Source organism: Paenibacillus lautus (assembly GCF_050482385.1).
GTDB classification, from domain to species: Bacteria; Bacillota; Bacilli; order Paenibacillales; family Paenibacillaceae; genus Paenibacillus_AQ; species Paenibacillus_AQ lautus_B.
Genome location: NZ_JBCNHV010000001.1, coordinates 173,015 through 230,685, shown reverse-complemented (window position 1 = coordinate 230,685; position 57,671 = coordinate 173,015). Strand labels below are relative to the sequence as shown.

General features: G+C 47.9%; 56 protein-coding genes and 2 pseudogenes (2 of these 58 running past the window's edge). 50 read left to right on the top strand and 8 right to left on the bottom strand.

The window, feature by feature from the left end; all coding sequences use genetic code 11:
• The 3 genes and pseudogenes from ABEW73_RS01160 to ABEW73_RS01150 all read right to left on the bottom strand — a co-directional run.
• Window positions 1-477, bottom strand: the start of a protein-coding gene (locus ABEW73_RS01160; RefSeq protein ID WP_430172555.1) for a hypothetical protein. The gene continues 915 nt to the left of window position 1, outside the view; the window shows 477 of its 1,392 coding nt (coding positions 1-477); its start codon is at window positions 475-477; its stop codon lies off the left edge, out of view.
• A 250-nt stretch (window positions 478-727) separates the two neighbouring features.
• Window positions 728-1,597 carry a DUF4097 family beta strand repeat-containing protein gene (locus tag ABEW73_RS01155; protein ID WP_430172556.1) on the bottom strand — a complete coding sequence of 290 codons (870 nt, stop codon included), beginning with the start codon at window positions 1,595-1,597 and terminating at the stop codon, window positions 728-730.
• A gap of 33 nt (window positions 1,598-1,630) precedes the next feature.
• Window positions 1,631-1,963: pseudogene (locus ABEW73_RS01150) on the bottom strand (ABC transporter permease); the annotation flags it as partial.
• A 145-nt stretch (window positions 1,964-2,108) separates the two neighbouring features.
• Between ABEW73_RS01150 and ABEW73_RS01145 the strand changes: the two are divergent.
• From ABEW73_RS01145 to ABEW73_RS01105, 9 genes and pseudogenes are all read left to right on the top strand, one after another.
• Window positions 2,109-2,828, top strand: coding sequence for a response regulator transcription factor (locus tag ABEW73_RS01145; RefSeq protein ID WP_430172558.1), 720 nt, complete (start codon window positions 2,109-2,111; stop codon window positions 2,826-2,828).
• Window positions 2,819-3,988: a sensor histidine kinase gene (locus ABEW73_RS01140; protein WP_430172560.1), complete on the top strand. Its 1,170-nt coding sequence runs from the start codon at window positions 2,819-2,821 to the stop codon at window positions 3,986-3,988. The genes ABEW73_RS01145 and ABEW73_RS01140 overlap by 10 nt, the downstream gene beginning before the upstream one ends.
• A complete protein-coding gene (locus ABEW73_RS01135; RefSeq protein ID WP_430172562.1) occupies window positions 3,927-4,481 on the top strand; it encodes a GNAT family N-acetyltransferase in 555 nt (184 codons plus the stop codon). Before ABEW73_RS01140 ends, ABEW73_RS01135 begins: the two co-directional genes overlap by 62 nt.
• Window positions 4,482-4,587: 106 nt before the next feature.
• Entirely contained in the window at window positions 4,588-5,235 is a 648-nt protein-coding gene (locus ABEW73_RS01130) for a TetR/AcrR family transcriptional regulator (RefSeq protein ID WP_430172565.1), read from the top strand.
• Window positions 5,228-6,526, top strand: a complete 1,299-nt coding sequence (locus ABEW73_RS01125; protein ID WP_430172567.1) for an MFS transporter — start codon at window positions 5,228-5,230, stop codon at window positions 6,524-6,526. Before ABEW73_RS01130 ends, ABEW73_RS01125 begins: the two co-directional genes overlap by 8 nt.
• A complete protein-coding gene (locus tag ABEW73_RS01120; protein ID WP_430172569.1) occupies window positions 6,511-8,829 on the top strand; it encodes an FtsX-like permease family protein in 2,319 nt (772 codons plus the stop codon). Before ABEW73_RS01125 ends, ABEW73_RS01120 begins: the two co-directional genes overlap by 16 nt.
• Window positions 8,830-8,833: 4 nt before the next feature.
• Window positions 8,834-9,592 carry an ABC transporter ATP-binding protein gene (locus ABEW73_RS01115; protein ID WP_430172571.1) on the top strand — a complete coding sequence of 253 codons (759 nt, stop codon included), beginning with the start codon at window positions 8,834-8,836 and terminating at the stop codon, window positions 9,590-9,592.
• A 312-nt stretch (window positions 9,593-9,904) separates the two neighbouring features.
• Window positions 9,905-10,339, top strand: a pseudogene (locus ABEW73_RS01110) (NUDIX hydrolase); the annotation flags it as partial.
• A gap of 24 nt (window positions 10,340-10,363) precedes the next feature.
• Window positions 10,364-10,918 (top strand): nucleoside-triphosphatase, encoded by a 555-nt coding sequence (locus ABEW73_RS01105; RefSeq protein ID WP_430206377.1) that lies wholly within the window; start codon window positions 10,364-10,366, stop codon window positions 10,916-10,918.
• Between the two features lie 192 nt (window positions 10,919-11,110).
• On the opposite strand, the gene ABEW73_RS01100 is transcribed toward ABEW73_RS01105, so the two are convergent.
• Window positions 11,111-12,139 (bottom strand): PocR ligand-binding domain-containing protein, encoded by a 1,029-nt coding sequence (locus ABEW73_RS01100; RefSeq protein ID WP_430172573.1) that lies wholly within the window; start codon window positions 12,137-12,139, stop codon window positions 11,111-11,113.
• Window positions 12,140-12,343: 204 nt separating this feature from the next.
• On the opposite strand from ABEW73_RS01100, the gene ABEW73_RS01095 reads away from it, so the two are divergent.
• From ABEW73_RS01095 to ABEW73_RS01045, 11 genes are all read left to right on the top strand, one after another.
• Window positions 12,344-13,480 carry a glycerol dehydrogenase gene (locus tag ABEW73_RS01095; protein WP_430172575.1) on the top strand — a complete coding sequence of 379 codons (1,137 nt, stop codon included), beginning with the start codon at window positions 12,344-12,346 and terminating at the stop codon, window positions 13,478-13,480.
• 1 nt (window position 13,481) lies between these two features.
• Entirely contained in the window at window positions 13,482-15,242 is a 1,761-nt protein-coding gene (gene dhaK, locus ABEW73_RS01090) for a dihydroxyacetone kinase subunit DhaK (RefSeq protein ID WP_430172577.1), read from the top strand.
• Window positions 15,243-16,019: 777 nt separating this feature from the next.
• A complete protein-coding gene (locus tag ABEW73_RS01085; RefSeq protein WP_430172579.1) occupies window positions 16,020-16,595 on the top strand; it encodes a TetR/AcrR family transcriptional regulator in 576 nt (191 codons plus the stop codon).
• A gap of 136 nt (window positions 16,596-16,731) precedes the next feature.
• Window positions 16,732-17,412: a DUF998 domain-containing protein gene (locus tag ABEW73_RS01080; protein ID WP_213652808.1), complete on the top strand. Its 681-nt coding sequence runs from the start codon at window positions 16,732-16,734 to the stop codon at window positions 17,410-17,412.
• 160 nt (window positions 17,413-17,572) lie between these two features.
• Window positions 17,573-18,523, top strand: a complete 951-nt coding sequence (locus ABEW73_RS01075) for an alpha/beta hydrolase (RefSeq protein ID WP_213652807.1) — start codon at window positions 17,573-17,575, stop codon at window positions 18,521-18,523.
• Between the two features lie 1,002 nt (window positions 18,524-19,525).
• On the top strand, window positions 19,526-19,837 hold the full coding sequence (locus ABEW73_RS01070) for an ArsR/SmtB family transcription factor (protein ID WP_430172582.1): 312 nt from the start codon (window positions 19,526-19,528) through the stop codon (window positions 19,835-19,837).
• Between the two features lie 169 nt (window positions 19,838-20,006).
• Window positions 20,007-21,128, top strand: coding sequence for an MFS transporter (locus ABEW73_RS01065; protein WP_430172930.1), 1,122 nt, complete (start codon window positions 20,007-20,009; stop codon window positions 21,126-21,128).
• A 344-nt stretch (window positions 21,129-21,472) separates the two neighbouring features.
• A complete protein-coding gene (locus ABEW73_RS01060; protein ID WP_430172932.1) occupies window positions 21,473-21,979 on the top strand; it encodes a DinB family protein in 507 nt (168 codons plus the stop codon).
• 56 nt (window positions 21,980-22,035) lie between these two features.
• Window positions 22,036-22,830, top strand: coding sequence for a hypothetical protein (locus ABEW73_RS01055; protein ID WP_430172584.1), 795 nt, complete (start codon window positions 22,036-22,038; stop codon window positions 22,828-22,830).
• Between the two features lie 62 nt (window positions 22,831-22,892).
• A complete protein-coding gene (locus ABEW73_RS01050) occupies window positions 22,893-23,510 on the top strand; it encodes an SUKH-4 family immunity protein (RefSeq protein WP_430172586.1) in 618 nt (205 codons plus the stop codon).
• 39 nt (window positions 23,511-23,549) lie between these two features.
• Complete coding sequence (locus tag ABEW73_RS01045; protein ID WP_430172588.1) at window positions 23,550-23,954, top strand: NUDIX hydrolase; 405 nt, start codon at window positions 23,550-23,552, stop codon at window positions 23,952-23,954.
• A 233-nt stretch (window positions 23,955-24,187) separates the two neighbouring features.
• Here ABEW73_RS01045 and ABEW73_RS01040 read toward each other — a convergent pair whose 3' ends face one another.
• Together ABEW73_RS01040 and ABEW73_RS01035 are read right to left on the bottom strand one after the other, a co-directional pair.
• The gene (locus ABEW73_RS01040) at window positions 24,188-25,066 is read right to left on the bottom strand and encodes a carbohydrate ABC transporter permease (RefSeq protein WP_430172589.1); all 879 of its coding nucleotides are present in this window, start codon (window positions 25,064-25,066) and stop codon (window positions 24,188-24,190) included.
• Between the two features lie 37 nt (window positions 25,067-25,103).
• Window positions 25,104-26,030, bottom strand: coding sequence for an ABC transporter permease (locus ABEW73_RS01035; protein ID WP_009589944.1), 927 nt, complete (start codon window positions 26,028-26,030; stop codon window positions 25,104-25,106).
• A gap of 459 nt (window positions 26,031-26,489) precedes the next feature.
• On the opposite strand from ABEW73_RS01035, the gene ABEW73_RS01030 reads away from it, so the two are divergent.
• The 16 genes from ABEW73_RS01030 to ABEW73_RS00955 all read left to right on the top strand — a co-directional run bounded on the left by ABEW73_RS01030 (window position 26,490) and on the right by ABEW73_RS00955 (window position 44,784).
• On the top strand, window positions 26,490-28,769 hold the full coding sequence (locus ABEW73_RS01030; protein ID WP_430172591.1) for a helix-turn-helix domain-containing protein: 2,280 nt from the start codon (window positions 26,490-26,492) through the stop codon (window positions 28,767-28,769).
• A gap of 308 nt (window positions 28,770-29,077) precedes the next feature.
• On the top strand, window positions 29,078-30,595 hold the full coding sequence (locus ABEW73_RS01025) for an extracellular solute-binding protein (RefSeq protein WP_430172593.1): 1,518 nt from the start codon (window positions 29,078-29,080) through the stop codon (window positions 30,593-30,595).
• Window positions 30,596-30,954: 359 nt separating this feature from the next.
• Window positions 30,955-32,328, top strand: coding sequence for an alpha-L-fucosidase (locus ABEW73_RS01020; protein ID WP_430172595.1), 1,374 nt, complete (start codon window positions 30,955-30,957; stop codon window positions 32,326-32,328).
• Between the two features lie 3 nt (window positions 32,329-32,331).
• Window positions 32,332-35,448 carry a glycoside hydrolase gene (locus ABEW73_RS01015; protein WP_430172597.1) on the top strand — a complete coding sequence of 1,039 codons (3,117 nt, stop codon included), beginning with the start codon at window positions 32,332-32,334 and terminating at the stop codon, window positions 35,446-35,448.
• 302 nt (window positions 35,449-35,750) lie between these two features.
• Window positions 35,751-38,042: a glycoside hydrolase family 3 N-terminal domain-containing protein gene (locus ABEW73_RS01010; protein WP_430172599.1), complete on the top strand. Its 2,292-nt coding sequence runs from the start codon at window positions 35,751-35,753 to the stop codon at window positions 38,040-38,042.
• 300 nt (window positions 38,043-38,342) lie between these two features.
• Window positions 38,343-38,819: a DinB family protein gene (locus ABEW73_RS01005; protein ID WP_430172601.1), complete on the top strand. Its 477-nt coding sequence runs from the start codon at window positions 38,343-38,345 to the stop codon at window positions 38,817-38,819.
• 135 nt (window positions 38,820-38,954) lie between these two features.
• Window positions 38,955-39,164, top strand: a complete 210-nt coding sequence (locus tag ABEW73_RS01000; RefSeq protein WP_430172602.1) for a hypothetical protein — start codon at window positions 38,955-38,957, stop codon at window positions 39,162-39,164.
• Window positions 39,161-39,382, top strand: a complete 222-nt coding sequence (locus tag ABEW73_RS00995; RefSeq protein ID WP_430172604.1) for a hypothetical protein — start codon at window positions 39,161-39,163, stop codon at window positions 39,380-39,382. Before ABEW73_RS01000 ends, ABEW73_RS00995 begins: the two co-directional genes overlap by 4 nt.
• A gap of 272 nt (window positions 39,383-39,654) precedes the next feature.
• Entirely contained in the window at window positions 39,655-40,578 is a 924-nt protein-coding gene (locus ABEW73_RS00990) for a DUF7638 domain-containing protein (RefSeq protein ID WP_430172606.1), read from the top strand.
• 60 nt (window positions 40,579-40,638) lie between these two features.
• Window positions 40,639-41,406, top strand: coding sequence for a class I SAM-dependent methyltransferase (locus ABEW73_RS00985; protein ID WP_430172608.1), 768 nt, complete (start codon window positions 40,639-40,641; stop codon window positions 41,404-41,406).
• Between the two features lie 83 nt (window positions 41,407-41,489).
• Window positions 41,490-41,888 carry a DUF6508 domain-containing protein gene (locus ABEW73_RS00980; protein WP_430172611.1) on the top strand — a complete coding sequence of 133 codons (399 nt, stop codon included), beginning with the start codon at window positions 41,490-41,492 and terminating at the stop codon, window positions 41,886-41,888.
• Between the two features lie 160 nt (window positions 41,889-42,048).
• The gene (locus ABEW73_RS00975; protein ID WP_430172613.1) at window positions 42,049-42,276 is read left to right on the top strand and encodes a hypothetical protein; all 228 of its coding nucleotides are present in this window, start codon (window positions 42,049-42,051) and stop codon (window positions 42,274-42,276) included.
• Between the two features lie 88 nt (window positions 42,277-42,364).
• On the top strand, window positions 42,365-42,460 hold the full coding sequence (locus tag ABEW73_RS00970; RefSeq protein WP_430172614.1) for a putative holin-like toxin: 96 nt from the start codon (window positions 42,365-42,367) through the stop codon (window positions 42,458-42,460).
• Window positions 42,461-42,842: 382 nt separating this feature from the next.
• Complete coding sequence (locus tag ABEW73_RS00965) at window positions 42,843-43,406, top strand: GNAT family N-acetyltransferase (protein WP_430172616.1); 564 nt, start codon at window positions 42,843-42,845, stop codon at window positions 43,404-43,406.
• A 67-nt stretch (window positions 43,407-43,473) separates the two neighbouring features.
• A complete protein-coding gene (locus ABEW73_RS00960; RefSeq protein ID WP_430172935.1) occupies window positions 43,474-43,896 on the top strand; it encodes a VOC family protein in 423 nt (140 codons plus the stop codon).
• Window positions 43,897-43,947: 51 nt separating this feature from the next.
• On the top strand, window positions 43,948-44,784 hold the full coding sequence (locus ABEW73_RS00955) for a PIG-L deacetylase family protein (RefSeq protein ID WP_430172618.1): 837 nt from the start codon (window positions 43,948-43,950) through the stop codon (window positions 44,782-44,784).
• Window positions 44,785-44,867: 83 nt separating this feature from the next.
• Here the strand turns inward: ABEW73_RS00955 and ABEW73_RS00950 are convergent, their stop codons facing one another.
• Window positions 44,868-45,674, bottom strand: a complete 807-nt coding sequence (locus ABEW73_RS00950; protein WP_430172619.1) for a lipase family protein — start codon at window positions 45,672-45,674, stop codon at window positions 44,868-44,870.
• Window positions 45,675-45,919: 245 nt separating this feature from the next.
• Between ABEW73_RS00950 and ABEW73_RS00945 the strand changes: the two genes are divergently transcribed.
• The 13 genes from ABEW73_RS00945 to ABEW73_RS00885 all read left to right on the top strand — a co-directional run bounded on the left by ABEW73_RS00945 (window position 45,920) and on the right by ABEW73_RS00885 (window position 56,408).
• Window positions 45,920-47,470, top strand: coding sequence for a tetratricopeptide repeat protein (locus ABEW73_RS00945; RefSeq protein WP_430172621.1), 1,551 nt, complete (start codon window positions 45,920-45,922; stop codon window positions 47,468-47,470).
• Window positions 47,471-47,714: 244 nt separating this feature from the next.
• Window positions 47,715-48,497, top strand: coding sequence for a glutamate racemase (gene murI / locus ABEW73_RS00940; protein WP_430172623.1), 783 nt, complete (start codon window positions 47,715-47,717; stop codon window positions 48,495-48,497).
• A 68-nt stretch (window positions 48,498-48,565) separates the two neighbouring features.
• Window positions 48,566-48,976: a 3'-5' exonuclease gene (locus ABEW73_RS00935; RefSeq protein WP_430172625.1), complete on the top strand. Its 411-nt coding sequence runs from the start codon at window positions 48,566-48,568 to the stop codon at window positions 48,974-48,976.
• A 237-nt stretch (window positions 48,977-49,213) separates the two neighbouring features.
• Window positions 49,214-50,014 (top strand): class I SAM-dependent methyltransferase, encoded by an 801-nt coding sequence (locus ABEW73_RS00930; RefSeq protein ID WP_430172627.1) that lies wholly within the window; start codon window positions 49,214-49,216, stop codon window positions 50,012-50,014.
• A 208-nt stretch (window positions 50,015-50,222) separates the two neighbouring features.
• Window positions 50,223-50,375 (top strand): hypothetical protein, encoded by a 153-nt coding sequence (locus tag ABEW73_RS00925; protein ID WP_201259373.1) that lies wholly within the window; start codon window positions 50,223-50,225, stop codon window positions 50,373-50,375.
• A 96-nt stretch (window positions 50,376-50,471) separates the two neighbouring features.
• On the top strand, window positions 50,472-51,044 hold the full coding sequence (locus ABEW73_RS00920; protein WP_430172629.1) for a hypothetical protein: 573 nt from the start codon (window positions 50,472-50,474) through the stop codon (window positions 51,042-51,044).
• A 30-nt stretch (window positions 51,045-51,074) separates the two neighbouring features.
• Window positions 51,075-51,797, top strand: a complete 723-nt coding sequence (locus ABEW73_RS00915; RefSeq protein ID WP_430172631.1) for a hypothetical protein — start codon at window positions 51,075-51,077, stop codon at window positions 51,795-51,797.
• An 84-nt stretch (window positions 51,798-51,881) separates the two neighbouring features.
• Window positions 51,882-52,427, top strand: a complete 546-nt coding sequence (locus tag ABEW73_RS00910) for an NUDIX hydrolase (protein WP_430172633.1) — start codon at window positions 51,882-51,884, stop codon at window positions 52,425-52,427.
• 196 nt (window positions 52,428-52,623) lie between these two features.
• Complete coding sequence (locus ABEW73_RS00905) at window positions 52,624-53,517, top strand: phosphotransferase family protein (RefSeq protein WP_430172937.1); 894 nt, start codon at window positions 52,624-52,626, stop codon at window positions 53,515-53,517.
• A 203-nt stretch (window positions 53,518-53,720) separates the two neighbouring features.
• The gene (locus tag ABEW73_RS00900) at window positions 53,721-54,494 is read left to right on the top strand and encodes a class I SAM-dependent methyltransferase (protein WP_430206364.1); all 774 of its coding nucleotides are present in this window, start codon (window positions 53,721-53,723) and stop codon (window positions 54,492-54,494) included.
• A gap of 66 nt (window positions 54,495-54,560) precedes the next feature.
• Window positions 54,561-54,959 (top strand): DUF1801 domain-containing protein, encoded by a 399-nt coding sequence (locus tag ABEW73_RS00895; RefSeq protein ID WP_430172637.1) that lies wholly within the window; start codon window positions 54,561-54,563, stop codon window positions 54,957-54,959.
• Between the two features lie 64 nt (window positions 54,960-55,023).
• Window positions 55,024-55,836 (top strand): class I SAM-dependent methyltransferase, encoded by an 813-nt coding sequence (locus ABEW73_RS00890; RefSeq protein ID WP_430172639.1) that lies wholly within the window; start codon window positions 55,024-55,026, stop codon window positions 55,834-55,836.
• A 128-nt stretch (window positions 55,837-55,964) separates the two neighbouring features.
• Window positions 55,965-56,408 (top strand): GNAT family N-acetyltransferase, encoded by a 444-nt coding sequence (locus tag ABEW73_RS00885; RefSeq protein WP_430172641.1) that lies wholly within the window; start codon window positions 55,965-55,967, stop codon window positions 56,406-56,408.
• A gap of 73 nt (window positions 56,409-56,481) precedes the next feature.
• On the opposite strand, the gene ABEW73_RS00880 is transcribed toward ABEW73_RS00885, so the two are convergent.
• On the bottom strand, window positions 56,482-56,985 hold the full coding sequence (locus ABEW73_RS00880) for a VOC family protein (RefSeq protein ID WP_430172643.1): 504 nt from the start codon (window positions 56,983-56,985) through the stop codon (window positions 56,482-56,484).
• 222 nt (window positions 56,986-57,207) lie between these two features.
• Between ABEW73_RS00880 and ABEW73_RS00875 the strand changes: the two genes are divergently transcribed.
• Window positions 57,208-57,671, top strand: partial view of a GNAT family N-acetyltransferase gene (locus ABEW73_RS00875; protein WP_430172645.1) — the 5' portion only. 13 nt of this gene lie beyond the right edge of the window; 464 of the gene's 477 nt are visible here — the first part of the coding sequence; its start codon is at window positions 57,208-57,210; the stop codon falls past the right edge of the window.

The following is a 57,671-nucleotide window of genomic DNA, read 5'->3' as shown; positions in this document are numbered from 1 at the left end:
GACATAGAAGGGAAGGGGCCGCTTTATCTTATCGGACAATGTCCCCCATAGGGAAAGCATCATAAACAGGATGAAAAATGTACATAACGCGGCTTTGTAGGAGACGACGTATTCGTCAGGATTCACAGCGAAGGCCAACCAAATCACGCTGCCCAGCGCCAGCCCTATTAATCCATACTTCCATAAAGTCCATAATGCGTTCCGTTTATCTTCTTTTCCGGCGACAGTGGATAGAACGGCACCTTGCCACAAAACCACAGGCAGATAGGAGGAGATATCTTGTATCTTTCTAAGTGGTAGTGCGATGCGCTGAGGCTCTAGGCTGTAAGGCATCAATATGGCGGCCCCAACACCGAACGAGCAAACAATTACGCCAAGACCAGCCAGCAATAGCCGAACGTTTCTTGCATCTCGGCTAACAATATATAAGCCGAACCAAAACATGAGTCCGAAATAAATAAGCTGCACAGTAATCATGCCGATTGTTCTCCTTTACTTGAAGCCATGGCAATAAAAGTCGAAATTCTGGTCATGATTCTCTTCTAATACAGACCGAATGTTTGCACAGCCAGTTTTTTAACGATAGTGTAGCATAGAGGGCTCTGACACAACAATATGATAAAGCTATGGATATACTCAGTTGACCTTGCAACCGGAGGTAGCGTGGGGGATTTCTACGTTATTAAGGGTTGACTTCTAAAATATGTTGCTAGTCGTATGGATGGAGCTATTTTACAGCAATCGTTCCGGAGCGACTGATAAGCTCCATTGTATTGGATGCATCCCCAATCGTGCCTTCCATTGATTTTTCCGTGCTCTGTTTTACCTTGAAGCCATCTAAACCAACGCTTATATCCGATGAGTCGCTGCTTGCGGTAAGCTTTAGCGAAGCAGGGGGTGTTTTATAAGATACGGCGATATCTCCGGATTGTGTTTCTACTCGCAGCAACTTTCCTCCTTCGACCTCTTTGACGGATACTTCCCCATTGTTTGAAGCGATGTTCATCACGGGGCTGGTCACGTCTGTCATATAGCTGGCGCCGCTGCCTGAGGTTACCGTTAATTCGTTTAGCGAGCTGTCTTTCAATTTGATATCCCCGTCTTTGGAAGTAAACACACCCTTGTCTGCTGAAATGCCTTCGATGTTCTCAGACCCCGAATGGTTGGCAATGACAATGTTTTGCGCCGCTACATTCTTCATCTTGATGTCACCTGCATTATTGTTCAATGTAATCGTATCGACTTCACGGTCGGGAATCGAGATATAGATCGTCCCTTTTTTGCCAAAAGTGAACCCTGCCATGGCACTACCCTGGTCTTCCTGGGTAACGACAATTTTATTTCCGTCATGGTTAATCGTTACAGGGTCGCTCTTATTGTTCTGCCGCTTGCCTTCGCAAGCGATGGTGATGTTCGGGGAATCGGAACGTTTGAATTCAATGCCCCAAGATTCGTTGTTGACTTCAATTTCTTCAATTCGGTTAGCCTCATAGGAGGATTCATGGTTATAACTTGTTGATTTCCCTACGCCTTGGCAGCCCATCACTAGCCCGCCAACGGTAAGCAAAACAAGCGAAGTGGTTATGATTTTTTTCATGCTTTAGTCCTCCATTCATATACGGTGAAATTTTTAAGCTACATCGGTTCGATCTACTTTATGAAAAGAAAGATAGCCAAGGATAAGGCCAAGCAGACAGAGAGCAATCGGGATGGCGATGAAATGAAACAGACTGGTCGGGCTTCCCCCGTCAGACACCGTTGTATTAACCACGAATCCAATGACGACAGCCGAGGTAATCGTGGAGGCGGTCGATTTTTTTCTCATGCCAAAAGATAAAGGAATCAGGCTGATTCCAGCGATCATAAATGCATGGATCAACGTTGTTGGCAGGGTAGCCGTCATGTCACGAATATGCACCGAGTCTTCAAATAATCCGATCATCGGATTCAAGAAGTACACTAAGCTTAGGGAATGAAAGTAAAAATAAAGTAAACGCAGCGGAAAAAAAGCGTAACATTTTAACTAGAGTAAACTAGGGATATTGTAAATAGAGTAAGATAGAAAAGTGAATATACAGGATAAAGCTTGAAGTGAGGGGAAAATCGCAATGGAATCTGCATCCATACTAGCTGTCGATGATGAAATGGGTATTTTGAAGTTATTGGAGATCACGCTTCGCAAAGAGAATTTTACGCATATCGACACCGCATCATCGGGCAAAGGCGCGCTGCAGCGCATCAAAGAAAAGGCATATGATATGATTTTGCTCGATATTATGCTCCCGGATCTAAGCGGTTTTGAACTATGTGCGGAGATCCGGAAACAAACAAATGCACCGATTATTTTTATTAGCGCGCGCTCCACCGACTTCGATAAATTAACGGGTTTAGGAATCGGCGGAGACGATTATATTACCAAGCCGTTTAATCCAATGGAGGTCGTTGCCCGAATCAAGGCGATCCTTCGCCGGCAAAGGCTCTTGGAGAATGCACACCAACAAAACTCGGCGTACGATTACGGGTACTTCTCTTTTCATCCGGAATCGGCAACGTTAACCGTGAAGCGTCAACCTATAGAATGCACGGCGAAGGAGCTTGAGCTGCTGCATTTCTTTTGTAAACATCCGAATCATATCTTCACGACGGCGCAGCTTTACGAATTGGTATGGGGAAATGATGTGTACGGGGAAGAAAAAACGGTCACGATCCATATCTCCAAGCTGCGAAAAAAACTCGGCGATGACACCCGCAAACCCAAAATCATCGTCAATTTACGGGGAATCGGTTATAAATTCATCCCCCCGACTGAGGCGCTGTCATGCGAATAAAAACTCGATTTACGATTCATTTGGCATTAGGGCTTATCTTATGGTTGCTTGGGACGGGTTTGCTCGGTGTTTTTATAATTGAAGGCATTCTTCCCTTGTTCGTTACCGATGTCACTATAGATGATGAGGGACTTGTTATAGGATGGGTCTTCGGTATCAGTACGCTGCTGTGCATCGTTCTGTTTGGATGGTATTTTGGCGGCCCGATCGGATTCATCATGGCCTGGATTCATCGACTCTCGCAAGACAACTACGAGCCACCTGCCGATTTGTCCAAAATATATACGCGAAAAGGAAAGCTTCGCATGCGGTTCCGCCTGTATCAGGAGGTGCTTGAGCATCTTCAATCCTTGCGAGTCAAACTGCAAGCAAACGAAATCGAGAGAAGCCGAATAGAAGAAGCCAAGCAGGAATGGATTGCGGGGATTTCCCATGATTTGAAAACACCGTTAACCTATATCAAAGGCTACTCAGCGCTTTTATTGAATGAGCAGTACGAGTGGTCGAAGGAAGAGGCGATTTCTTTCATCCGGGAAATGGACGACAAGGGAAAGCATATGGAGGAATTGATTCAAGATTTAAGCCTCGTCACACAGCTCAATCGCGCCGACGGCGCGTTGCCATTACAGAAGACGAATCAAGATATCGTCGAATTTACAAAACGGGTAGTTGCCGATATCAGCAATAATCCGCAAGCGAGCAGCTATCATTTGCATTTTCTAGCGGATCTGCCTGCCATTTATGTTGATTTTGATTCGAAATTCATGCAGCGTATCCTGCAAAATATGATGATGAATTCCATCCTTCACAATCCTGAACATACGGATATATATGTACAGATTTCGAACATAGGAGAACATGCTGTAATCCGCATCAAAGACAATGGCGTAGGCATGCCGGCTCATATGCTGGAGCACCTATTCCAGCAATATTACCGGGGCACCACTACGGACTCTTCTTCTGAGGGGACGGGACTCGGAATGGCCATTGTCTACAAGCTGGTTCAGGCTCATGGCGGTACAATCCATGTAGAAAGTGAACCTTCACAAGGAACTTCGTTCACGATTCGATTGCCGAAAAACGAAGGGGGAGAACCATTTGAAGAAACTGCCGACAATTCAGTTAGAAAGATTGACATTACGGCCTTTCCGTCTAGATGATGCCAAAGTCGTTCAACAATTAGCAGGGGATCCATATATTGCGGAAACAACGTTATATATCCCGCATCCGTATGAGGATGGGATGGCAGAACAATGGATAGAAACACATGCTCATAACTTTAATGTAGACCAATCACTGGAACTAGCTATCGTACATAAAAAAGAACAACATGTAATAGGCGCAATATGTATTGGATATAGCAGGAAGTTTGATCATGGTGAACTTGCATATTGGATCGGGAGACAGTATAAGAACAATGGATATTGTACGGAAGCGGCAAAAGGTATCGTAAGGTATGCATTTGACGAAATGAAATTAAACCGTATATTTGCCCGTTATCTGGGGAAGAACCCTGCCTCGGGTAAAGTCATGGAAAAGTTAGGAATGAAATATGAAGGGCGATTAAGACAGCATGTTAGAAAATGGGGGCAATATGAAGATCTTGTGTATTATGGCCTTTTAAGAGATGAATATATTTCAGAGGATATGTGAGGGGGGGCTCCCCCCCCTCGATTTAATTAACAACATCTTGACAATAACAGGAAACCTGTTATTCTATAACCGACAGGCAGTCGGTCGGTAATGAGGAGGTATAACAATGAGAGTTGTAAAAAAAGCGGAAGAACGCAGAAACGAAATCCTTGACGCCGCGGATGAGCTCTTTGGTCAGAAGGGCTTTGACGGCACAAGTACAAGCGATATTCTCGAAAAGGTTGGGATTGCGCGGGGAACCTTGTATCATCACTTCAAGTCGAAGGAGGATATTATGGATGCGTTGATTGATCGGTATAGTGACGGTCTTCTGGATGCGGCGCAGGTCATTGCCGTAGACAAGACGATCCCCATAGTCGAACGCATTATCCGCGTTGTGATGGCACTGAACTTAAGCGGTGGAAGCAGCAAGGAAATTATGGAGCATATTCACAAGCCGCAGAACGCGCTTATGCATCAGAAAATACAAAAGGTCATCATCAACGGCCTTCCGCCGATCCTGACAGCAATCATCCTCGAAGGCATTGAGCAGGGAATGTTCAGCACACCGTTTCCGTATGAATGCATGGAAATGGTTGTGATCTATGCGAATACTGTGTTTGATGACGATATGATTACCTTGACGGATGAGGAGCGCGGTTCACGAATGCTGGCCTTTGTTTGCAACGTAGAAAGGCTGCTCGGTGCAGCAAGCGGAAGTCTGATGGACGTCATACAGATGTTTGGTGGAGGAGACGAAAGCAGCCATGAATAAAGCAGGGAAATCTTTCAGGAAATTTCTCCTACTGTGGTCGGGACAGCTAATTTCAACCATAGGAAACGGGCTTACATCGTTCGGGCTTGGGATTTATGTTTTCCAGCAGACGGGAAAGGCTTCGGCCATGGCGCTTGTAACCTTGCTTGCGTTCATGCCGTCGTTACTCTTAAGCGCATTTGCCGGAGTGCTTGCGGACCGCTATGACCGCAGACTGTTAATGGTGCTAGGCGACAGTCTTTCTGCAATCGGACTTGTATTCATCCTCATATGCATGCTTCGCGGAGAAGCCCAGCTATGGCAAATTTGTGTGGGAGTTACCATAAGCTCGGTGTTTTCATCGCTGCTTGACCCCGCCTACAAGGCTACGGTTACGGATTTGCTGACCGAGGAGCAGTACACAAGGGCAAGCGGTCTTGTTCAGGTGGCAGGATCGGCAAAATTTCTGATTTCGCCGATCCTTGCGGGATTTTTGCTCACCGTTACGGATATAAAGCTGCTGATTGTCATCGACATTTGCACTTTTTTTGTCACCGTTGGAACTACGCTTGCCGTACGCAGCGGCCTTGCCTCCAATACATACAAACAAACACAATCGTTCATCCACGATATCAAAGCCGGTTGGAAGGCGGTCTCTACTAACAGAGGTGTAGTTGTCCTTGTGATTATGACATCGGTGCTGACATTTTACCTTGGAGTTATTGAAACACTCTCCATTCCCATGCTGCTGACATTTACAAATAGCTCCGCCGTAGGGATGATAGAAACCATTATCGCTTCCGGAATGCTCGTATCCAGTGTCATTATAGGATTTCTCCCCATTCAAAAGGGTTATGTGAAAATTCTGTCGGTTTCTTTGTTTGGTGTAGGCGTGTTTATGGCGGCGTTCGGATTTCGAGAACATATTGTCTTGATCTGTGTTTCGGGATTTCTTTTTTTTGCAATGCTTCCGTTTGCCAACACAAGCCTGGACTTTCTGGTTCGTACCAACATGGATAATTCCGTACAAGGCAGAGCTTGGGCACTGATCGGAATCCTTTCCCAGCTAGGATTTGTAGCGGCTTATGCACTTTCGGGTGTTTTGGCGGATTATGTGTTCACCCCTTTATTAGTTGAAGGTGGCGTGCTTGCTGACAGTGTAGGAAAAATAATCGGTACGGGACTCGGCAGAGGGATGGGATTTCTCATTATCATCGCCGGGATGCTGTTATGTGTAACTTCAGTCATTTTGTATAAGCTAAAGTCGGTTAAAATGCTTGAAAACAGAGGTGTCTTATGTACTCCAGAATAATCCGCAATGATCTTTTAAAAAGCAAGGCCACTACGCTAACAACCATGGTATTTGTCGCTGCTGCGGCTATGCTTGTTTCGCTCGCGGCGATTCTCATCGTCAATCTCTCGGGTGCGCTGAACACATTGATGACACAAGCCAAAAGCCCGCATTTTATGCAGATGCATTCGGGTGAAATAGATACTGCGCGGCTTTCGGCTTTTGCGGAGCAGCATAACAATGTGGATGATGCTCAAGTGATGGAATTTCTCAATATGGACGGTTCGCGGATACGATTAGGTGAGCATTCACTTGCGAATAGTGTCCAGGATAACGGATTTAGCATGCAGAGCCAAAAATTCGATTATCTTCTTGATCTCGACGGTAACATCATTAAACCTGCCATCGGCGAACTGTATGTTCCAGTAAGCTATATGAAGGATGGCACCACCAAGGTCGGTGATCAGGCGGACATTAGCGGGAAGGAGTTTATCGTTGCGGGATTCCTCCGCGATTCGCAGATGAATTCCACGCTCTCTTCTTCCAAGAGATTTCTTGTACATGAACATGATTACGCGGAAATCAAGAGCCTGGGTAGCACAGAGTATCTGATTGAATTTAGATTAAAGGATCTATCCGAGCTCGGTTCATTTGAAACGGCTTATGCCTCCGCAGGACTTGAAGCAAACGGACCAACCGTTACATATAAGCTTTTCAAAATGATGAACGCACTTTCCGATGGGTTGATGATCGCAGTTATACTTTTTGTGAGCGCGCTTGTCGTGGCTATCGCATGGATGTGCATACGATTTACGCTCCTGGCGAAAATCGAAGACGACTACCGCGAGATTGGCGTGATGAAGGCAATTGGGCTGCGTGTTTCCGACATAAAGAAGATGTATCTTGCGAAATACGCAGCGATTGCGGCGGCGGGCAGTATGCTCGGTTTTGCGCTGTCGTTTATGTTCAAAGGCATGCTTCTTGAAAATATACGGCTTTATATGGGAGAAAGTGATAATTCCGCTTATGCTTTGTTGTTCGGAATCATCGGCATATTGCTTGTATTCCTTGCCATGATTGCCTATGTTAACACAGTGTTGAAACGTTTTCGGAAGATATCCGCTGCAGAAGCCATACGCTTTGGCACTTCGCAGGAGAAAAACACAGGCGCCAAACGTTTTAATCTAAGTGGAAACAGGCTGTTGAATACGAATGTTTTCCTCGGTATCAAAGACGTTTTCGCAAGGAAAAGGCTATATGCTACAAGCCTGACGGTACTGGTGATTTCAGCATTTATCATGATTGTTCCACAGAATTTGCACAACACCATCTCCTCTACAAGCTTCATCCAGTATATGGGGATCGGAAACTATGATATACGTGCTGACATACAGCAGACCGATAACATTTCAGAAAAAACGGCTGAACTTCGAAATGCGATGAGCAGCGACCGTGCCATATCCAAGGTTGCGGTCCTTACAACAAAAGCATTTAAAATCAAAACAGAAGACGGTTCTGAGGAAAACATAAAAATCGAACTCGGTGACCATTCCATCTTCCCAATTGCCTATTCCATAGGCAGAGCACCCGCCGCAGAGGATGAAATTGCACTGTCAGCTATGAATGCTGATGAGCTGAGCAAGAAGGTCGGTGATGTCCTTACGCTGGTGTTGGAGGGACAGGAGAAGAAACTAACGGTAAGCGGAATATACTCCGATATTACCAACGGCGGCAAGACCGCAAAGGCGGTATTCACCGACAATTCGGCGGATATGATGTGGAGCATCATCTGCGCTGAACTTTCGGATAAATCTCTTATCGGCGCCAGGACTTCGGACTACGCGGACAGGTTTGATTTTGCTAAGATTTCAGATATTGATGAATTTGTTGCACAGACATTCGGCTCAACGATACATTCCGTCAAGAAGGCCTCGCACGCCTCAATGGCTGTTGCGCTGATCATATCGGTACTGATTACCCTGTTGTTTATGAAAATGCTAGTTGCTAAGGACCGATATTCCATTGCCGTTATGAAAGCCCTCGGTTTTACGAATTCGGACATAAGGGTGCAATATGTTTCGCGTTCCATATTTGTTCTGATTGTCGGCATTGTTCTTGGAACTCTTCTGGCGAATACGCTCGGAGAAATGCTTGCGGGTGCGGTTATCTCTTCGTTTGGTGCGTCGGCGTATCATTTTGCGGTCAATCCGCTTTCGGCGTATCTGTATAGCCCGCTTATGATGATAGCCTCGGTACTTATCGCAACCATGATCGGCACATCGGGCGCAGGACAAATAACAATATCCGAAAATATAAAGGAGTAGGCAGATGAAAAAGATGATTATCGGTGATGATATCGTAAAATCTTTCGGTGAAGGTGGCAAACAGCGCAATGTTCTTGACGGGGTGTCCGCCTATATTCACGAGGGCGAGTTCGTAGCTGTTATGGGACCATCAGGCTCGGGAAAATCAACGCTAATGTTTGCACTGAGCGGGACGGATGGCGTGAATGGCGGAAAAGTCGTTTTTGAGGGTAAGGATTTATCGACGCTGGGGGAGAATGAGCTTGCAGATATGCGCAGAACCAAAATGGGCTTTGTGTTCCAACAGCCGACGATGCTGAAAAATTTGAATATCCTCGACAACATCATTCTTCCATCCATGCGGGATAACCGAAAAAACGCCGCGAACATTTCGGTGAAAGCAAGAGAGCTTATGAAAAGGGTAGGCATCACAGAGCTAGAAAAACGCAGCATCACCCAGGTTTCGGGTGGTCAGCTTCAGCGTGCGGGAATATGCCGGGCGCTGATGAACAGCCCGAGCATTATCTTCGGCGACGAGCCTACGGGCGCACTCAACTCCATATCCGCTCAGGAAGTGATGGACATATTCTCTGAAATCAATGCAGACGGTACTGCGGTCATGCTTGTCACTCACGATGCACAAGTTGCGGCACGGACGGAGCGCATTATGTTTATGCGCGATGGGAAGATTGTCGGCGAACTCAAGCTTCCAAAGTTTGCGGGAACGGATATGGATGGCAGGGTCAAGAAAGTTATGGTGAAAATGCAGGAAATCGGAATATAAATTAATATCAATTCAAGCCGCAGGACTATCGCCCTTGGTGAATCGGATGTATCATTATGGAATAATTTGATCAATAGTTTATTATAAGTTGAACTAAAGATTCTCAGCCCGAGCATCACTACGAATACGGATTATTCTTCCGATCGCTGTTGCCCCCAGATTTCTATCAATCCATTAACAAGGGGTGAAATCCGGGTGCAAAGGCGACCGCTACCGCTTCTCCAGAATAATTCCGCTTCTCCGTTGAGGTTCTTCTTTTCATTAGTTAAATCTATAATACTGGATCAAACATGAAACGGATGGTGTTATACGATGCATGAACAGTCCAAACATTTCGTTGCTGTGTCAGCACTTGTTAAGAATGAGGAAGGACATGTTTTGATGGTTCGTACTCATTATCGTTCGGATACGTGGGAAATGCCCGGAGGTTTTGTTGATGCTGGCGAGGCGTTAGATGTGGCGGTGTGCCGTGAGTTTCTGGAGGAAACAGGAGTGGTTATACGACCTTTAGGCATATCAGGCGTGTATTACAACGAGAGGCTTCATGTCTTGTCTGTCGTTTTTCATGCGGAATATGTTAGCGGAGAGATAACCATTCAACCGGAAGAAATTCTGGAGGCCAAATTTTTAAATCTGGACGATACGAATATGGATGAATACATAAAAAGGCCCCAGGTCAAATCACGCACGCTTGATGCAATGAATGCAGATCGCTCAGTCCCGTATGAGACATGGGATTTGAACCCGCCTCGCTGTAAGTTGCTGTCAAGAATGGACGGGGGACGCTTGGAAGCCAAGCATGCATTTTTACTCACGGGGGAGCCTCGGATAGGTAAAACGACGATGATCAAACAACTTATCCATGCCATTGGCACGGATTTTTGCGGTGGATTCTATACGGAGGAAATAACGAATTCGAGTGAGCGAATAGGTTTCAAATGCGTGTCCGTTCGTGGGGATAGCGTCGAGATTGCACATGTAGAAAACCCTAGCAGCACTCGTATTGGAAGATATGGAGTGGATGTAGAAGCATTCGAAGATTTTGCTGTGAAAATACTAGAGGACGCTTTGTCCTCTAAGAAAATCATTGTCATCGATGAAATTGGTTTGATGCAAATGTTATCTGCATCTTTTAAAAAAATAGTACAAGAGATTATTGGTGATCATCGAATTGTTCTTGGGACGATCCCCCTAGAGAGTCACCCTGAAATAGATAAAATAAAATATAGGAAGGAAGTAAGGATCATCAGCTTGAACGAATTCAACCGTGACACGATATCCGAAACTTTGTTACAGGATATTGTGAAAGCTTTGGAGGGTGAATGATATGCGGATCGAAGATATCTTTTCGGATCTCCCTACGATAGAAACAGACAGAACGATGTTAAGAAAACTGAGGACCGAAGACGAACAGGATATATTTCATTACGGCTCTGATGATTATAATTGATGATGTGCAAAAACCCTTTCGTTCATGAACGAAGGGGTTTTATTTGAAATGATCGGTAGGCAAACCGATCACTTAGCCGATGGCCCGGCATACATGTTTCGGTACACGGCCGGAGTGAGGTGCTCGAACTTTTTAAATGTTTTGATGAAATAGCCCGTATCGCAGAAGCCCAAATCATCACTCACTTGATGGATCGGTGAATCGGTGGACTCCAGCAGCTGCTTGGCCCATTCAATTTTGAGCCGGGCGATGAAGACGGAGAAATTCTCTCCCGTTTCTTTCGTAAATATGCGGCTGAAATAGCTGGGACTAATATGGCAAAGCTTGGCCATCTCCTTCAGGGTGAAATTCTCATGCTTGTGCGCAAAAATGTAGTCAAACGCAGGCTGAAGCACGGCATTCGATGAGACGAACCGCCCAGCGCCATTTTTCAATTTGGTATCGATCAGTGCTCCTGAGAGCTCCTGCTGCATCGATTGGATGCTGCGGACCGCACGATCCGATTCGTTATAAGCTTCCATGTTGGAAGTAAGCACTTTTTTGTATAAATCGATCGTGGTATGCTTCTGAATCGCTTCCTCCACGATATAGGTGCTTAATTGCAGCAGCAGCTCCACGCACTTCGTCACCTCATCATAGGATAAGACGGGCAGTGCATCATAATCCCCTTCGAGTTCCTTAAACTTTCGATTTGACTCCACATTGGGCGGCCGAGATACGATCTGCTCCAGCATCGGAGCGTCAGATTCTCGGAGCTTGAGCTGCCCCGCCATGATCGCACCAAGATATTGGTTATCAATAATGATCGGGATGGCGATATCGATAATGTTGAAATGGCATAAATAGATGTATGGCTTGTTTTGGCGAACCGCTTCAATGCCGGCACGCGCGTCGCATTTTTGACAATATGGAGAGAGATGGGAATCCTGGCGCACGCCTTGGCAGAAAGGCTGACAGTAGCTGTGCTTGGTGACGGGAACGCCCTTGTAATCGACCGTAAGGATCGCCATTTGGGTCACGAGCGATAAGGAATCCTGCAGCTTCTCCCATTTCTCCAAATCAATGATTTCTTCTAAATCATATCGGGATTTGGACATGACAACATTCTCCTATGAAAAGTTATAGAAACTCTACTGAATATTATAGCGAATGCTTCTACTGAAGAACAAGATAATACAATTTTCCATAGAGATGACAAAAAAACACGATAAGAAAACGCTTTATTCCGATCTCATTGTTTCATGCTTCCCGAATAAGTACAACCTATAATAATAAGTATAGTTTACTTAGGAGGAATGAACATGAGAAGAGCGTTTATCAGTCCGACAAAATATGTGCAAGGTGAGAACGAACTGTTGAATTTAGGTTATTTTGTAAAGACATTCGGAGATTCCGCTCTGCTGATTGCCCATCCCGATGATGTTGCACGGGTAAAAGACAAGCTGGAGTCAACGAAACTGAAATTTAATATAACGCTAGTTGAAAGCGGCTTCCGTGGAGAATGCTCCCGGCAGGAGGTTGCCAGATTGCAAGCTTTGGCGAAGGAGCATCAATGTGCCTGCACGATTGGCCTCGGCGGAGGCAAAGCGATTGATACGGCAAAATGCGTAGCTGAAGGTGAGGCCCTGATTGTGGTCCCAACGATTGCAGCAACCGATGCACCGACAAGCCATTCGGCGGTCCTTTATACCCCGGAAGGCGAATTCGATGATTATGCTTATTTCAAACAAAGTCCTAGTGTCGTCATGATTGATACGACGGTTATTGCCAAAGCGCCGACTAGATTCCTTGTTGCCGGAATGGGGGATGCGCTCTCTACTTATTTCGAAGCAAGAGCGACAGCTCAATCGTACTCCAATGTCAATGCCGGTTTGCCGTGCGGTGTTCGCGAGTGTGTATGCGGTGACGCCAAAGGGACGATTACAGCGCTGGGACTTGCTAAGTTATGTTATGAAACACTGCTTGAGAACGGGTACAGAGCGAAACTGGCCTGTGATCAAAATATTGTGACGCCAGCCTTGGAAAATATTATCGAGACGAATATTCTGTTATCGGGATTAGGCTTCGAGAGCGGTGGTTTGGCAGCGATTCACGCGATTCACAATGGCTTGACGGCTCTCGAAGGAACGCATCATTATTATCACGGCGAGAAGGTAGCCTTCAGTACGATTGCTCAATTGGTGCTTGAGAATGCCGACCGGGAAGAAATGAAGGAAGTGCTGGACTTCTGTCTGTCGATCGGTCTTCCTGTATGCCTGGAGGATATCGGCGTCGAGCAAGTGACCTACGAGGAACTGCTTGAAGTGGCCAAGAAGGCATGTATTGCCGAGGAATCCATCCATTCGATGCCATTCCCGATTTCGGAGGAAGCGGTAGCATCCGCGATTATGGCCGCTGATCAGTTGGGTCGTCAATACAAATTTAGTAAGGAGATATAAGATGAAGAAAATCATGAATAAGCCGGAAACCTTGGTTCGGGAAATGTGCAATGGGCTTGTGCTGGCGCATCCTGAGCTGGCGTTCAACCCTAAATTCAAAGTGATTTCCAAAAAAGAGATCAACCAAGATAAAGTTACGCTAATCAGCGGCGGCGGAAGCGGGCACGAACCGGCTCATGCCGGATTCGTTGGAAGCGGCATGCTGGATGCGGCCGTGTGCGGCGATGTGTTTGCTTCCCCATCCCAAATCCAGGTGTATCAAGCGATCCGCAGCTCCGCGAGCAATCAGGGAACGCTGCTTATTATCAAAAATTACAGCGGCGACATCATGAACTTCAAAAATGCGGCCCACCTCGCGAGCGAGGATGGTATCCAAGTGGATTATGTGAAGGTCGACGATGACATCGCCGTTGAAGACAGTCTCTATACGGTAGGGAGAAGAGGGGTTGCCGGAACGGTGCTCGTTCATAAGGTAGCCGGAGCAGCCGCAGAAGCGGGACTGTCCCTGCCGGAAGTAAAGGAAGCGGCGCAGCATGCGATTAACCATGTTCGCAGCATCGGCTTCGCGTTTACCTCCTGCACCGTGCCCGCCAAGGGAACTCCGACGTTTCATATCGAAGAGAACGAGATGGAATACGGCGTCGGCATTCACGGCGAACCGGGAATCCGCAGGGAGAAAGTTGTTCCTGCAGATGAGCTGGCCCAGCGGATGGTCGTGTCTTTGCTGGAAAACTTGCAAATAAATGATTCTGCGGAGCATGAAGTTGCCGTATTAATCAATGGGTTTGGCGGCACGCCACTGCAGGAGCTGTACTTGCTGAACAATTCCGTGATGCGCGAATTGACGTCCCGAAACAAGCGGGTATTCAAAGTATTCGTAGGCAACTATATGACTAGCATCGATATGGCAGGTGCATCGGTGACGATCATGAAGCTGGACGAGACGCTCAAGAAGTGGCTGTCTGCACCATGCGATACGCCGGCACTGTCGGTTAAGGGATCTTTTGAGCCCGTCAACTATACCGAGGTTATTCAAGAAGAGCAGTCAGAGCGCGTGGTTTCGTATAAAAACAATACGGATGCTGACGCTGCGGTGATTAAGAACAACCGGTTATCCTTGCAAAATATCGTATATCTGATCGATCAAATGAGCGAGGTCATCATCGAGAACGAGGTGCCGTTCTGCGAGCTCGACGCCCATGCTGGAGACGGCGATTTCGGCATGAGTGTCGCCAAGGGCTTCAAGCAGCTCAAGGCGGAGTGGGACGATATTCTGACCCACCATCTTAGCGATATCGGCGATTTCCTCGACGCTTGCTCGATGATCATCATGGAGCATTGCGGCGGGGCCTCCGGACCGATCTGGGGATCCGCATTCCGTGCAGCGAGTAAATCTGCCGGTCAGAAGCAGGAATTGTCCGTTCAAGAGGTCGCAGATATGATGCAGGCCGTTGTGAAAGGAATCCAGGATACGGGCGAAAGATCGTTCGGAAGAGGAGCTGTCGTCGGCGACAAGACATTGATCGATGCACTCGTCCCGTTCGCGGATTCCTGGACGGAGAGTGCTGCGCAGGGCGTGGACATAAAGCCGGCGGCGATCAAGGCAGCCGAAGCAGCGGTTCTCGGAGCACAGAAGACGGCAGACATCGTTGCCCGAATGGGAAGAGCGGGCACGGTAGGCGAACGCAGCATCGGATACCCGGATGCGGGTGCTTACGCGCTCGGGGTTATTTTCACGGAGCTTGCCAAAGCGATGAGGTAATGTACAAATATGCCGATTTTTAGATTAATCATCATCGGTGTGTGGTGTCATATTTGTTGATGGTTTTTTCATAATTGACGAGAAATATTTTCGCAATTAATGAGAAAATGAATAAATATACGAAAACTTGCGTGCGAAGATTATCAAAAACCCGCCGTTAGGCGGCCTTCCTTAATCAATTCAGCTTTATTAAGCGTTCAACAAATTCAATTTCCTCATAGGGGATCCACAATGGACCATCATCAGTGCGCACTTTTGTCCGATTCGGATCCCCTGATAATTGGGCCTTACCTTCGATTACTTCTCCTGTCTGTAATTTAATTCTAACTTTTTGAGCATAGGCAGCGGCACTGCTTGAGTCCAATATCCAGTTAACCATCAAGACAATAAAAACATCAGACTACGTTGTATTAGGGGTCCCGCCAACATTTTAACGAAAATATACGCTAAGCCCTGAATTGCATCCGGTTTAGCGTTTTTTCTTACTCTAAAAATGAAAACGACAGTCACGGATGAAAGTCCAAGACTGCCGCTATTTATTACGCTATCGTCACCCGTATACAGCTCCCCAGCCTCTGCCTCCATCAGCCCTGCGGAAAATATTATCGCTAGCTTCAGGACATTCGTTTTTCCCTCATCGGGTAAAGGCTCAAATACAAGAGGTATGGTAACATTTCTTGATATGTACTTGACAATTCGAAATATGTTATCTAAATTAAACGTATGAACAATATTATATAAATGTTCATACGTTTATAATATGGGAGGTGCAATAGTATGTCTAAGAGCTTTATAGAACATGAACGACAAATAATCAAACAAAATCTAATCAATGCTTGTAAGGAATGCTGGAAGCAGTATGGTTACTCAAAAACTGGTATCCGAGATATTGTACAGAGAGCAAACATTTCTACCGGAGCGTTCTATCAATTTTTCTCAAGCAAAGAATTACTGTTTGTGAAAACCGCTGATGAATATCAAAAAGAACTAGATCAAATTTTATACGATAAAATGAAAATAGATTCAAGTAAACATGGCCTTGCAGAGGGGCTCAAAGCTTTGGCAATAGAATTGTCTACTATGTCATGGTTAACATCAATGTGGGATGAGTGGGCATTGATTATCCAAAAGCTACCACCCGATTATATGGAGCAGGATTTCAATAACGATAAAATAAGAATGGAAAATTTAATCTCGGAATATGAACTTATCCCAAAGAAAAGTTTGGATATGGCAACACAAGTTGTAGATTGTTTATTATCTTCAATGTTCCAATTTGATTTTACTGTTAGTGGTACCAAAGAAGCCGTAGATTTTATTATTGATACTACGATAAATGAGTTGTTTGAATAAGTAGGGGATGGTTTGACTTCTTCTAAAATTGCAGAAAAAAATTTGAATGAGACTAACATTCATAAACCATCCCTTGAAGGAGTGTTCTTTACTCTAACCAGCAAAAATTGAACAAAGACGACAGGAGAAATAACTAATGAAAAATATCAGTCAAAAAATACTACAAGTAGGTTCTATTCTCTTTATTTTAGCAGGGGTTGTTTATCTTTTGTGCGAAGCTATATCAGCATATGCTTGGAGCAACCCATCGTATCAATATGCCATAAACTATATTAGTGATTTGGGTATACCAGTGGTAACACAGTTCATGGGGCGTATGATTAATTCTCCTTTATATTTTGTCATGAACTTTGGCTTTTTTGCTAATGGAATTTTATTCGCTATAGCGTATTTCATGATAATGAACACACTGCCATCAAAAAGAAAAATCATAGGTCTAGCACTTACTGCAATTTATGCAATTGGCATAACCATGGTTGGTATGTTTCCAGGGTATGATTGGTGGGGCGAACCGTTTCATGGTATTGGAGCTATGTTAGCTATAGTAGGAGGTAACTTATCTATATTATGCGGTGGCTTGATGTCTCATCGAATGTTTCCACAAAAATGGGTTTCAACGTTGAGTGTCATTTTTTGCATTATAGGAATCATAAGTTTCGCATTATTTATTGGGATAAATAATAATATGTATGCTGCGGTTTTTGAAAGAATGTCTGTATATACAATAATGGTTTGGTGTATCATTTTTGGACTTTTCGTACAAGTAAAAAGTCGCAATATGAATGTGTCGGACTACGAAATGAACATAAAAGTCTGAAGGTTATGGTTGTGCTATAACAATACAGGATTTGCTCATCGCGATCTTGTCCTCGGGCGACAGTGTCACCGGCCTCATCTGCACAGGAACGTCGATTTAGAATCGCCGGACCCTGGACATGCTAGGCAACCACAATACAATGTGAAAGGATAATGTAGATATGAAACAAGAAATTTTTATCTGCGGTAAGGCGAAATCTGAAATGGTTAAGGAGATACTTGCAAATTTTCCTCCTGAATTTTTGGAAGATGTAAATGCTAATATATCAGATATTAAAACAAAATACCTTGACTTACCATTTTGTGATTTACCAGATTCAAAAACTCTGGATATTTATCTGCCAGACCAAGGTGAAAAGCCATTTCCTGTGTTGGTTTTCTTTTTCGGAGGCGGATTTCTGTTTGGAGACAAAAGGGGAACTCAATTAGAGATACCTCTTTTAGCCAGAGAATTAGGATTTGCTGTAGTAAGTGTTAATTACACTTTAAGCAGCGAAGGAGAGTACCCACGACTTGTATATGATACAAAAGCATCAATTAGGTATCTACGTGCTAATGCAGAACAATATGGGCTTAATCCGGAGAAAATTGTTGCAATTGGTATTTCTGCTGGAGGTACTCTAGCATCTTTATTGGGAACTTCCTCAGGTGTAAAAGAGTTGGAGGGATTATCCTATGGAAACTCCGACTATTCAAGCGATGTTCAGGGAGTTATAGATTTCTGTGGTCCAACAAATATTCTTGCCATGAAGGAACAAATGAGTGAGCATATATTAAAAACTGGTGTCTCACCGTCGTTGTCGTATGGTAATCCTGATTCGGTAGAATCATTAGTTTTTGGTGCACTGGCAAGTGATGTTCCTGAAAAGGCTCAAGCGCTTTCACCAATAACACATGTTAATTCAGATATTCCACAATTTCTTATAGTTCATGGAGCACAAGACGATACTGTTCCTCCCCAGCAGTCAATTGAACTTGCTCAATTAATAGAAGAAAAAGCAGGAAAGGATAAAGTAGAACTTCACGTCCTGGATAAGGCTGGACACGGTGATGAAGCCTTTTTTGTGGATGCTGTTCCACTAATGTTTAATTTTTTAAGGAGATATACTTAAGCATTAGCGTTGCATAAACTTTGAGATTATTTTGTGTCTGAAAATTCAGATCCCGGAATTTCAGTCTTTCCCTTTATGAGCTGCTACCACGAATCAAGCTAACGAATCTGCTCATGGAAGTAGCCAACTGGACGAATTTTCATGAGCAGTTTATTCACGCTTCCAGTAACCGCGCTCCGAGCGAGGAAGAAACAAAAGTAAAGGGAGATTAATAGAATAAGTGGTAGTTGGCATTGAGGCTACAAATGGGATCTATTAAGCTAACGGGGAACGTTAGTTCAAATAAGATTACAGCCGCGTAAAAACCTTCAAACTCTTGCTGAGAGAGAATGAAGGTTTTTTCTTAGATACTTCTTTCGTAACAGAATATAGATTCTGTTACGAATGGGATTATTTTGGAACAAGAAAGAGTGGGGAAGTTTGTTCTGTGGACACCGTAATTTTTTCTTTAGGATCCTCCTTAGCCTGGGATTCAACAGGGAGCGGACTACTGTCGACCTGAAACCAAACCACTGATTTCTTCCGATGCCAAAACAACGCGAGGGCTTCCATATTTGCGAAATAGCGCCCGAAGTGACTTGGTCCATAATCGATGTATGTAGGTGAATAAATATGCAAGTCCAGGTTTGCGGTAATTCTCACTAATACTGAAATGGGTCTCTTATCCGGTGTTTACTAAGGGAACTCTTCTCATTAAATATGAAAATACGCCTTGATGCATCAACATTTTTCCGTTGATTTTTCTCACCAATTATGACAACACACATCATCATCATCAAAAAATCAAATCAATAATATAATCATTGATTTTAGCTGAGTCACACAGCCTATTTCCAACATCAAACCTTCGTTTTAAAATGAATTTATCCGAAGAAGAAAAAGCAGACACACTATTCAGCGTGTCTGCTTTTGTTCTGTATATATGTAAAGTCAGTAGATTTATTTGATGACCAGTATTCAAAAATGATTTACAAATCTATATAAATAGATATAATGATCTGTATGGAACCTATTTTAATTTACAAAGCGTTATCCAATGAGACCCGTTGTCAAATCATGGATTGGCTGAAAAACCCGGAGCATCATTTTGAAGAGAAAAAATATATGGATTACGGCATCAGCTTCCGGACCGGAATTTGTGTAGCCGATATTCAAAAGAAGAGCGGGCTGGCGCAATCCGTCATTTCCAATTATCTGCTGACACTTCAAAGAGCAGGACTGCTTGAGTCCGAGCGTATCGGAAAGTGGACCTATTATCGCCGGGATGAACAGACTATCAAGGAATTTTCCGAGTATATTCAAAACAAACTATAAGGAGGTGTTTTTTTTGTTCAAATCCATCTAGATATATAGATATATAATTGAATATAGATGGTGAAACTGCGGACTATCATATCTACATATACAGATATGAAAATACAAATGACAGAATAGGAGCATCATTTCTTTGAGACAGAAACAAGTGAACCCTTTACTTATTATCATGTTGGCTTTAGGTGTTTTTGGTATTATTACGACGGAAATGGGTATCGTTGGCGTTCTGCCCCAAGTGGCCCGGAAATTTAATATTACGGCATCGCAGGCGGGTACGCTCGTCAGTGTGTTTGCCCTTGTGGTCGCCATCTCGGGACCCTTTCTGACATTATTGGCATCGGGTATCAATCGGAAAGTGATTCTTCTTATCGCAGTATTCATGTTTGCGGTGTCCAATATCGTGTACGCCATGACATCGAAATTCGAAGTGATGCTGGCGTTCCGGATCATTCCGGCCTTCTTTCATCCGGTCTTTTTTTCCGTGGCTTTGGTCACTGCGGCCCAGCTGGTTCCACCTGAGAAGAGCAGTAAAGCGGTCACGAAGGTATTTGCCGGGATTACGGTCGGATTTGCATTTGGTGTGCCTTTGACTTCTTACCTGGCGGAAAAGGTTTCGCTAGAAACCGCATTTTTGTTTGGAGCGGCTATTAGCGCGATTGCCTTTGCAGGTATATTGGCCTGGCTGCCGTCCATGCCGGTTAAGAACAAAATGTCATTCGGCAAACAGCTGGGGATATTGCGGAAACCCGCATTGTGGTTAAATATAACCTCGGTCATTTTTATTTTTGCGGCGATGTTTTCGGTGTACAGTTATTTTGCGGAATACCTCGGCCAGGTCACACTTATGAACGGATCGGTGATCAGTGTGATGCTGATGGGTTTTGGAATCATCATGATTTTCGGCAATTTCGTTTTTGGTGCCATGCTGCAAAGAAACATACGGGTGACCGTGATGCTATTCCCTATGCTGTATATTGCGGTTTACATACTGCTGTATAGTCTGGGGCCATACGGGATTCCGGCTATGATCGTTGTGGTTTTATGGGGGATGGTCCATTCCGGAGGATTAATCGTCAGCCAAACATGGCTGACAACGGTGACTGATGATGCACCGGAGTTTGGCAACAGCTTGTTTGTATCGTTTTCCAACCTGGGCATTACACTGGGCACCACGGTAGGGGGCTGGTTGATAGCCGTTGCTGGTATCCATCAGTTAATCTGGAGCGGAATCGCGTTTGCCATCCTTGCCCTGGCTTCGATTTTGCTCAAAATAAAATATGTTCCTTCGTAAATCGGAAGCCAGCCTGGCGCAGCGTAATGTGCCGCAGGCTTTCCGTGCTTGATTCGTTGTTCCCAAATGCCCGTCCAACCGTTATATTTGTAAAACTGATGTACCTCCCATAATGGATTGCAGCGGGAAGAAACACTTTTTTTGCAACCATATTTGCACGCGGGGCTTACGCGCCTCGGCGATCAGATGTATAATCATGGAAGAAGCAGACAGATCATGCCCCAGCCTAAGATAACTGCTATCTAGGGCCGGGGCATTTTTTATTGATTATTTTAGAAATGAAGATCGTCAACAATCCGGAAAAGCAAGGGCACCTTAAAAACCAATGGAAGGGAGTGTTTACCCTGGAACTTCAAGAAATCAATCAAAAATTAAAAGAAACAAGAGAGGAATTGCTTGGAATCCTCAATGGATTGAATGGAGATCAGCTGAACAGGCGGCACGACTCAAACAGTTGGAGTATCAGTCAGGTATGTCAACACCTATATAAGACAGAAGAATTGTATGTAGTTGCTATTAAAAGAGGATTGAAGGGCAAGGAAGATTCAATTATTGAGAATAAACCTTTGGAATTTCTGCTGGACAGAAGTAGAAAGTTAGAAGCTCCTGACATTGCTAAACCAACCGATGAAATTATAGAATATCAAGAAATTGTCGAGAAACTGCATCATTCAAGAGAGAAGCTAACGGAACTGCTCCATTCATTAGAAGACCCGTCCGTGCTAAGCAGAAGACATTTCACCCACCCCGTATTTAAAGAGATGTTATTAATAGAATGGGTTAGATCACTGTACTTGCATGAACAAAGACATATTAAACAAATAAATGAAATTATCGAAGGATTTAAATAAATCTTTTGCTTATTTTGATATGATAGGAGCAAGAAAAAAATGGGAAGTGAGAAGTTGTGGATAAAAAAGCGAAAAAGACTTTACTCCAAACGTTCTGGTCATCCAGCGGCTGGAAAAGCAGTCCTTTGCCGTTCGTTGGGGAGGATTTTGAATACGCGAAAAGCATGGGGCTGATGTTCGATCCCCTCACCATCGGGCATGATGAGCTGATCCAATGGCTGCACAACCTGCATCAGACGGTTACAAAAGAAAAGGTTGCGGCTGCTTTTCTGCACAGCTTGTCCACGAAACAGGTCCATTTGCGAAGCGCGCTCTCCAGCTGGGCGCTGACCTCGCGCCTGCCTCTTCATGCGTTCGAAGAGCGGCGCTCAGCCGTGCCGAATTACAGCAGCTGTGGGGATTGCAATCACGCCGGGCTGCAGTCCGACCGGGATTATATGAATGTCGACCTGAATGTGCTTAATTTCGAACGGGTCAAATGGGGAGGCATCCGCTTGAATCATCTGCTCTACTGCTGGCTTGATCTGGAGCTGTTGAGCCATGAGGAGAGCCTAACGGTGGATGATGAAGATATCGCCATCCTGCGGGGCCTGGTGGAAGCCGTTGAAGACTGTACCGAACAAGAAAGCCCCCGTCATCTCGAGAAGCGCTGGAAGGATGTTCTGCCTTCAAGCAAGCATGAACGAGACGTGCTCATGGAAGTTTGGGGATATGCAGGCGTGCTGGTTCCGCAGGATACGCCTCGCACGCGTCCGAGGAGAAACGACGATTTCTTCTCGATGTCGGAGTGGCAAGGAAGCGACGGGTATTCCCAGGAAGCGCTGCAGTTCTATTTTGGCGAATATCTGTAGACCGCTTCATCACCATATGCTAAAGACTGCGTACCAGTTTAGGATTTTAGGGGAGGGTTAGAGTGGAGCAGCAATTTCACACGTTGTATGATCACGGAGTGCTGTCTTATACGAGGGAAAGCTTGGATCGCCTGGGAATGCCCGAGAAGACGGCGGAAATGCTCGTGCATTGGGGATTGCCGGACTTTGAGCTGCAGGAGCCTCCTTTGGGTCTTCTGTTTCACGAAGCGTTACCGCTACAGGATGTTCATGGCGACTATATCGCGATCGGAAGGGAGATCTGGAGCGAAGGGCTTCATGTCGCGATCAAACGGGATACAGGGGCGGTATGGGCAGTAACGGAGGGCCGTACACAGAAACCGACCTACATGAACGCCTCCATCGATAGCCTGCTCGCCTTTATGGACCGTGTGCTTCGATTCAAACAGCAAACGGAGCGCTTGCAGCCCGATCCCCCTCCCATGATCTTGACGGCAGAAGAATCTCGTTTGAAACTTGAGAAGTTCAGGAGAGGGGAGATCAAGCCGAGAACCCGACCGGACGCCTCGCAGACTCAGCGCGAGTGGAAGAGCGCCTTCGAACAAATGAAGCGGGAGCTGAAAGACATGGATCTTGCTGCCGTCCGTTCCTCTTCATGGTGGGGAATTGTGCTGGAGGAAATGAAGGATCGATTGCGTTAGCGGATAAAGCATTTTAATGTCAGGATGGGAGGATGAAATTTGGGCTTTCAGGATACATACAGATTTGGTGTGCATGCCATCATATCGAACGCCGACGGCAAGCTGCTCTTATTAAAACGGACCTATGGGAACAAGGGATGGAGTTTGCCCGGAGGCGGGGTGGACCCTGGTGAAACGATTCATGAAGCCATTTTTCGCGAATGCCGCGAAGAACTGGGCCTTACACTTCAAGATGCGGTTTTGACCGGATTTTATTATCACAGTCATATCAACGCGCAGGTCGGCATATTCCGCTGTTCGATCACTCTTCATGAGGAAATTATCCTTAGTTCGGAGCATTCGGAGTATAAATGGGCCGAGTGGTCGGAGCTAAGCGAAGTTCAGCGGTTAAGGGCCCAGGATGCATTGGCTTATCAAGGAGAAGTCAAAAGCCGGGCGTTTTAGCATTCATCCTGTTCTTCAAAGAAATGATTACCATTACTGACCCCATGCACAACATCAGGTTTACGCTAACGAATCCCGTTGACGATGTTCCATCCCAAGCGGCTGACGCTGCATCCATAAAGACCTCCATCACATAAAAAAGAGGCTAACCGTGAGAGCGGTTAGCCTCTTTGATATCGGTAAAACCTGATCCCCGGCTCATACCCTGAGACCATGGCATGTGGAGAAACCTCTTACTCCTTCAAAGAGCCAATCAACAGCCCTTTTATGAAATACCGCTGCAGGAAAGGATAGAACAGCACCACCGGGCCAATCGTCAGAATGGCGGTGGCCATCTTCACCGATTCCTGAGGAAGCGTCTGGGTGCCGAGGATGGCTCCGCTGCTCTGCATCTGCTGGATCATGCTGATCTCGGAGTTCAGCTTAAACAGCAGGTATTGCAGGGGATACAGCTTCTCGTTGTCCACCAGCATGATGGCGTTGAACCAGTTGTTCCAATAGGCAATGCCGTAGAACAGCGTGATCGTGGCCAGAACGGGCATGCATAGCGGAAAGTAGATCCGGAACGCGATATAGAAGTCGCTTGCGCCGTCGATCTTGGCCGCTTCCGTCAGGGAAGGCGGGATTTGGGACATGTAGTTGCGCACGAGAAACAGGTTGAACGGGTTGAACACTAGGGATGGAATGATCAAAGCCCAGATGGTGTTGTTCATGCCGAGCTTCAGGTTGATCAGATACCAGGGGACCAGGCCCGTGTTAAACACCATCGTAATGAAAAAGAACAATCCGAGGCCGTTGCGGTAACGGATATGCTTGGCGGCCAGCGTATATCCGGCCATGGACGTAATGGTGACCGCAAGGATCGTGCCGATGACCGTCACGAAGATCGAGATCATGTAACTCCGGTACAGCGACGTACTGCCGAACAGGAGCAGCTTGTAGGCATCCAGCGACAGCTCGCTCGGGAACAGCTGGTAGCCGAATTGCTTAATGCTGGCTTCGTCGGTAAAGGACACCATGAGCACAAGCAGCATCGGCAGGATGCAGAGAATGGAGATGATGCCGATCAGCGCGGCATTCACGCCGTCGAAAAATTTAGGTCTGGACGTCATCTAGGTTTCGCTCCCTTCCGAATGATTCCGGCTTTCTTTAGAACAAGGCATGGTCCGGATTCACCTTCTTCACGATTTTGTTGCTGCCCCATACGAGAATAAAGCCGACCACGGATTGATACAGTCCGACGGCCATGGCCTGTGCCGGATTCCCGATGGTGCGGAGGGAACGGAACACATACGTGTCGATGACGTCAACCGTCGGATACAGCAGCCCGTTGTCCTTCACGATGGCATAGATCATGTCGAAGCTGCCGTACATGATTTTGCCCAAGGCCAGCAGGGTTAAGATGGATATGGTCGGCAGCATGAGCGGAATGGTGATATGGCGGATGAGCTGCCAGCGGGTAGCGCCGTCGATCCGGCCGGCTTCGTAATAACTGTCATCAATTCCCGTTATAGCCGCCAGATAAATGACGAGGTTCATCCCGAGGTCCTTCCAGACCGCCGCGGTCGTAAGAATCCACGTCCAGTATTGCGGGGAGGCGTACCAGTTGACGGGGTCGATATGGAAGAACGCCAGGATCCGGTTCAGGATACCGTAGTCGGTCGACAGCAAGCTGTAGATGATGTAGCTGACGATGACCCAGGACAAGAAATGCGGGAACAAAATCGTGGATTGAGTCACCCTCGAGAACCAGCGGCTCCGGAGCTCGTTGAACAGAATGGCCAGCGCCATGGCTGCGAGCGTGCCAACGATGATAAAGAGAAAATTGAGCTTCAAGGTGTTGAAGGTGACCTCCCAAGCCCGGGGCGACGAGAAGAAGAACTTGAAATTGTCAAAGCCGACCCAGGCGGAATTGAAGAGTCCCGTTTTGAAGTTGAATTTCTGAAACGCAATGAGCATGTACGGAAGCGTGAAATAACCGAAGACCAGCGTATAGATGGCAGCCGGTACGACGAGCAGGTAGGCGGATCCGTTCGAGCGGATTTCGCGCAGGAAGCCGAAGCGGCTTTTTTTCATAAGTAGGCACGTCCTTTCGTAAGTGATGGGGGCTGCAAGCGTAGCAGTTCTGATTCGAGTGTAAAGAGAGTTGCCGCGTGCAGTAAACTATGAAAATGGAGTTTGAGCGGATTGAAGGGGGGGACCCCTGCTTTAAAAAACGGCAAAAACTTCGAATTTAAGTATTTCGCACAGCGTCGTCAGGATTGAATAATGACCGGAAAAGCTTGGTTTTATAAGGGGTTTAGCCGATGAAGTCTATGGAGGGAAGCTTGGGGAGGAAAATAAAGAATGCGTTTTCATGTTGATGTATGCCCTGAGCAAATGTAAGATGAGAGTAAAATATCGATCCGTTCCAAGGGAGCGGATTGCTAGGCAACTCCATTAAACTAACATGTATATTACATATAATGTTAGTGATATTTATGAATGATGAAGATCTCAGTTTACTATACAGATCGAATGATAAGGAGGGAGAATATGATCCGGCAGCGATTATTCCGTTATGCAGTGTACCGAAATATGTTTCTCAGCTTTGTTTTGCTCACGGCAGCTATGATTGCCCTCGTAACCGTCGTCCTGTACATGATGTTCTCCTGGAGCACCGCGAAGGAGGTAGGGAAAATATCCGAGTCGATGCTGAAGCAGAACAGCGCCGTATCCAGCGTCATCCGTGACCAAGTGTATAACGTGGGCAACCTTTTGCTCAGCGACAAGGAGATCGTGAACGCCCTTTTGGACAAAGAGGCCGATCCGGTGAAACAGTATGGCGTGTTCGGCACCCTTAACCGAGTCCAGTCCACCTATCCCTTCATCCATTCGATCGGGATCTATAACGGCTCGAATAACACGTATCTGAATACGAAGGGGATTACCAAGGAGCAGGAGAAAGCGCTGCTGGAGGAGATCAACAACAAGAATACATCATATTTTCACCTGTTCCCGCGCAAGATTTCTTCCGCCACTTCGACGAACCGGAGCGAAGACGTCCTTACGTTCGTTCTCCTTCCGAGCTATTATTCGCCGTTAAGCTCCAAGGGCGCGATCGTGATCAATATGAGCACCGGCACCATCCAGGATCTGATCGGAGGCTACCGCAACGAAGCGGTGGATTCGCTGTACGTCATTGATGATAAGGGAACCATTATCACCCATTCGGATCCGTCCCGGTTCATGGAGGATATATCGCAGGAATCCTATGTCCAGTCCATCCTGGGAACGGACGCGGAAAGCGGTTACTTCACCCGCTCCATCGACGGCCGCAAGAGCCTCGTTACCTACGTGAAATCCAAGGATATGAACTGGACGTTTATCAGCGTAAGCCAATATCAAAATCTGTTGTTCAACATGCAGGCCCTCCGAACGTCGGCGCTGGTTCTCGCTTTGGCCTGCTTCGTCGTCAGCATGTTCTTGTCGATCTGGCTGACGCATCATGCGTACAACCCGATCCGCCACCTGCTGGAGAAAATGAGCGCCATACCGAAAATGAAGGAAAACCGGCGGCAAATCAACGAATTTGCCATTTTGGATACAACTTACGCCGAAATGACGGAGAAAATGAAGTCGATGGAGTCCGAGGCTTCCGTCGCCAGACAGGCCCACGTGCTGCAGCTGCTTAAAGGCGGCGACGAGACGGCATTCCGCCGTTTGGCCCGGGAAGGCAAGGGGCCTTCTTTCTTGGCGGCTGTCCTTTTGCTCGACAGCTTAGACGGCTCGCCCGGGGGCGAGGACGAGGAGCAGCAGTCCTATACCTGCGCAGCCGTCGCCCAGGCGGCTCAGCAGATGCTGGAACCGGAGGGAGCGAGCGTGGCAACGGTGGGGGATGGGACCATTGCGATCATTCTCCCCATGAAGCAGAGCCGGCTTCCGCTCCATGTATTGGGCATGCTGGAGGAGCTGCAGGGCGAGATGCTCCGCACGCTCCGCGTGTCCGTCACTGTCGGCATCGGAACGGCCGCGCAGACGTACGAGGAGCTGCGCGAATCGTTCGATTGCGCGCAGTCCTGCTTCCAGCAGCGCTTCTTCGCAGGCAAGGGCAGGATGTTCCATGGCGATCCGGTCATCGCCGCGGAGTCGGAGCATACCGAGGCGCAGTATCCGGACAAGCGGGAGAAGCGCATCATCGAGGCCATCAAGCTGCAGCAGCGGGATAAATTGGAGAAGGAAATCGATCAGTGGATCAAGGAAATTCGCGATTACAACTATCATGAAGTCATGTTTTTCATCAACCAGTTCATCGGCGGCCTGTACAAGCAGCTCAATGTCCATACGGTGAAAAATCGGGAAAGCGCGGATCTCTTCCTTGACTTTACGCGGCGGATTACCCGCTTTCAGACGCTGCAGGAAACCGCGGATGCCCTGAAGGATCTTGCCCTTAGACTCTGCAACCTGTCCGAGGAATCGGGAGCGGTCCGGCATGCGGAGGTGGTTGATTTTATCCAGATGTACGTACGCAAGCATTATGCAAGGCCGGATATGTCGCTCGAGCAGGTCGCGGGTGAGGTGAAGCTGTCCCGCAGCTATGTCGGCAAGCTCTTCAAGGCGCATTGCGAGCTGTCGTTTAACGATTACCTGAATGCCGTTCGACTGGAAAAGGCCCGGGAGCTCCTCGCAAGCACCGATGAGTCGGTTCAATCGATCAGCGAGCAGGTGGGCATTCTGAATACGACCTATTTCTACACGCTGTTTAAAAAGCACTACCAGATCTCGCCGGCCCAGTTCCGAAGCCAGCATGCGATCGAGACGAAAAAAGCGCAGTGACGGGCGGTTAAAGTGAGGGTTCAGAAATTCGACCTTTCAGCACCGAGAAGGTTGGATGAAGCTAGGGACTGAGTAGCGGAGCGTAGGCAAACTACGTGAGCAACGGAAGGCCCGGCTGAATTCAAGATTCGACGTCGAGACCGCTTCCTGACCTGCTTCGTGATCAAAAGTTGACTTTCTGAACAACCTCTTAAAGCGTTTTAAAATGGCGAAAACCATCATTTTGAAGTATACGTCATCCCTAATGTCTCCTTAAGATAGGAATCGTACCGCATGACTAAACCAAATGAAGACAGGGGGAGACACAGATGAAAAAAAGGAAAGCGCTAGCACTATGGTTAGCCGCGATATTTATGGTATCCGTGATCGCAGGCTGCTCCGGCGGGGGCGATGCCGGCGGCGAGAATGGATCAGCGAGCGGCGAGAACGGCGGAGGGGACAAGCTGCCGGTCCGGTATCTGCTTCCGGGAACCGCACCGCAGGATTTGGAAACGGCGGTTAAAGCGATCAATGAGAAGCTGGAGGCCGATGGTCTGAACCTCACGTATGAACCGACTTACATCGCGTGGGACGTATGGGATCAGAAGACCAACCTCATGATGTCGACGGGCGAGGAGTTCGAGCTGATTGCCATCATGCACGATACCAAAGGACCGACGGTGCTTGCCGGGAGCGGCGGAATCATTCCGATCGACGATCTGCTGGATCAGTATGGCAGCGAGCTGAAAGCTTCCATGCCGGACTGGATCTGGGAGTCGTCGAAAATCAACGGTAAGATCACGTACGTGCCGAATTTCTGGGCGGATACCGCTTATAACGATGGCATGTTCACGATCCGCACCGATCTGCTCGAGAAAAACGGTCTGAAGCCACCGACATCGCCGGAAGAGCTGCTCGATGCAGCCGAGACGCTGCAGAAGAACTGGCCGCAGGACAACAAAAACGTATATATCAAGATGCTGGAGGAGCCTGCCTACTTCCTGCATACGACCTACGACACCTATCCGTTTACCGTGGCCGACAACATGATTTACATCGACCAACAGGGGAACGTGAAGTCATGGTTTGAAACCGAGGAATTCAAAAAAGACGTGTTGTTCATGAACGAGGCTTACAAGCGCGGGCTGATCATGAGCGATCTGCTTACGACGCCGACGGAGGTCATTAACCAGGAAGAGCTGGCCGGTCGTTATCTGTACCGTCCGGGCGACGTCGGCTTGAGCGACGCCATTCTTCAGACGTTCCCGGATGCGAAGCTGGATATTTATTATTTGGCCGACCAGCCGAAATTTAGATCCTACGCGATCCGCAATTCCAACGGGATCTCGGCCACGTCTCCGCACCCGGAGGCCGGCATTCAATTTTTGAACTGGGTGTACAGCAGCCAGGAGAACATGGATCTCGTTCAAAGCGGCGTGAAGGATGTGCATTGGAAGGATACCGGCAAGAATACCAAGGACTATCTGGCCAAGAACGAGAACGGTTCTCCGGCTTATGAGCTTCCGTACTGGCTGCTCGGCCACGTGGAGATGAACCGTTATCCTACGAGTACGGATCCAGCGCGTCTGGAGCGCCGCACGACGGTATCGGACGATGCCGTGAACAGCATCACGATCGGCTTCACCTTCGATCCGACCAACGTAGCATCGCAGTACGCTAATTGCATCGCCGAGCTGAAGACCAGCGTTTATCCGGTCATGCACGGGGTCGTGAAATACGAGGACGCCTACGACAAAATGCTGGCCGCAATGAAGTCCGCTGGTCTCGATGAGGTCGTTGAGGAATACCAACGGCAATTCGATGAGTGGAGAGCCGGTCAGTCGTAAGTTCAGGCGCAGTAACGGCCAAGAAACATCATGGAACAGGGCAATCCTATACCCGGCTTCATTGTCGGGGAGGGTTGCTTTTTTTTCGTGCATCACCATGAAGCGTTCCGTGAAGAGCAGCGAGGCGATTCCGAGGGGATCCGAAAGGGATCAGCGTTACCGCTGTGGGCGGGCTTCAATTCCCCGATATTGAGCAAAATCAAAGTTTTCTCTCAAAAGTAAAGTGTTCAAGACAGGGATTCCCGGGCTAGAGTAAAGGTCATAAGAAGCCTTAATGCTGCTCAAAGAGCAAGAAGCGAAAGTATCGATCAAGGCTGACTGCACGGCAAGAGCCGTGCAGAATAAGGAGGACGTAGTTCATGACCAAGCAAACACAAGCCATCCGGGAAGGCTGGCAATGGTTCACGGAAAGCCGGTACGGCATGTTTATTCATTTCGGGCCATATGCCCAATACGGGCGCGGCGAGCAGGTTCTGTTCCGGGAGCATTTGGACCAAGCCGAATACGCGCGGAAAGCCTGCGAGTGGAATCCGACGTTCTTTGACGCCGAGCTTTGGGCGTACACCGCACGTAAGGCGGGGATGAGATATGCCTGCTTAACGACTCGGCATCATGACGGATATTGCTTGTGGGATACGGCCACGACGGATTATTCCAGCACAAAGCAGGCGCCCGGCCGGGATCTGGTGCGCGAATTTACCGACGCGTTCCGGGCCCAGGGGCTTCGGGTAGGCTTATATTATTCATGGATCGATTGGCGGATCCCGGCTTATTTCGACGGACCGGAAAAGGATCCCGAGGGCTGGGAGACGATGAAGCAGTATTTGCATGCCCAGGTGGAAGAGCTGGTCACGAATTACGGGCGCATTGATCATTTCTTTTTTGACGGGGTCTGGCCGCGAACCGCGGAGGACCTGGACAGCATCAAGCTGGTGGAACGGATGAAGTCGATTCAGCCGGACATCCTGGTCAACAACCGTCTTGGGCTGTCTGAGGAGGAGAAGCTGCATGCGGACGGCGGCGGCGGCTCGGGCGATTCCGAGGTGCTGGGCGACTTCGGCTCGCCGGAGCATGTCATCGTCCCGGATCAGAAGCGGCTGTGGGAATCCAGCCAGGTCACCACGTGGAGGCTGTGGGGGTACACGAACGGCGAACGATGGCGTCCGGCCGACGTCCTGCTCGACATGCTGTGCGAGTGCGCGGAAAAAGGGGGCACCGTGGGCGGCAATCTGCTGCTTAACGTCGGACCGCAGCCCGACGGGCAGCTTCCGCCGGCCTTTGTGGAGCGGGCGCTGAAGATCGGGGAGTGGCTGGACGTTCACGGCGAGGCCATCTACGGCTCCGACGGCGGGAACCTCACAGAGTTCATCACCTACGGGCGGCAGACGATGAAAGACAACAAGCTGTATCTCATCATCCGCTTCTGGGATGGGAGGCCGGTGCTGAGGCTGGCCGATCTGGTGACGCCGGTATCACGGGTGACGCTGCTGACAACGGGACAGGAGCTGTCGTTCCGACAGGAGGGCGACGTGCTGTGGATCGAAGGGCTGCCGCGGGAACGTCCGACCGAGCTGTTCCCGGTCATCCGCATCGAATGCGAGGAGCGGCCGCAGACCAATCAATGGGGAGTGAACCGCCTCTGGACCGGCGACCCTTCCCGGATCGCCGACTGGGCCCGAACGCGCGGAACATCCGTATACGTCGACGGCCAGCCGTGGACGAGAAAGGAGTAAGCGATGAGAACGCTGGTATTTTACGACGAGCATTTTCCTTACGAAGGCGAACGTCCGTCTGCCGAGGCACTGGAGCGATTGGGGGAATGGGCGGTGGTCGCGGGTGCTGCGGACGTGGCTGATCGGCTGACGGAAGGCGGCTGGGACGCGCTGATTCATCTGCACGGGCCGTACTTTTCGAAAGCGGCTTGGGCGGCCATCGAAGGCCACCTGAAGGCGGGCGGCGGTCTTGTTCATGCCGGGGGCGTGCCTTTCCGCAGGCCGGTTCGAGAGCTGAATGGAAGCTGGCATGCCGAACGCGAGCAGCTGGCTTATCACCAGCGAATGGATATCCATGATGCGCTGGCGGTCGACGTGTCGCGCGTCCGGGAGCTGAAAGCCTCCGCCGAATTCCCGATCCTGCAGGGGCGCGAGCAGCTGTACGGCATGGAGCCGACCTGGGGCTTGACGCTGCACCCGACCAAAGCGAGCGACATCCCGGCCGAGATGGGGGCGTGCGGTCCGATGGACGCCGTCATCTCGCCGCTGCTGATTGGCGTGGACCGTGATCGACGAGAGCGGTCCGCTCCGGTCGTCATGCTGGAGCAGCATAAGGGCGATTACGCCGGGGGCCGGTGGATTCTGATCAACCAGCAGCTGAGGGCATCGTTCTGGGAGACGAAAGGGATGGACGTCCTGAAGGATCTGGCCGAATACGCGGGTACGGGCGTGACGGAGCTGTGGCTGAAGCCGAACTATGCCTCCTACGAGCTGGGCGAGCAGATGCGGTTGACGATCCAGTTGCAGACGCTATCCCGGACGTCCGCCCCGGCGCAGACATGGCATTTTGCGGTGAGTCTTATCAAGGAAGACGACGGCGAGATCGTCTGGACCGGACACGAGAAGTCGGAAGCTGGCATGGAACAGCGGGATCTGCAGCAGCTTCGCTTGTCCGTACCGGTACGGCTGGATGCGGGCTTGTATCGGATCGTTTGCGAAGCCGAGTCCGAGTCCGGGGAGCGACGCAACCTGACCCAGGCGGTATGGGGCGTCGACCGTCCGCTGCTGCAGGCGGGAGAGCGGCTGGAATGCGGGCGCGATTACTTCCGCCGCGGCGGGCGGACGGTTCCGATCGTTGGCATGACGTACATGACCTCCGACGTCGCGCGCAAATTTCTCCATCTGCCGAACGTGCAGCGTTGGGATGCGGATATGGCGGAGATGAAGCGGGCAGGGATTAACCTGATCCGGACGGGCATATGGACGGGATACCGGATGATCATGTTTGCCGACGGCCATGCGGCCGAGGACGTCATGCGGGCGATCGATGCCTTTATCCTGACGGCCAAGCGGCATGAGCTGGAAGTGACGTTCACGTTCTTCTCGTTTGCGCCCGAAGCCTGGGAAGGCGTGAACCCCTATCTGGATCCGCGATCGGTGGAGGCGCAAAAGCGCTTCATCGCCTCCATCGTGGGACGTCATAGGGGCACGACCAACGTGCATTGGGACCTGATCAACGAGCCTTCGCTGTTTGATCCGAAGCGAGTCTTCGAGGGGCCGGTATCAGTAGGGGACCGGTTCGAGCGGCAGGCCTGGTCCGAGTGGCTGCGGCAGCGCCACGGGGATGATCTGGCGCTGCTTCAGGAGCGCTGGAACATGACGCCGGGCGAGCTGCCTTCATTCGAGTCGGCGCCTGCGCCGAGTCCGGACGACAAGCTGTTCAACAGCGTGCTGCAGCCTAAGAAGTGGGGACCGTGGATCGATTTCACGCTGTTCACCATGGATATGCATAATCGGTGGGCGTCCGAGCTTATCGGCACCATTCGCCGCTCCGATCCCCGACAACTGGTTACGGTCGGGCAGGATGAGGGCATCTGCTCCCAGCGTCCGTCGCCTTCGTTCTACGGGCCCGCCGTTGATTACACGACGGTCCACTCCTGGTGGCAGAACGATCACCTGGCTTGGGACGGCATATTTACGAAAACGCCGGACAAGCCGAATCTGATCCAGGAGACCGGCATCATGCACGTGCAGCGTCCGGACGGCATCGCCAAGCGGACGGAGGAAGAGCTTCGCAACATCCTGGAGCGGAAGTATGCGTATTCGTTTTCGACCGGGGGCGCGGGTGCCGTGCAGTGGATTTGGAATATTAACTACTTCATGGATAATGCCAACGAATCCAACATCGGTGCACTTCGGGCGGACGGAACTCAGAAGCCCGAAGCCGATGTCTCCTATGACTTCGGCCGCTTCATGAAGGAAGCAGCTGGCCTGTTCGACGATGAACGGCAGCTTGAGGACATCGCTGTCGTTTACCCGTATTCGAATGATTTTTCCAGCCGGAAGCTGGCCTATGAAGCGACGACGAGGGCCATGCGCGCGTTGACGTTCGGCATGAACGTCCATCCGCGAGGCATCGGCGAATACCAGCTGGGGGACTTAAAGCGCTATCCGGCCAAGCTGATCATCGTGCCGAGCGCGCACAATTTCGACGATGCCGCGTTTGCCCAGCTCCTCGACCTGGCAAGGGAAGGGAGCACGGTCCTGTGGACAGGCCCGCTTCGCACCGATGCGTATTGGGGGCCGGCCACGCATCGCCTGCAGCAGGAGATCGGCGAAACCGTCCATGCTAACGTTCTTCGGGAAGAAACGCTGGAGCTGGCGGGAGAGCCTTTCGCCGTGTCGTTCGGCGAACGGAAGATTAACGCGCTCGCGGTGGATCGTCCGGCGGGCCGGTTGGATGGGAAGCTAGAACCCGTCACGGTGACCTTGGGTTCGGGAAGGTTCATCTGGTGCCCGCTTCCGGTCGAAATGAACGAGCGCTGGGAGCCGATCCAGGCGCTGTACGCGGAAGCTATCCGCTCCGCAGCCGTTTCACCTGAGCTGGAATGGCTGAAGGGAGGCGAGCTGCCCGGGATCTATGGCCGCAAGCTGGCGTTCGGGCAAGGAAGCTTGTACGTCTTCGTCTCCGAGCATGGGGCAAGCGCAGATGTTGAGGTAAAGGACCCGGCATCCGGGACAGTCTACGTCTTCGAATTGGAACGGGAGCGGACCGTGATGTTTACGACCGATGCCAGGGGACAAGTGCGGACCGTATATCGGCCGGAGGAGGTACGGATCCGGCAGAGCCAACCATCTTGAGGCGTACTCGCCCCTTAAACGGTTGGAAGAGGGGGTCTTGCTGTTGACCGGGATCGTTACGGCGCGGCGCCGTCTTCTGCACGATACACATAGAGGGAGGTTCTCCAGCCGATCGGATCGTGCCGGAGAGCCTTTTTCTTCCATCGAAAATTTCGGAAGGGCTGCTGCTTAGGCGGTGTGGGGTTAAATCCGATGGGGAAGAGCCTAAACCCGAACCCCATAGGATGCGGGAACATTCAACGAACGGTTGCATGTCATCATTTTGAACGCTTTTAACAGGAAAAAGAAAGGGTGTGCGCGCTATGGACTACAAGGATGCTGCATGGCCGGTTTCGCGGCGGGTCGAGGACTTGCTGGAGCGGATGACAGCGGAGGAGAAAATCGGGCAGCTGATCCAGCCGTTCGGCTGGAAAGCTTACATAAGGAACGACGACGGTACGATCAAACTTACCGAGGAATTCAAGTCGCAGCTTGCGGAGGGAGGAATCGGTTCCTTGTACGGTACGCTGCGGGCCGATCCCTGGACCGGGGTGACGCTGGCAAACGGACTGTCCCCGCGGGAAGGTGCGGAAGCGGTTAATGCGATTCAGCGTTACGCGATGGAGCACTCGCGGCTGGGGATTCCGATTCTGTTCGGGGAAGAATGCTCCCACGGACATATGGCGATCGGGGCGACGGTGTTTCCCGTACCGCTCACGATCGGAAGCACCTGGAACACGGAGCTGTTCCGCAGCATAAGCCGCGCCGTTGCCGCCGAGACAAGAGCTCAGGGGGGAGCGGCCACCTATTCGCCGGTGTTGGATGTGGTACGGGATCCTCGCTGGGGCCGGACCGAAGAAACCTTCGGCGAGGACTCCCATTTGGTGGCCGAATTTGCGGTTGCCGCCGTACGGGGACTGCAAGGCGATCGCCTTGATTCGCATACCAGCCTTCTGGCTACGCTGAAGCATTTCGCGGGCTACGGCGCTTCCGAAGGGGGACGCAACGGAGCCCCCGTTCACATGGGCCTTCGGGAGCTTCACGAAGTCGATCTGCTGCCGTTCCGCAAGGCTGTTGAAGCGGGTGCCTTGTCGGTCATGACCGCCTATAACGAAATCGACGGAGTACCTTGCACGTCCAGCCGGTACCTGCTGCAAGACGTTCTTCGCGAGGCGTGGGGCTTCGACGGCTTCGTCATTACGGATTGCGGCGCTATCCATATGTTGGCATGCGGTCACAATACGGCCGGATCGGGCGTGGAGGCGGCGGCCCTGTCGCTGAAGGCTGGTGTCGATATGGAGATGTCCGGGACCATGTTCCGGGCACATCTTCACCAAGCGCTGGAGCAAGGGCTGATCACTGAAGACGATCTGAATAAGGCAGCCGGCCGCGTGTTGGAAATGAAGTTTCGTCTGGGTCTCTTTGATCGGCCTTATGTGGATCCAGCCTGGGCAGAGCAGGTCATAGGCAGTAAAGAGCATATCGCACTGGCCTACCAGGCTGCGGCTGAAGGCATCGTGCTCCTGAAGAACGAGGGGAACCTGCTGCCCCTGGATTCGAGCAGCGGAACCATTGCCGTCATTGGCCCCAACGCCCATGCGCCGTACCATCAGCTTGGCGATTATACCTCTCCCCAGCCGCCGGGGCAGGTCGTAACGGTGCTGGACGGCATCCGCCGACGGCTGGGAGACAGCCGTGTTCTATATGCCCCGGGCTGCCGCATTCAAGGCGATTCAAGGGAAGGGTTCCCTCACGCGCTGGCGTGCGCCGAGCAAGCCGACGTCATCGTGATGGTGCTTGGGGGTTCTAGCGCAAGAGATTTCGGAGACGCTACCATCGATCTTAGAACGGGTGCCTCTGTCGTAACCGGACATGCCGAGAGCGAGATGGAATGCGGGGAAGGGATTGACCGCTCGACCCTAACGCTGATGGGCGTGCAGCTGGAGCTGCTGCAGGAGCTCCATAAGCTCGGCAAGCCGGTGGTCGTCGTCTATATCAACGGACGGCCGATTACGGAGCCGTGGATCGACGAGTTTATTCCGGCGATCGTAGAAGCTTGGTATCCCGGTCAGGAGGGAGGGAACGCGATCGCGGACGTACTGTTCGGCGACGTCAATCCGTCTGGTCGGTTGCCGCTGTCCATTCCGAAGGAGGTCGGTCAGCTGCCGGTTCCTTATAATGCCAGACGGACCCGGGGCAAGCGTTACCTGGAGACGGATCTTGCGCCGCGGTATCCGTTCGGCTTCGGCTTAAGCTATACGGAATTCCGATACGGCCGTCTGACGGTCGAGCCGGCCTTTGTCCCCATAGGCGGCGAAACCACGGTCCGGATTGACGTGACCAACGCGGGATCACGGGACGGCGCGGAAGTCGTTCAGCTGTACGTCTCCGATTTGGCCGCCTCCGTGACCCGTCCGGAGAAGGAGCTGAAAGGCTTCCGCAAGGTGTTCCTGAAGGCCGGGGAGACGAAGGAGGTGACGTTCACCATCGGCAGCGAGCAGCTGGAATTAATCGGCCTTGACCTGAAATCGGTGGTGGAACCCGGCGAGTTCCGCATTCAGGTCGGCCCCGACTCGACGAGAGGAGAGATCGCAAGCTTGATGGTGGAAGGTTAAAGATCGTACGCTCGAAGGGGGGCAAATAGCTTCTAGCCCAGCTCCTCCCACCGGATCGCTTTGGTTGCGTCGGATGACAAGCCGAAAGCATACCAACCCGGTGAAAGATGGTGGGGGCGGTCGAGTGCTGAACGCGTTGAAAAAAGGATAGCCGAATCCAATGGAGAATACCCTTATATAAAGCCAATTGCTGTGCTCATCTCGGGTGTAGAATCCGGGGGCTTTTTCGACGGGATCGTTGTATTAGGATATCGTGCATTCCGATCGACCGATAAAGCGATCAAGAGAGGAGAGAGCAGAATGAAGGAAGCGTTTCTTCAATTGTACGACTATCACATGTGGGCGAACGAAAGAGTATGGAATCATTTACAATCCTTGCCGGAAGGCGTGTTTCTCCAGGAAGTGAACCTGGGCTTCAACTCCATCGCGGAAGTCTTCGGTCACCTTGCAGCTGCGGAGGAAGTTTGGTTTGCCCGAATCAAGGAGGAGAGTCCTCCGTCGCTTGCTGCGAGACAATTTGCGAATTTGGAAGCAGCTCGTCAATACATGAGCCAGCTCCAAACACGGCACCGCGAATATTTAACGTCGGCTCACGATATGGGGAAGGTTGTGACTTATCACAACACTGCGGGGGAAGCATTTCAAAATTCGATTTCGGAGATTCTCCAGCAGGTCGTAAATCATGGAACCTACCATAGGGGCAATATCACGACAATGCTCCGGCATTTGGGACATAAGGGGATCATAACGGATTACATTGCCTTTTTAAGGGCATAGTTTTAACTCACCACACATAGGGACTTCCTGTTGCCATGATCTTCATGAGCCGAGGGAGTCTTTTGCTATTTTTACCAAACGGAAATTAGGATGTGAAATAAAATGTGGATGCTAGGGGAAAAGAAGGATGGTGTTATGAAAATATACAGGCTGAATGAGCTGGAAGGTTCATGTTACATAAAAGTACTGCCGGGGCCATACCGTAATCGGTGCTGGAACGAGGATTCGATCTATATGGATGAAGAGACTTTCGGTTACCTGGATAGCGCCGTTGAAAAAGAATACGAACCATACGACCACTATGCTTTAATGAATTGGAAGCAGAAAGATGGAGGCGGATCGTGAACAGGCTTGAAGAAACGCTGTTTTTTTGGAGAGGCCATCCCCAAGCGGAGGAGTTGAAGGACCATATTGGCTTCATATTTACTTCGTCTGAAACGGATTTTATCGAGGCCCTGGAAGAGAATATGGATCAATTAATCCGGCTCATGCAGGAATTCGTGGACTGGATCGAAATTGAGATTAAAGGGTTAACCTTATGGGACGAGTGCTCGGGCAGTTAAATCATTAGGGTTGGATTTCACTATTAGGGTCTTGAATGTGTCTTGGGAATCGTTTTAAGTAGAGATTATTTATAAATATAAATGGTATAGTTCTTCCTGTGAATCTCTTATATGATGTAAGGAATGCCTCTAAAGAAATAGATTCTAATAGGAACGATTCACTCGCTTCACCTAACATGGGGATTACAGGTTCAAACTTTACGATCCTGTTTAGTCACCATGCCCGCAATAGAACGGAAGCATCATTAACTATAATCGAAAAGGTGATTGCTATGAAAAAAATTAGAAGATCCAAAATCGTTGAAGGTACAACCATACCGGGGGTGATTTGCAACGGAGGGCAGTACTTTTATATTGATGTAGATATCTATGATGATGGCATGACGAATTGCTGGGAGCTTGTTGACCTTAAAGGCTTAAAAAACAAAATCGATTCCAACTGGCTGACGCCTGTCGTACCGATTGGCCAAAATCTGTCTATTCATGGGCTGGGTGAGTTCCAAGTTAATGAAGCGAGCTGGAGATTTAATCAAGAAAGCTATTATGAGCACATTGAGCAGACCATTCGGCTCTTGAATCCGGAATTCGTGAATGTATATGAAGTTTCAGAGCGGGAGCAGCAGCAACGGGAAGCCAGAAGAGTGGCCGATTCTCCCCGTCCCACTGATTTTTATGTAAAAAGCGAACTGTTCTACCAGACGGTGGAGGGTGACGGGTTTAACATTTTCATGAAATACGAAGGCGCGAATTATTTAGTTCATCTGAATGTATACCAGGACGGTCAAGTCATGATCTACAACCTGCCCCAAGACGTCCAGTGCCATCTTGACGAAGCAAGCGCTTGGTTTCAGAACGGGACTTTGTTTACTACATTTGATAGCGAATTGCCTGTTCGCATGGTAGGACTTGGCGAAGTTACATTATCTGAACCGCTGTACGCGGCAGAGATTGAGGAGAAACATAAGGAATTCATGGATCTTCACAAGAAACTGAATGGAGAGAAAACAGCGTTAGAAGAATGCAGGGATGCTTACTATTTATATTTAGAAAATCCCATCGAGTTTTACAGAGAAAAACTTAGAGAGAAATATGAACGAGTACCCGAGCATGAGAGAATGTACCTAGGCGATATGGATACTAAAGATTGGGATTACCAAAGAATCCTCTATCGACCGGATGAGAAAAGAGAAGTGTAATGATGCTGCTTTAGAGTGCATTACATCGAAACATACATATAGAATGGAGGGCTTTATCCTATGTATAGTTTGTATGGAGAGCTGTGTACGGAAGTGTATGATCTGAGTAAACCATTAGGTTTCTCGTTTGGCGACGTGGAGTATTATTTAGAGCGTCTGAAGGACGTAAAAGGGAAGGTGCTCGAAGTCGGCTGTGGATCAGGCAGGGTGTTAATTCCGCTGCTTCAAGCGGGGATTGATATAGAAGGTGTGGATAATTCAGCAGCTATGCTGGATTCTTGCAGGAGACGAGTCGGTGAGTTGGGCCTAGCAACTAAACTGTATGAAGACGAAATGCATAACTTTGCGTTGACCGATTCGTATGAGGCCATTATCATTCCTGCCGGATCTTTCCAATTAGTGGAGGGGCGGGAGCAGGCAGTCGCGGCACTGCATCATTTTTATTCTCATTTGAAACCTGGTGGCAGATTAATTATGGATTTGTTTATTCCTACTGATATCGAAGCGAATCATGCCTCTACTAGAAGTTGGGAAACTTCTGATCATGAAGTGATCATATTAGAAGAAAGAATCACGGAAATGAATCTGCTGGAGCAGAAAACTGTGTCGATTATGAAATATGAAAAGTGGAAGGAAGGAAATCTGATTCAGACCGAACTGCAACGGTTTCCTCTAAGTTGGTATGGATATCACGAATTTGAACTCATGCTGGAGAAGCAGGGGTACGAAGAGATCACGAAATCGGCTGACTATGCATGGTTGAATAAACCAGTTAAAGCGGATCAGATGATTACATTCGAGGCTAGGAAAGCTCCGATAGGGCGCTAGTAGAACTAGTGCCCTCAGGGGGGGAATCCATAGGTGCGTGGTAACCCTGTGCAGGGATTAATTAGAATCAGTGAGGTGATTGAATGCCGTATGACGCAGACTTAACCTCCGCAGATGTGGATCGATTACTCCAATACCTCGAATATTTCCAGGATCCTGGGTCCGTTTTTTACCATGAAGTAAATGGGTACATGTGCGAAAGTGAGGAAATCGGAAATTTTCGTAAAGTGTTAGATGATGTCGGCTTCTTAATGGTATTTAACTGGAGCGACTGGTTAATGGAGAACGAGATCTATAGGAACTTAGATAACAATATGGATAGCAGCATCATGAACGCCGATCTAGAAACCCTTAGAAAATTAATGACCAGTTATATTCGCGGGGATCGATTTAACGAAGGGTTATTTATCAGCGTATGTATGAAAGGGCACGCAGCTCAAATTTTGTTAAGACTTAGAGAATTAAAGGGCACGTTATCATGATCATTCGCATACTTGTCATCGTCGTACCGAAACCGAGACAATAACAGGAACTTTTATTCAATTCAATTTAAGAGATGATAAAAAGATACTCCTGGCCGAATATAAAAGACATGCCTATTACGTTGGGGAATTGATCGAAACAGAGGAGGGCTTTGCAGCTGTGAAGCTGACTCCAACCCTCGATATTGGAATTACAATTGGCGTTACATTGGACTGTAAAACATGGGATGGCAGTCAGTACACCATGTCATTATTCAAAGAAAAACAAAATAACACACCAAAATATGTTAAGGAATTGGAGTTATATGTATCGATAGCAGAAAAGGGTACCGGCACGGAAACGTCAACAATAGGTCAGGACTTAGTACAGTCATATGAGGTGATGTAGTCAGAGCGTGAGGTAGGAATAACAATGACAGCCATACTACAATTGAATCTTGGGTGGGCATGGTTTCCCTTCGAAAGGGGGTGAAGCCGTGGAGGTAAAGGGTGCATTAACGATTATGTTTCTGTTTGGATCGTTCATTCTTGCTCTTTTAACATACATTAATAATAACAACAAGAAAAAGTAAAAACCCACCCAAAGGTTAAGCGCCGAAGGTGGGTTTTTCGTTCCTGAATGACTTAGAAGGGAACAAACCATCCAAGCCAATTGTACTGACCAAGTGTTCGCCGCACTTGGTCTTTATTACACATATAATACCATAAAATAAAATATGTATCAAAGCTTAGAAAATTCTGATGAAACGTAGATGACGAGTTGTATGCAAGAAAGTTCTCATCTTGTAACATCGCTCTTTCGCTGTCGATATATTGAAGGAGAAGTTATAGGCGATAGTGAAATAGAAGCAAAAGAAGAACTCATAAAATTAGCACATGCTTGGAAGGTTGAGTAGGAAAAATCGTATTTATGCGTATGAATCCATACTATGATAGCAATAAGAAAGGATCCTTATGGAGATCTATGGAGAACACGTAATCTTATCTAGAATCACAAACGATGACTTAGATTTTATATGCAGGATTGAATGCGATCGGGATTTATGGCAGTTTGAAGAATCCGTACCGTCCGAGGAACAAGTTGTTCGAAGCAACTATCTGGACAAAATCAATGAGGGAAGCGAAACAACAAGCTATGATTTTATCGTTCGTTTAGTGAATGATCGGAATAGAACTCCAATCGGACTTGCTCAAGTGTGGAGTTATATCGACTACAGGAAGAGTTGGGAATTGGGATTTGCGATCCTTCCTCAACATGGCGGACAGGGATACGGAAGTGAGGCTGCTAATCTCCTTTTGAAATTTGCTTTTGAACAACTGCACGCGCATAAAGTGGTTGGTATGTGCAATTCGCAAAATGCTCGATCTGCAGCTCTTATGGAGCATATCGGTATGACCCAAGAAGCTGTTTTTAAAGAAGAGCTTTTTTGGAAGGGAGAGTGGACGGATCAGTTCTATTACTCCATTCTGGAGAAAGAGTTCTTTGAAGGTAAGACAGTTGTAGGAAAGACTAGTTGAGCTCCAGGACGGGAACTTCATGATGATCGTACAAGAATTGAACCATCATATCGGAGGGGGAGAGAACATGATACAATCCATTGTCCATATCGCGTTAGTCGTGAAGGACTATGATGAGGCTATCGCATTTTATACCGATAAGCTGAATTTCACCTTGATTGAAGATACATACCAGCCTGAACAAGATAAGCGTTGGGTGGTCGTAGCACCTCCCGGCTCGGTTGGCACGACGATATTGCTTGCCAAGGCGTCCAAGCCGGAGCAAGAGCCATTTATAGGCAACCAGTCGGGCGGCAGAGTGTTCCTATTCTTGAATACGGACGATTTCTGGAGAGATTATCGTGAAATGATATCGCGAGGGATTGAGTTTGTAAGAGAGCCCAAAGAAGCGGATTACGGCATGGTGGCGGTATTCAAGGATTTATACGGGAACCTGTGGGATTTGCTGGAGTTGAAGGAAGATCATCCATTGATGAAACGGACGAAGTAATCGGTATCATATCGATCGTATATTCAAGAAACTACAAGGAGGAAGCAGCAGATGTCTAAAATTCTCAATGTGATTGTCATTGCAGCGCATCCGGATGAACCTGAAATCTATGCTGGCGCGATCTCGGCAGCTTACGCAGAGATGGGTCATCGGGTGAAGTTCGTAACGTTAACCGATGGATGCTGTGGTCATTATGAAATGAGCGGGCAGCAGCTGGTCGACCGTCGGATTCAAGAAGCTCATGAGGCAGCAAAACGTCTTGGGGTACTGGAATACGTCGTCCTGCCCATTCCCGATGGCGAATTGATGCCAACGCCCGAAGTACGCAAGGAAGTGATCCGTCAAATTCGTGGCTGGGAGGCGGACATCGTCATTACGTTCCATCCGGACGGCCCCGGTCATGTGGATAACCGCAATGTCGGGAAGGTGGTGCGGGATGCGGCAGATTTTGTTGCGAACGTACCAAATGCCGTTCCTGAAGTGCCGTCATTGAAGAAATCGCCGATATTTCTGCTGATGCCGGATTATGCGGCACGGGCGACGTATCAATCGGATATTGTCTTCGATGCAGGAGGCGTGATCGAGAAGAAATTGCTGGCCTGTGATGCCCACGCTTCCCAATTTTATGAGTTTGCACCTTGGCAGGGCGGTTTCCTGGATGCGGTACCGGATACCTGGGAAGAGAAGCGGGACTTTATTCTAAAGTATTGGGATCGGTTCCTGAGCGTCTCGGACGAAATGCTGCCCTCGCTTGCGAAGCAATATGGCCAAGATCATGCAGCCAGCGTACAATATGCAGAGCCTTTCGAAATCGCGGATTATGGCAGAAGACCGAATGAAGCTGAAATGAAGATTTTGTTCCCGATGTTAACGGGTACTCATGTGTAATCTATTCTTGATTAGAAAAGAAATAAAAGAGCGGATTCCCTTTTCAGGAGAAATCCGCTTTTTTATGATCTTGAAAAATAGGCTTACACCTTCTCCAATGGTGATTCTACAACCGGACAGAACTCGGGATTCGTTGAACTTAAGCGTTCGGCAAATTGCGGCTGGAGCTTGGCAAGCTCCGTATAATAACTTCCGATCACATGATTACCGCTCACCGACCCATTTTGGAAAGTCAAAGGCCATTGGGTATGCACATGGCTGTAATAGTATTTCTTCTCTCGTTTTGGCATCTTGTAGATATGAGGCGGGGCGTGCGTTACGACGTCGAACAGGTTGGCAATACGGCAGCTGTTTCGAACATATTTAGCAAAGGCATTGGCAAAATCGGGATCTCCCACACGAGGGGACCCATAGGTAAACACATAAGGGGATTGGTGGTCCGTGTTGGCGGCTGCATCGACTGCGCATAAGGCTGCGAGCGCTCCTCCAAGACTGTGGCCGGTAATGAACAGTGTCTTGTGGGTAGGAAGTTGGTTAAGTGCCGACATAATCTGGCCGCGAGCAGAGGCGTAGATGTTAGTGAAACCGCGGTGTGTGAGAGAAGAGTCCTTAATATATTTGAAGTTTTTTTGGGAGGCGATGGCATCTGAGATCCAGTTTGTCGTTGAACTGGTGCCCCGAAAGGCGATAATAATTTCATCCGGTGACTCTAGAATAAACCCAAAGCGCTCGGACACGCTGATTAAGGAGTTCGCCTCAATGGTGTCATAAAGCGAATAATTTAGCGGAAGGACAAATGAGCCGTCCGTATTGGTGAATTGTGTATAGGTCTGTCCGCAGATCGCTGCCAAAAAAATGGCCCATTGTTCTCGTTCTATGCTCGTACCCATGCACATCCCGCCCTTCTGTTCTCCTACACTATATTAGGGTGTGGAAGGAAAGGTGCCTATACGCCTAAGAATGGCGAATCCGCCATCAAGCTCAAGCTTATACACGGGATTTTATCATCAGAAGGTTTGGGTAGAACCAAGTTATATGGTACGATTCAATAGACGTTCTTGGTCGACCGGTGCATATGGGCATGCACCTCATCAGATTGGACTTTAATGATACAGAGAGAGCAGGGTTATATAGAATGACAGACAATATTCAACAACGCTTCCGTTACAGTGAAGCACCCATCTGGGAATTACAGCGGACTTATTATGAAGAACTGGGGATGAAAGCCTGGAATAATGACCAGGTTCCGCAGTATATTACGAGCAACCCTATGATTGCTACAGCTTACGCCGAAATCATATTCGGATTCCTTCGAGACCGCGCCGATCAAGGCGATCTGACCGAACCTGTGACAATACTGGAATTGGGAGCCGGAGCCGGGCGCCTTGGTTATCATGTGCTGCACAAGCTGTGTGAGCTGAGAGATTTTGCGGGTATAGCGCTTCCCCCTTTCCGCTATGTCATGACCGATCTGCCGATTAAAAATGTGACGGCATGGAATCAACATCCTGCCATGCAGTCCTATATTGAACAGGGACTGCTGGACTTCGCGAGGTTCGATGCCGTGCATGACACGGAATTGAACCTGGTAGTATCGAAGACCACGATACGTCCTGGAGATTTGAAGCAGCCGCTGCTTATTATCGCAAACTATTTTTTTGACGGCATTCCGCAAGAACTGATCTATGTGGGGGAAGGCAAGATTTACGAGACCGATGTTGTCATCGAATTTCCGGAGCAGTACAACAAGCTCAAGCCGGCTGAAGCACTGGAACGAATGAAACTGGCATACGAGCACCGCCGTGCACCCAGATACGAGGAGGACACCTACCCGTACCGTGATGTCATTGCCTACTACCAGCAAGAGCTGGAGGACTCCCATATCCTGTTTCCAGAGGCGGGTTTGACCTGCATGGAGCGTCTGAATCAGTTATCAACGTCGGGTTTCATGCTTCTCACAGCGGATAAAGGAGATCATCGTATCGATAATTGGAAGTTCGCTGAACCGCCGCAATTAATTTTCCATGGCAGCTTCTCTTTAACAGCCAACTATCATGCGCTGCAGCATGTGTTTGAGCAAAGAGGCGCAGAGGCGATTTTCCCCACGCAGCATTACAAGAATATTAACGTCGGCTGTATCCTCATGCTGGAAGCACCGACGAGTTATGCCAATACTCGGATCGCATACCGCCAATTTATCGAACGCTTCGGACCTGATGAATTTTTCAGTATGAAGGAATGGATCGACCGGAATATTGAAAGCATGGGCATGCAGCAAATTTTGTCTTTTTGGCGATTGGGCGGGTATGACGCCGAGTTTTTCATTCAGAGCGCGAAACGCATCTCGAATCTGCTGCCGGATGCCAATGACGAAGAAATGCTGGATATTCGAACAGGCATCTACAAAATGTGGTCATCGTACTATGTGATGGAGCAGCGTTATGATCTGGCATTGGACGCTGGGCTGGTGCTGTTCGAGATGGATATGTACGAGGATGCGAGGTTCTTCCTGGAGGAATCCGTGGAAACGGATGAAGAAGAGCCGGTGCCAACGGTTTTATATTGCTTAGCGATCTGCTGCTACGAGCTTGGTCTTGATGAGGAGGCTCTGGAATATACGCGTGAGGCGCTCGTTCTGGAACCCGATCATGAAGAGGCTTTGGCACTGTTAAAATGTTTTGAGTAAAACACGCATTTCTTAATATTCGCGAAGAAATTTACGTATTCTTCTCAGAATTCCATAGGAACGACGCACGCGACCCGGCCTCTGAGATTACAATAAGGCTGGGTCGTTCTGTATGTTGAACCTGTTCCACTTACGATTCAACTCGTACAGATGGCCCTGCGAGGATTTCAGTAGTGGAGTATAATGTATAAGGATATTAACGTAATGATGCAGACAGAAAAACATACAGCGATAGGTGAAAAACATGAGAATAGCTTTTTTTGATTCAGGTTTAGGCGGTTTAACGGTGTTATCGGAGGCTATGAAGGAGCTGCCGCATGAAGACTTTTTGTTTTATGCGGACACCCTCCATGTGCCATACGGTACTAAAGCCAAGGAAGATGTGAAATCTTACATCCATCATGCGATGGAAACGATCATGAAGGAAGAAGTCAAAGCCATTGTCATTGCATGCAACACGGCTACAAGCATGGCGATTTCCGATCTGAGGAAGGCTTATCCGATCCCGGTTATCGGGATGGAGCCGGCCGTAAAACCGGCCGTCGAAATCAATCGTTCCAGCGGGAAGCGAATCCTGGTGCTTGCTACGCCGCTGACCTTAAAGGAATCGAAGTACAGGGATCTGGTTCGACGAGTCGATAGCATGCATATCGTGGACTCCCTGCCTCTGCCGGAGCTGGTAGAGCACTGTGAAGCTTTGAATTTCGATCAAAAGGTCATGAATGCTTACTTTACCAAGCAATTCGAATCCTTCGATATGAATGAGTACGGAACCATCGTATTGGGCTGTACCCACTATCCTTTTTACAAAAGAATCTTATCGGATCTGCTTCCGGATCACATTCGCATTATAGATGGCAGTAAAGGAACCGTGAACAGACTCATTCAGGTATTAAGTGACAAGGATCTGCTCAGCTCCAGCGGAAGTCAGGATGTTAAGCTATTAAATTCGAGCCAATCCATGGAGTACACAGAGAAAATGAAGAAGGCACTGAGCATTTATAGAGAAATAGAAATAGAGAAGTAGGGTAACTGGAGTCTGCATGGATTTAGGCGGCATTTCGATTGCTGCACAATAATTGGAGGGGAAAAGTGGTGGAGCTTCGCTTTCTATCTGATTTAGAATATGGCGTATCTGGGTTGGCAGTGAGCGATATTTTGAAACAAAGGTACTGCGTATTTGATTTCGAAGCGACGGGCATTAACCATGATACGGAACATATCATCCAAATAGGTGCTGTTATCATAGAGAACGGAAGGATTCTGGAAACGTCAACCTTCACATCGTATGTACGACCTGTAAAGCCCATTCCGGAAGCCATTGAGCGATTAACTGGAATTTATAATGCCTATGTAGAGCGTGCTCCGAGATTTAACGAGGTTTATAGCGGTTTTATCGAGTTTATCAAGGACAGTGTATTGGTGACACATGCAGGCTATGAATTTGATATGCCTTTATTGCGGAATGAATGCAAGAGATTCAACCTTCCCATGATGGACATATGAGGAATTTACATGATATTTATTTTAAAGAAGAGGTCGTGGTCAAAAGGTTTCGGATTCCCTCTTAGTATCAGGAATTGCTGCTAAGATGTAAGGAGCATATCATGTGCTTTTTTTAGTTGGTAGAATTCAATTCCATTTGAATTCTACCTATCCCATCGGGTTGGGGTAGTGCATAATAGCCGATATAAATGTTTAATTATGAATACGCTTGCGTTTGGCAGGCAGGGAGGTTGCAAGATGAAGGAACCAATGGATATCATTAAAAGATCTTGGGATGAATGGTCAGACTCGTGGTATGTAGGATATCGGACCGAAGAGGTCATAGCCAACATCATCAAACAACCAGAATCCGCGTTTCACCCTACTACATTCTCGATGATCATGAAGGCATTCCCAGACCTTCGGGGCAAACGGATATGTGTTCCTTCAAGCGGAGATAATCATGCCGTGTTTGCTTTTCATCTCATGGGGGCTCACGTCACTTCATGCGACATTTCGGAACGACAACTGGAGAATAGTTCAGATATCGCGAAGCGATACGGATGGGATATCGAATTCATCTGCGATGATACGATGAAATTAGGCAGCATCGGAAGTGGTGTATATGACTTCGTATATACTTCAAATGGTGTTCATGTATGGATTCATGATCTAAACTCGATGTATTCGAATATCCATCGAATTCTCAAACCGAATGGGACGTATATCATGTATGATATTCACCCATTTATGCGCCCATTTGGAACCCATTCTACAGATCGAATCAAGGTGGTGAATCCATATGATTCTACGGGGCCTTTTGGAGAAATCCCAACGTATAAGTGGCGAATTCAAGATATATTGAATGCCATGATGTCATCCGGTTTGAACGTCAAACATCTGGAAGAAATGTTCGCCGTGGACGGTACGTTCTGGGTGGATGAATCGAAAAGTGAGGATAGCCGTTTGTCAGATCAAGAGCTCGAAGATTTCTGTAACTGGGAATTGAACCCGCTTGCAGCACTCCCGCAGTGGTTATCGATCTATGCAACGAAATAAACTAATAAAATGACGTTTGACCCGACCATTTATTAGATGAGCCGGGGACGTATGCGCAGGTTCATTTAACCTGGAAACATGAAGAGTCAGCGGAATGGCCCAAGACCTTGATGTTTACTAGTTTTGAAGAATGGGTTCACGCATCGATGTTACCTGATAACAAATATTATTAGAGATCAATCTAGGAACGGAAAGGATGATTCTACATATGATCGGTTTGATTATTATCGTTATGATAGTTGGCTTGGCCGGAATTATTAGCAATCAGTATTCTGCTCTGAGAAGGATGGAGCGCATGCAGCGATCATTGGATGAGCTTAATACAAGAATACAAGAGATGAATCATCATCCTAAACCGTGATATTGTTTTTCTCAGAGTGAGGATAATCTTGCTAAACAGCAGAGAAGGAATCTTAGAGCGTATTCGCTTTCATTCAGATCAATGTGGGAGTATGATATGAACCCTTTTAAACATTCAAAAAAAGAAATCAGAACGAAATTTGAGATCGATATGCTTCACCAGGCTCAGGCCAAAGAACCTAAGAAACCTCCGTATCCTTGGACGGCTGAGGTTATCATTCCAGCTGCGGGGTGCATTGCGTGCGGATGGGATGCCGATGAGAACCTTGTTCTGATTAGCAGCTCCGGTTACAGCACTACACAGGCCAGGTCCGGGAACCGACTGCACAGAGACCAGGATCCTAATGTAACGGATGATCATATTAGCAATAACTACTTGAGTTTTCGTATTCCTTCAAGCGGACAGGACATTTCTATATTCGGATTTGAGTCTGGAGACGGGATTCACATCACGAACGATGGCTGGATGCTGGATGTCATTTACCCCTGGTGGCCAAGGGCCTCCGTAGTCTTGGATCAGGTGTTTGTCCCTAACTATGAATATCTCAGACATGCCGCGATGATCGATTTGAACCGGCTGGATGGGAAAATAAAATGTGGTTTTTCGCCGTCTGGTCAACATTTCGTTATTCTGGGTTCTGGCGGAGCACTCCTGTATTCGAGGGAGTAGTAGCCATATACTTTTATAAGAGAGGTCGTTATGTCTAAACAAAATCTCAGGGATCTGATCTATGTGAACGGGAAGGAACAGCATAACCAGTGCTTTTATTCTTATGGTATTGAATTTTATGAATTCATGTCATGTGTTCATAACCGGCCGGAGAATTTGGTGCTCCTTAAACACAAGTTCGAGGGTACACAGTGGAATAATCAATCGAGATTGGACTATGTAACATCTGAGGAAGTAGATCATTTGATAGCAGATTATGTCTATGACTATGGAGACTTTTGCTGGGTTGATTTTGAGACAGGAGATACGCTTGATAAATTAACCAAATTACAAATTGCGGAATTGTTAACCTTTGCTCATCTTTCCGAGCCCTTGCATGAGATACCGAAAGCTAGGTTTGCTTACTATGCGCATGATGATGGATGGTTCAACAAGCTGTATGTATCTGACCTTGAAGATTATAAGATCCTGTTATCTAGGGTTATCGTATCCAAACTACATAGATTAACACGGCGAATAATGGAGAACATTCCAGATGACATTGCGGCTTTACTGCTGGAATCTACGAAGGAAGGCTTATTCATTGATTTTTCGAAAATAGTTAAGAGCAGAGCGAGTATAAGCGTACCTGTTACTACCGTAGGGCATTACTTGGATATGGATAAGGTATATGAATTTAGAGATGAAATTACAGAATATAAAGTCTGGTTAACTTACTCGAACAGGAAATGGAGCTTTGCCAAAGCAAGCTGACACGAAGATGAGCAGATGCCAATCGAAGAGAAGATCAGGAGCTTAACATATGTACAACCGATGCGGAAGGGGGATCCATTTCAGATGATCAAATACAATATTTGTTTTGTTCGGCGCGGTGATGAGGTTTTATTGTTGAATCGTAAATTCCCGCCCTGGATGGGGTGCTGGAATGGCGTGGGAGGCAAGCTGGAGGCGAACGAAACCCCGCGAGAATCGATGCTACGCGAACTAGAGGAAGAGACACATCTACAAGACTTCAGTCTAACTTTTAAAGGCGTAGTGACTTGGTCCATCGACGGTTCGATTACGGGTGGTATGTATTTATATCTAGCAGAGGTCCCTGAGGATTACACCTACCATACTCCGATCACGACAGATGAAGGAATATTGGATTGGAAACCCGTCAAATGGATAACGGACGATGCCAATGTTGGAATTGCAGCTAATATACCGGGTTCGCTCGAACTCATTTTACATGATCCGAATTGCTATGATCATCGATGTACATATAAGGACGGTAAGCTGGTCGAACAAACACCACTTCAGATCAGTGACTCGATTGAAACGGATGAAGCGATGAGGGAGACGTGGTTGAATCAATATCGGGGAGAGGGAGTTGCAATTTAGGGAAAAAAATACTCAAACACCACAAGACCCGACATAGATAGGAAATATCTTAGGCCGGGTCTTGTTTTCATTAGGGAGAGCTCTGGAAGCTCGTGTGAAGTGCGAAATAGAAATCCTGAAGGTGTTGAACGGATTTCTTGAAAGATAATCCAGTAGAATCAAGTAGACGATTAAAGGAGATGCTGCCTTGACAGCTATGGACCGGCTTTGTGCCCAATTGCAATCTGCTGCAGCGAATTTTGGCTTCACTGAAGTTGTGCCGAAGGTATTAAGCCGTGGGGGAAATATCATCATTCACTTGGCCCCTTATCCGATCGTTGCCCGAGTTGCTGCTTTTACCCCCGACCAAGATCCCCATATAGGCAAGAAGCTTGAACAAGAGTTACGCGTAGCTTCTCATCTTCTCGAGGAGGGAGTTCCAGTACTGCTGCCTGTACATCTCTCGCAAGAAGGACCATTTGAGCTGGATGGGCACTGGATGACGTTCTGGGAGTACGTCCCGCAAACAGCACTTCCTTTCCCTTCACCGAGCGAAGCGGTCAACATTGTAAATACCTTGACTCTTGCCATGGGGCAATATACCGGAGAACTCCCTATTCTGGGTGTATGGGATAGGATCCAACAATCGGTTACGCGATTAAGCGATCATCCGGATGACCGGATGCAGCGATTAATCCACAAATTTTATGAAATCGATCGAGTGATGCGTTCAGAATCCCTGCAGCTATTTCCCAGCCACGGTGATGCGCATGCCCGTAATTTAATGCCGAGCCCCAGGGGCTGGCTTTGGACGGATTTTGAAGATGTATCCTTCATGCCTCGTTACTGGGATCTGGCTTCATTTGTGGCAAACCTGGCTTTATTCAGAGGAGAGCAGGAGCCAACGCTCCAGTTTATGCTCAACCGTCCTAACATTGTGGCTGACCGGGAAGCTTTTGGATTTGCGCTGACCGCACGCATATTGATGTCTACATTAGGGAACTTCGATTACGCCGTTTCAGGTCGTGGCGATATGGATTTCTCTTATTCACAAGTGGAGCTTGCAGGGGACTTCATTCATCGTGTAGAACACATCATTAAGGGCCCGTAAGTCAGACGAAGCTTGGTTATGGGTCCTGAAATCCTTAGTAGGAGATTGATCAGCATAATGGGTAGTGAACCTCCTATTGGAGGTTTTTTTTGGTTCCTTCCGGGGCACAAATCGTCTATTATAGGGGGAAGGAAAATTTTTCTATCTAGAATTGAGTTATTAATACTCGTTTAAAAACATGCATTGTTCATAGGAGGGGATGAGTGTTGAAGGACACCAGCTTGGAATTTTACGAAGGTCTTGCGGACACATATCATTTGATATTTAAGGATTGGTATGAGGCGGTTCAATGGCAGGGTGACTTCTTCAATCGATTTATTCGTTCGTTATATGCTGAAGAACATGTGGGTCCGATTCACCTTCTGGATGCATCTTGCGGAATAGGAACACAGGCACTGGGATTAGCGCAGCGTGATTTTACCGTAACGGCTACAGATCTTAGTCCCAAATCCATTGAACGAGCCAAAAAGGAAGCAGATAAGTTGGGGGTTCATGTTCATTTTGGAGTCGCGGATTTCCGCTCACTGGAGCAAGATATCCCTGGGCAATTTGATGTTGTTCTGTCAGCTGACAATGCGATCCCCCATTTACTGTCTGATGAAGATTTAAGAGTGGCATGCCGCAATCTCTATGCCAAACTTCGAAGCAATGGTTTGCTTGTATTGTCCATTCGGGACTATGACGAGATCCTGCAGAATCGACAGCGTGCCACGTTGCCCCGAGTTATGGATGAAGGAAAACGGATCGTTTTTCAAGTGTGGGATTGGGCTGAAGCTGGCAATCACTATATAACCAATCAATTTATTATGCAAGAGATTAACGGGTCATGGAAGACTGAAGTCAACAGCACATCCTATAGAGCCTTATTGAGAACGGAATTAAGTGCAATATTGGAAGAAGCGAGATTCACCGATATCAGGTGGCATATGCCTTCGGAATCGGGTTTCTATCAGCCGATCTTGACGGCAAGGAAATGATGAATGGATTCCACCTGGGTAAAATGAGTTCCTTCAATTTCCATAGTATTTGAGGAGGAGTCATGGATGGCAAAATTAACAGATCACGAACAAGTCGTGGAGTATCTTCACCATCTTGAGCATCCATTAAAGGCTGAAATTGAGGAAGTAAGAAGTTTCATATTAAGCGTCGATGATCAGATAACCGAGCAGATCAAATGGAATGCCCCCAGCTTCTGCGTTCAGGGCGAAGACCGGATCACTTTGAATTTACAAGGGAAAGGCTTCTTTCGCATCATTTTTCATTGTGGGCCAAAAGTTCAAACTCATGATATCAAGGGAGCCCTGTCTGAGGATACTCTATTGGAATGGGCCTCTAATGATCGGGCAATTGTGAAAATATTTAATGTAAACGATCTGAAGGAGAAGAAAGAACAATTAAAAGAAGTCATCGTTCGATGGATTGAAGCGACGAATAAGGGCTAAGCAGGGAGTATTATGGTTGTTGTTTAGCTCTACAAGCAGGCGACTAAGTGAAGGGGTGACCCAGTTGAACAATGTGATAAATTATTATAATGCCTTCGATGAATGGGGGCGCTTGGATAGGGAGCCCATTGAATTTATCGTCAATCTGCATCATATCTTGAGTATGTTGCCTGAGAAAGGTCATGTGCTGGATAACGGTGCGGGACCAGGGAAGTATTCGATGGAATTGGCGAAGAACGGTTACGATGTGACCTTAACAGATCTTACGCCAAGATTAGTCGAGATTGCGGCTGCTAAAGCCGAGGAACTCAAGTTAACAGGCCAGTTCAAAGGGTTCCACCGTGCCAATGCCAATGATCTTAGTCTATTTCAAGATGAGTTGTTTGACAGTGCACTTATGATGGGACCGTTATACCATTTACAGACAGAATCGGATCGGTCTACGGCTGTTCGAGAATTGAATCGTGTTACCCGAGCAGGCGGTTACGTATTTGTGGCATTCATGACTCGAATTCGGCATTTGATGACGTCATTATCATTTCCGGAACAATGGAAACCGAATGATAATATTAGCAGCATTAAGGAATTTGTTAGGACCGGGATATTTAATCATAGCGATGAAGGAAGATTTACCGGTGCATATTATTACAACTTGGAGGACATTAAGCCGTTCATGGAATCACATGGCTTCGAGACGATTAAATTGATAGGTTCGTCAAGTATAGCAGGCTCCTTCAAGGCAGAGCAGTTCGATTATTGGCGGTCCCGTGGGGAAGAGGAATTCCAAGAAGTCATGAACCTAATCTACCAGGAAGCGGAGAACCCAAGCATTTTGGGGGTCTCATCTCATTTATTGTATATTGGGCAGAAACGATAAGGGGTATGAAGAAATTCATTAGAAGCATGGTTGCAGTGTTGGTACTGGTTCTCATCATTTTAGCAGTTACATACTAGACTCCACAAAAATAACAAAAATCGCAGGGAAACAGAGGATAATGACATACCATGAAAAATATGATCATTCACAAAATTGCCGACCTGGGTGCAGTAGACATTACTGAGCTCTTAACTGAAAGCAAGGAAGAAGGATTCAGGAATATCCATAGGCTAGTGAATGAATATAAAGAGGGTATCAATACGTTTCAGCGTGAAGATGAAGCCTTGTTTGAATGTCGAGTTGGTCATAGAGTCATCGGCATTTGCGGGTTAAATCGTGATCCGTATGCTGACGGAAGCATCGGCAGGATCCGCAGACTGTATGTGTTAAAGGAATTTCGGCGTCATGGAGCTGGGAGAAGGTTGGTTGATGCGGTAATTCATATGGCGAGCAGCCATTATACTAAAATCGTCTTGAAAACGGACAATCCCAAGGCAGCTAAATTTTATGAGAAGTTGGGTTTTAAAGAAAAGAAGGATGATGAGCTAGTCACTCATGAACCTGAGTTATAATGGTCGCTGATGCCCCGCCTCGAACCTATAGAGAACTGGGAAGTAAGAAAGGCTACCCTAAAGGCAGCCTTTCTTACCCCTCGTAGGCTTGCTGTAATGCATGCATGTCGATTTTTGATTTCGTCTGGAGCAAAGCATTCATGACTCGTTCCGATTTTGCCGGATCGGGGTCGGTTATCATTTCGCTTAAGTTAGCCGGGACGATCTGCCACGATACGCCAAACTTATCTTTCAACCAACCACATACTTGTGCTCTCTCGTCACCACCTTCAGCTAGCTTCTCCCAATAATAGTCCAGTTCTTCTTGTGTCTCGCAATGAACAATAAATGAAATGGCTTCGTTGAATTTGAAATGCGGACCGCCATTTAAGGCAACAAAATGTTGGCCTTCCAGCAGGAATTCCACAGTCATGATCGCTCCTTCGGCAAACTCATGATTGTCATTCTTCTCTGCACCGCGGCGCGTGATACGCTCGATCTGCGAATTTTCAAAAATAGAGAGGTAATGCTCGGCTGCTTCCTCGGCTTGGTGATCAAACCACAAGTTTGGCGTAATCTTTTGGACTCTATTCTTCATAATCCCAACTCCTTCAATACAGGTAATAGTTATGTAATGCAATCGTATCATATCCTTCTTACCATGATTTCTTACCGATTGCGATTTATTCCTGCCACTTACGGGTTCGCATAACAATGCAGTTAGGAAATTGTGCGATGGTTGCAGGATAACGGATGTCCCATGTGAAATCCATTAGGTATAGACGATGGAAGAAAACAATAGGCGACTGGGGTGACTAGTATGATTGAGGTGCTATTGCGAGATGTGTTCGAAGATGATCTTGCCATATTTTTTGAGCAACAACTAGACCCGGAGGCAAACTACATGGCGGCTTTTACAGCGAAAGATCCTTCGGATAAGGCAGCTTTTGAAGCGCATTGGGCCAAAATTTTAGGCGATGAGACCATCATCAAAAAAACCGTTGTATATGAGGGACAAGTAGCCGGGCAGATTTCATTTTTCGAACATATGGGTCAGCCCGAAGTCAGCTACTGGATAGGGCGCGAATTTTGGGGAAAAGGCATAGCGACAAGAGCACTTGCTTTATTTCTCAGAGATATCAAAACCCGTCCATTGTATGCACGTGCAGTTAAAGATCATATCGCCTCGATTCGGATTCTGGGAAAAAACGGCTTCATCATCTGGGGGGAAGATAAGGGTTATGCCCATGCTCGTGGTGAAGAAGTGGAAGAATATATTATGAA

What these genes read in the sequence shown, in the direction of transcription:
- ABEW73_RS00930 (WP_430172627.1), top strand. Translation starts at nt 49,214, where the DNA reads ATGAAGGAACCAATGGATATCATTAAAAGATCTTGGGATGAATGGTCA.
- murI (WP_430172623.1), top strand. Translation starts at nt 47,715, where the DNA reads ATGAGAATAGCTTTTTTTGATTCAGGTTTAGGCGGTTTAACGGTGTTA.
- ABEW73_RS01115 (WP_430172571.1), top strand. Translation starts at nt 8,834, where the DNA reads ATGAAAAAGATGATTATCGGTGATGATATCGTAAAATCTTTCGGTGAA.
- ABEW73_RS01010 (WP_430172599.1), top strand. Translation starts at nt 35,751, where the DNA reads ATGGACTACAAGGATGCTGCATGGCCGGTTTCGCGGCGGGTCGAGGAC.
- ABEW73_RS00955 (WP_430172618.1), top strand. Translation starts at nt 43,948, where the DNA reads ATGTCTAAAATTCTCAATGTGATTGTCATTGCAGCGCATCCGGATGAA.
- ABEW73_RS01095 (WP_430172575.1), top strand. Translation starts at nt 12,344, where the DNA reads ATGAGAAGAGCGTTTATCAGTCCGACAAAATATGTGCAAGGTGAGAAC.
- ABEW73_RS01030 (WP_430172591.1), top strand. Translation starts at nt 26,490, where the DNA reads ATGATCCGGCAGCGATTATTCCGTTATGCAGTGTACCGAAATATGTTT.
- ABEW73_RS01140 (WP_430172560.1), top strand. Translation starts at nt 2,819, where the DNA reads ATGCGAATAAAAACTCGATTTACGATTCATTTGGCATTAGGGCTTATC.
- ABEW73_RS01100 (WP_430172573.1), bottom strand. Translation starts at nt 12,139, where the DNA reads ATGTCCAAATCCCGATATGATTTAGAAGAAATCATTGATTTGGAGAAA.
- ABEW73_RS00925 (WP_201259373.1), top strand. Translation starts at nt 50,223, where the DNA reads ATGATCGGTTTGATTATTATCGTTATGATAGTTGGCTTGGCCGGAATT.
- ABEW73_RS01070 (WP_430172582.1), top strand. Translation starts at nt 19,526, where the DNA reads ATGGAACCTATTTTAATTTACAAAGCGTTATCCAATGAGACCCGTTGT.
- ABEW73_RS01155 (WP_430172556.1), bottom strand. Translation starts at nt 1,597, where the DNA reads ATGAAAAAAATCATAACCACTTCGCTTGTTTTGCTTACCGTTGGCGGG.
- ABEW73_RS01080 (WP_213652808.1), top strand. Translation starts at nt 16,732, where the DNA reads ATGAAAAATATCAGTCAAAAAATACTACAAGTAGGTTCTATTCTCTTT.
- ABEW73_RS01005 (WP_430172601.1), top strand. Translation starts at nt 38,343, where the DNA reads ATGAAGGAAGCGTTTCTTCAATTGTACGACTATCACATGTGGGCGAAC.
- ABEW73_RS00945 (WP_430172621.1), top strand. Translation starts at nt 45,920, where the DNA reads ATGACAGACAATATTCAACAACGCTTCCGTTACAGTGAAGCACCCATC.
- dhaK (WP_430172577.1), top strand. Translation starts at nt 13,482, where the DNA reads ATGAAGAAAATCATGAATAAGCCGGAAACCTTGGTTCGGGAAATGTGC.
- ABEW73_RS00880 (WP_430172643.1), bottom strand. Translation starts at nt 56,985, where the DNA reads ATGAAGAATAGAGTCCAAAAGATTACGCCAAACTTGTGGTTTGATCAC.
- ABEW73_RS00905 (WP_430172937.1), top strand. Translation starts at nt 52,624, where the DNA reads ATGGACCGGCTTTGTGCCCAATTGCAATCTGCTGCAGCGAATTTTGGC.
- ABEW73_RS00950 (WP_430172619.1), bottom strand. Translation starts at nt 45,674, where the DNA reads ATGGGTACGAGCATAGAACGAGAACAATGGGCCATTTTTTTGGCAGCG.
- ABEW73_RS00920 (WP_430172629.1), top strand. Translation starts at nt 50,472, where the DNA reads ATGAACCCTTTTAAACATTCAAAAAAAGAAATCAGAACGAAATTTGAG.
- ABEW73_RS00985 (WP_430172608.1), top strand. Translation starts at nt 40,639, where the DNA reads ATGTATAGTTTGTATGGAGAGCTGTGTACGGAAGTGTATGATCTGAGT.
- ABEW73_RS01075 (WP_213652807.1), top strand. Translation starts at nt 17,573, where the DNA reads ATGAAACAAGAAATTTTTATCTGCGGTAAGGCGAAATCTGAAATGGTT.
- ABEW73_RS00965 (WP_430172616.1), top strand. Translation starts at nt 42,843, where the DNA reads ATGGAGATCTATGGAGAACACGTAATCTTATCTAGAATCACAAACGAT.
- ABEW73_RS01125 (WP_430172567.1), top strand. Translation starts at nt 5,228, where the DNA reads ATGAATAAAGCAGGGAAATCTTTCAGGAAATTTCTCCTACTGTGGTCG.
- ABEW73_RS01035 (WP_009589944.1), bottom strand. Translation starts at nt 26,030, where the DNA reads ATGAAAAAAAGCCGCTTCGGCTTCCTGCGCGAAATCCGCTCGAACGGA.
- ABEW73_RS01130 (WP_430172565.1), top strand. Translation starts at nt 4,588, where the DNA reads ATGAGAGTTGTAAAAAAAGCGGAAGAACGCAGAAACGAAATCCTTGAC.
- ABEW73_RS00915 (WP_430172631.1), top strand. Translation starts at nt 51,075, where the DNA reads ATGTCTAAACAAAATCTCAGGGATCTGATCTATGTGAACGGGAAGGAA.
- ABEW73_RS01065 (WP_430172930.1), top strand. Translation starts at nt 20,007, where the DNA reads ATGTTGGCTTTAGGTGTTTTTGGTATTATTACGACGGAAATGGGTATC.
- ABEW73_RS00990 (WP_430172606.1), top strand. Translation starts at nt 39,655, where the DNA reads ATGAAAAAAATTAGAAGATCCAAAATCGTTGAAGGTACAACCATACCG.
- ABEW73_RS01105 (WP_430206377.1), top strand. Translation starts at nt 10,364, where the DNA reads ATGGACGGGGGACGCTTGGAAGCCAAGCATGCATTTTTACTCACGGGG.
- ABEW73_RS01015 (WP_430172597.1), top strand. Translation starts at nt 32,332, where the DNA reads ATGAGAACGCTGGTATTTTACGACGAGCATTTTCCTTACGAAGGCGAA.
- ABEW73_RS01000 (WP_430172602.1), top strand. Translation starts at nt 38,955, where the DNA reads ATGAAAATATACAGGCTGAATGAGCTGGAAGGTTCATGTTACATAAAA.
- ABEW73_RS00960 (WP_430172935.1), top strand. Translation starts at nt 43,474, where the DNA reads ATGATACAATCCATTGTCCATATCGCGTTAGTCGTGAAGGACTATGAT.
- ABEW73_RS01085 (WP_430172579.1), top strand. Translation starts at nt 16,020, where the DNA reads ATGTCTAAGAGCTTTATAGAACATGAACGACAAATAATCAAACAAAAT.
- ABEW73_RS00910 (WP_430172633.1), top strand. Translation starts at nt 51,882, where the DNA reads ATGATCAAATACAATATTTGTTTTGTTCGGCGCGGTGATGAGGTTTTA.
- ABEW73_RS00980 (WP_430172611.1), top strand. Translation starts at nt 41,490, where the DNA reads ATGCCGTATGACGCAGACTTAACCTCCGCAGATGTGGATCGATTACTC.
- ABEW73_RS01040 (WP_430172589.1), bottom strand. Translation starts at nt 25,066, where the DNA reads ATGACGTCCAGACCTAAATTTTTCGACGGCGTGAATGCCGCGCTGATC.
- ABEW73_RS01020 (WP_430172595.1), top strand. Translation starts at nt 30,955, where the DNA reads ATGACCAAGCAAACACAAGCCATCCGGGAAGGCTGGCAATGGTTCACG.
- ABEW73_RS01145 (WP_430172558.1), top strand. Translation starts at nt 2,109, where the DNA reads ATGGAATCTGCATCCATACTAGCTGTCGATGATGAAATGGGTATTTTG.
- ABEW73_RS00895 (WP_430172637.1), top strand. Translation starts at nt 54,561, where the DNA reads ATGGCAAAATTAACAGATCACGAACAAGTCGTGGAGTATCTTCACCAT.
- ABEW73_RS00885 (WP_430172641.1), top strand. Translation starts at nt 55,965, where the DNA reads ATGAAAAATATGATCATTCACAAAATTGCCGACCTGGGTGCAGTAGAC.
- ABEW73_RS01120 (WP_430172569.1), top strand. Translation starts at nt 6,511, where the DNA reads ATGTACTCCAGAATAATCCGCAATGATCTTTTAAAAAGCAAGGCCACT.
- ABEW73_RS01025 (WP_430172593.1), top strand. Translation starts at nt 29,078, where the DNA reads ATGAAAAAAAGGAAAGCGCTAGCACTATGGTTAGCCGCGATATTTATG.